This window comes from Sphingomonas sp. (genome assembly GCF_025362505.1).
GTDB lineage: Bacteria > Pseudomonadota > Alphaproteobacteria > Sphingomonadales > Sphingomonadaceae > Sphingomicrobium.
Window position 1 is genome coordinate 1 of the sequence record NZ_JANYGG010000116.1, and the last position, 43,085, is coordinate 43,085.

Genomic DNA, 43,085 nt, shown 5'->3' on the forward strand with positions numbered 1-43,085 from the left:
GGGTCGAAAAACGCCTGAGCATTGAAGCTGCGCGCGCGGTAACCGCGCGAATAGTTGGCGTAGACCATGTTACCGTGGCCAAGCTTGTAGTCGACGCCGACCTTGCCCGACACATTGTTGGTCTTGAAGCGCAACGACGACAGCGGAATGAGATTAACGACCAGCACATGGTCGGGGCCGAGCGCGTCGGAGCGGAAATTGGTCTGCTGGCCGGTGTCGTTGGTGAAGCGGACTCCGCCGCGCAGGGTCAGCCGGTCGGTCGCTTTGAAATTGACGTCGGTATAGCCCGCGTAGCTCCTTTTCAGCTGGTCGAAACTATTGTCGAACAGGCAGCCAAGCGGGAATCCAATCGCGCAATCGTTGGCGGTCACACCTGGCAAGCCGTCGCTGTTGATGTCCTTGCCGATTTCGAAGGTGGTCTGGTTGAAGACTTTCTCGCGGTTGTAATAGGCGCCGATGATGAAGTTAAACGGGCCATCGAAGTTGCTCGTCAGGCGGAGATCCTGCGCGATCTGGGTGGCGCGATCGACGTAAGGGATTTCGAGCAACTGGATGGCCTGGCCATCGGTATCTTCGTAGAATTTAAGCCGGCCCTTGTCCCACGACGTGATGCTGGTCAGCGTCAGGCCGCGAGCGACGTCGATGTTGCCCGTCAGCGAGACCGAGGTGGTCTTGGCGATGCGCCGGTCGGTGACGTTGGCGGCGATCTGGCGGCGGCCAAGACCAGGCCGGACCACGGCCTCGGGCTGCGCGTAGATGCCGTAGTTGCGCGGGTTCTGGTAGCTCGTCGCCGCGCGCAAGATGAAGCGCACCCCGGCAGACGGCTCGAACAGCAACGAGCCGCGAACCGCATATTCGCGAACGCTGGCGAGGTCGGGCTTGCCGGGGAGGACGTTCTTGAACCAGCCATCGGCGCGGGCGAAGGTGCCCGCCACGCGCAGCGCCAGCGTGTCGCCGAGCGGTATGTTGATCGCGCCGTTGAAATCGGTGCGATTATAATTGCCATATCCGATGTTGAGGTAGCCGCTGGCCTCGTGGAGCTTCGGTGCGCGGCTGATCAGATTGACTGCGCCGCCGGTGGTGTTCTTGCCGTACAGTGTGCCCTGCGGACCGCGCAGCACCTCGACCCGTTCAAGGTCGAACAGGGCGACGCCGAGCAGCGCGAAATTGCCCTTGTAGACCTCGTCATAATAGGTCGCGACCGGGCTCGCCTGGTTGAGGCTGTAGTCCGACATCGACACGCCGCGCAGGGCGAAGATCGGGGTATTGTCGCCGACGGTCGAGGTCAGCTGGAGGTTTGGAATCTTGGTCACGAGCTCATCGACCTGGGTAACACGGCTCTTCGACAGCGCGTCGCCGGTGATCGCCGAGACCGAGATCGGGACCGACTGGAGGTTCTCGGACCGCTTGGCCGCCGTTACGATTATCTCGTTGGGGTCGGCTGCGGGATTGGCCGGGGCAGGCGTTTGAGCGGCTGCGACGCTGGCCAGCGCGATCAGTGGCAAGGCCACAGTGGCGCGGAGCGGGATGATCAGAGTCCGGTAATTTGTCACGTGCATTCCCCCTGTTCGCCCGGCGTTTTTTAGCGTTTTTCCCCGGGCAATCGGGCCACAAGATCGGCCCTCGTCTTCGAAGCGTCGGCGCGCAGTGGCGACTTGCGGAGGCGGCCGATCTCGGCCGCGTCATAAGGGTTGAAATTGGCGGGGACGTGCGCGCGGTCGAACCGGTACAGCGTCCAGTTGAGCAGGTCGGCGAGGCGCTTGTCGTCGAGGTCGGTGGTCGCAACGCCGGGCACGCGGCCGAGGTAATCGCGGCCACCCGGTGCGGCGAGGAAGCGCGCGACCTGACCGGTCAGCGGCGGGTTGGAGGCGGCGTCACCACTGCCGTCGGGGCGATGGCAGCCCTGGCATTTGAGGATATAGTCGTTGTGCGCCTGGGCCGGGCTCACGACGCCGCGCATCGGCGCGAGCGAACCCTCCCCGCCGGTCGCCGCGATCGCGAACAGCGCGCCGCATGCGATCATCAAGGCGAGAGATGGACTCATTTGCCTCCGGCGAGGGGATGGAGCGCGGCGACGGCGGACGAGTTGAGCGTGGCCCCGCTGGCGCGGATCCTGGTGACCTCGGCCGGGGTAAACGGCTTATAAGTCTTGCCGGCCTTGGCGAAGCCGGTCGCGATGAAGTTGAGGACGTTGGCGACGCCGGCATCGTCGAGTTGCTGTGGCGGCATCGCCCCTCGGTAGGTCTTGGCGTCGATCGTCAGCGTGCCCGACACGCCGTGGATGACGACCAGCGCGAGGTAGCGGCGCCCGGCGGGGTTTGCCAACAGCCGCTTGAAGTCGCCGTCGAACGCCGGGAAGGTGCCGGGTACGCCGGTGCCGGTCGGCAAATGGCAGGCGGCGCAGCGAGCGTAGATCGTCTTGCCGTCGGGCGACGCCAGAGCCGGGGCGGTGAACGAGGCAAGCATGAAAGCGACGAGCGGAACGGCGCGCATCAGCGCGGTTCCATCGCGACGCCGAGCAGGACGGCGGTCGAGCAATTATAGACCTGGCTGGCGGTGCCGAGGCACCAGTTGGTGTCGTTGTTCGATTGCGGGCGGACCGGCGGGCGGTCGCCCTCGTTGCGGTTGCACAGGCACTGGCCGCACGAGCTTTTGCCGCAACAATCATTGTAGCTGATGATGTAGGCGCGCTTGTCGGCGGGGTTGGTGCAGGTCCCGATCCAGGTGATAGGCGACATTTCTGTGCCGGGTGGGCAGGTGCTGACGGTGCCGCCGCAGCAGGTGCAGAGGAAGCCGTCGATCGCGCAATAGCGCCAGTAATCGCATTGGCTGCGGTCACCCGGGTCCTGCATATTGCCTGAAGTCACCGGAGGTCTACCGGCCGGGTTGCCGCCGGCGTGGGCGCCTTGAGCATTGGCGCGGGACACCGGGAGGACCGGGATGACCGCCGCCCCGGTAATCGCCCCGCCGACCCAGGCGAGCAGGCTGCGGCGCGAGGTGGCGCGGGCGACGCCGCGCGACAATCGTTCGGCGACGCGGTCGAAATCAGCCATTGGTTACGTCCTTCGATCGCGCGGCGAGATAGTCCTGAAGCGAGGCGACGCCGCGTTCCTTGGCTTCGAACAGGCTTTCGAGATGCTCGCGGCTGTTGACGAGGCCGAGGCTGGCGACGCGGCCGGCCTCGTCGATCAGCACCGCATAAGGCAGCTTCGAGACACCGAACGCGCGGCCAAGGTCTTCCGACAGGACGAACGGAATTCCGGCTAGCTGTTGGGCAAGGATCATTCGCCGCTGCGCCGGCTCGTCGCCGTCGCTTGCCAGGACAACGTCGAGCCAGTCGGACTCGGCGCGGGCGGCGGACTTGAACACCGGCAGGAGCGACTTGCACACCGGGCAATCGGGCGAGACGAAGAAGATCAGCTGGCTGCGCGCGGCGCGCTGGCCGCCGATTGCGATTGTTTCGCCGCTGAGCGTCGGAAGCTCCATTGCCGGGGCCGCGTCGCCGGTGGTCAGATTCTGATGAAGCGTCAACGCGCCGGCGGGAGCGATCCGTTCGTGGAGGATGCCGACCTGGCGGGCGAGTGCGGCGACCAGCGTGCCGAGCACCAGCACGGCGATCCACAGCAGGATTTGCGAAGCAAGCATCAGCCTTCACTCCAGGCGGGGCGGGGGATCGCGATCAGTTCGTCGGCGGCGAAGTAGAGTGCGAGCAGGGCTGCGGCGGCGAATGGGGTGAGAAGAGTCGCGGGCGTGGCCGGCACAAACGCGACCAGTACGGCGAAGGCGGCGAGCAGCCCGGCGCGGGCCGGGTGAAGCGCGGTGATCGGCTTTTCGCTGCGTTTCAGCGAGCAGCCGCAATCGAGCCGGCTGCCGATCCGCCTTGCGAGGAGCAGCGTGTAGCCGGACCACAGGACCGCCGCGAGGAGAGCGCCGATCGGGCGGGTGTCGGGGAACAGCAGCGCCAGCGCGGCGGCGAGCTCGACTGCGGCGGCGGTGTTGCTCAAGGCCTGGCCGAGCGGTTGCGGAACGCCAGCAAGGCGGGCGGCGGCTTGTCCGAGCCGATCGCGTGCGACGATCTTGTGACCCGCGGACACGGCGAGGAGCAGGGCGAGGAATAACGCGAGTTCGGCCATCGTCACATCGCCGTCAGGGTGATCGGATTGAGCGCGACCCGGTTACCGAGCGAGTGGACGAAGGCGCCGCTGGTCGCGTCATAGACGTCGATCGCGGCGTCTCCGCGCGCGACGACGAGGTGCGGCCGGTCCTCGCGGGTCACTTCGATCGAGGTGCCGCCGCCGTCCCTGAGCGGGATCGCGGCGACGCGGGTCTTGCTTGCCGGATCGAACACCCAGACCTGCGTGCCGCCGTCCTTGTGGCTGCCCTCCTTGCCCGCCGGACTCATTAGCACATAAAGCCGGCCGGCGGCGTCGCTGGTGATCACCTGCCACCCGCTCGGGCGCCATTCGGGTGCGGCGCCGGGCGCGGTGCCGACGGAGAAATCGCTATCCATCGGCCTGACCGACGCGCCCGAGAAATCGAACCCGCGCAGCATCCCGCCAAACGTCACGAACCAGCCGGTGCGGCCGACCATCGTCGGCATGGCGAACATCGCCTGGCGGTCGATGTCGTGGATCGGCTTGGTCGTGGTCGTCGCGGCGACCTTGCCCACCGCATTGAGCGCGATGCTGGTCATTGTCCCATCGGCGCAGAAGGTGGTGAAGCCGCGCGGGCCGGTGGGATAGACCATCGAGCAGCCCGGCAGGTCGATCGTGCCGAGCAGCTTGCGGCCGACGAGATCGACCACGGTCACCGAATGGGCCGGGGTGAAATTGGTGACCAGCGCCCACTTCTCGCCGTTGGTGAACTGGAAGGTGTTCTTGTAGGTGAGTATCTGCTGGCGCTTTCCGCCGGGAAGGACGATCTCGCCCTTCGACTTCAGCGTGGCCTTGTCCCAGATAGTGATCGCATCGGTCCGCGCGCCTTCCGACAGGCGGGCGTAAAAGCTTTCGGCGGTGTAGATTTCGGGCCGGCTCGTCGCGATCAGGGTCTCGGCGAATTGCGAGGCGCGGAACATGCCCTTGAACGGCTGCGACGGTGAGGTGACGTCGACCACCACGCCGCGGCCGTCGACGATCGAATTGAAGTTGAAGTCGCCGACGACGACCCAATTGTGCGGATAAACCGACGGAAGAGTGGCGCTCGAGCCGGTCTCTTCGGCGAGCGGCTTGTCGAACGGGGCGGCAGCCAGCGGACTCGCGGCCAACGCGAGTGTCGCGGCAATCACCAAGGAACCGGATCGCCTGACCATTCGGATAGCCCCCCGTCAGCGGTGGGAAATCCACCGTAGCGCTGAAGTTACTGCCTGAATCGGAAACTAGTCAAGTGACCAAATTTGGTCGCTAGACAAGTTTTTGCAAAAAGCTTTTTTGTCGCTACGGCGGGTCGCATGCCACAAGATATTCCGCTTAAATTCCAGGTACCCGACCTCGATATTCCAGAGCGCGAAGGGGGGTATGCGCGCGGCCGCGACGGCTATGAGCAGATCCTGCGGGCGGCGCTAAACCTGCTGGTCGATCATGGTCACCAGGCGATGACGATGCGCCGGATCGCGGCGACGTGCGGGCTAAAGCTCGGCAACGTCACCTATTATTTCCCGACTCGCGAGGAGCTCGTCCGGGCGCTGCTCGACGCGATCATTCGCAGCTACATCGTCCAGTTCGAGGCCATCCAGCACGAGGAAGGAGCGAGCGCCGAAGCCCGGCTCGAAGAAATTTGCACGCTGATTCTCGAGGACATCCGGACCAAGAAGACGAGCCACGTCTTCCCCGAATTATGGGCGATGTCGAACCACGACCCGTTCGTGATGGAGCGCGTGCAGGAACTTTATGTGCGCGCCCGGGCGGTGCTCAACGAGCTGATTGCCGAGCTTAATCCGTCGCTGCCAGATGAAGAACGCGAAGTGCTGGCGCTATTCATCTCGGCTTCGATGGAGGGAATGACGATGTTCGCCGGTTACCGCAAACCGTTCGAGCCGCGCATGCGCTGGATCGAAAAGATCGCCGCGAAGAGCTTCGTATCGCTGGCGCGAACGCTTACCAGCAGCGAACTGAGGGACGGCTAACCCGGAATTCCTGGCACGCCAATCCGGGTGCCTTTGCGCGGCGGATGCCACCGAGGCGTTCCCTGCCCGGTGAACTCGAGGCCCAGATCGAGGCGTTCGTTCCGCACTGCAACCACCAAGCTTCCACGATAGCCTGCGCAACGTGACGCCTGCGGATGGCTGCTTCGGACGGGCCGATACCATCATCCGCCAACGCGAAGGGATGAAGCCACTGACGATCGAACAGCCTGCAAAAAATCCGCAGCTCGGGCCGGATCTTGCTGCTGCACTGACGCTCGGGCTAGGGCCGGATCGGGGAGATTGCCGATGAAAATGATCGCGATTTTTGCGTGGCTGGTGCTCGGGGTGCTGCCGGCGCAGGCGGGGTATGCGCAAGCGCCGGTCGCAGTGGCGTCGAAGGTGCGCTATGAATTGATCGGGCGCTATGACACCGCACGGCTCGACACGATCCTGTCGAGCGAGCTTGCGGCGTTCATGGCGAGTTCGACAACGCCCAGGGCGTTCGTCGGCAAGTTTGCGCGCGCGAAATATGGCGTGCGGCTGTACCGCGTGACCTATGCTTCGGTGGTGCCCGAACTTGGCAACCGGCCGACGGTGGCATCGGGGCTGGTCGCGGTGCCCGAAACCGGTTCGCATGGACGGCAGACGCTTCCGGTCGTTTCGTACCAGCACGGCACCGTGTTCGATAAGGCGTGGGTCCCATCGCAGCCCGAAAATTCGGCCGAAACGCGGATCATGATCGCGGCGTTTGCTGCGCAGGGCTATGTGGTGATTGGCGCGGATTATTTCGGGCGCGGCGTTTCGGATCTGCCCGATTCGTATCTCGTCAAGGCGAGTACGCAACAGGCGACGACCGATATGCTGTTTGCGGCGCGCGACGTGCTCGGTGCGCTCGACGTCACGCCGGGCAAGCTGTTCGTCAGCGGCTGGTCGCAGGGCGGCTGGGCAACAATGGTGTTTTTGCAGAAGCTCGAACAACTCGGGATCAAGGTGACGGCGGCGGCGGCGGCGAGTGCGCCCGTCGATCTGTATCTGATGACCAATCGCTGGATGAACAATCCTCAGCCCATCGATCCGGTGTATTTGCCCGGCTGCGCAGCGTTGCAGCTGTTTGCGCAGCAATATTATCTGCAGGCGCCGGGGTTGGCGGCGTCGGCAATCCGGCCGGAGTTACTGGCATGGGCAGCGGGGCTGTATGATGGCAGCGTGACATGGGAGGCGTTTGCGGCGGCGACACCGTCGAAGCTTGGCGCGTTTATCCGCCCCGAATTTGCCGCGAGCGGGTTGACGGGCCAGACGCCGTACTGGCGAGTTTTGCAGGACAGCCAGGGCTATCGCTGGAAAAGCGTGACGCGGTTGCGGACTTATTATGGCGGGCGCGACGAGGTGACGCCCGAGTATATCGGCAAGCTGCCCGTAGCGACGCAGGCACTGGTTGGCGGCGCGGCGGCGCAGGCGATCGATGCGGGGGCGGACGCCGATCATCGCGGGGTGTTTGTGTTCGGGGTGCTTGACCAGAAGCGGTGGTTCGACGCGCTGCTCGATTGACCTTTCACCTGACGAACGTCTCCCTTGGCAAGATCATCCACTTCGGGCCTTGATGCGCAGTGCATCCCAGCTGGCATCGCCATGCCAGCCGCCATCCACCGGCAGGCTCACACCGTTGATGAAACCGCTGCTTTCCCCGGCCAGGAAGACAATTGCCGAGGCAATGTCGTCGGGACTGGCAAAGCGGGCCATCGGTACCCGGTTGATGATGTCCTGATCCGAATAGGATCCCGAGCCCTGATCGGCGACGTCCATTTCCGTTTTGATCCAGCCCGGGCAAACCGCGTTGACCCGCACCCCGCGCCCGCCCCACTCGGCAGCGAGTGTGCGCGTCAAGCCGATCAGGCCATGTTTGGAGGCATTGTAGGCGGCGCGGTGGATCACCCCGCCGAGTCCGGCGATCGAGGCGACATTGACGATACTGCCGCTACCCCGCGCCAGCATCTGCCGGCCAAACGCCTGCGAAAGCAGGAACGGCCCTTGCAGATTGACCGCCATGACCGTCTGCCACTGCTCGAGGCTGGTCGTCTCGGCCGGTGCGATGCAGCTAATCCCCGCATTGTTGACCAGCACGTCTGCCGCGCCGTCGCTCGCGGCAACGCAGGCGGCGAGCTCTGCGATAAAGTCCGCAGACGCTATATCGCCACTTATTCCCTCGGCGCTGAGACCCTCCTCGCGCAAGCGGTCCACCAGTGTATCGAGCGGCTGGCGATCGGTCAGCACGACATGATAGCCGCTGCGCGCCAGCATCTGGGCCGTTACCAGACCAACACCCTGAGCGGCTCCTGTGACCACGGCTGTCTTCATCACTGCGCTCCTGCTGGCATATGCTCCTTGCGGCAGCCTTAGCGCGGGCGAATGGTGAGTCTAGCGCAGGCAGGCCGGCTGTTGAAAGCAGGACGTATGTCTGCTCGTCAGCCTACCTCGACTTCTTCACGGCATGCTCCTTCTTCAAACAGGATCACAATGCCGGAAAACTAACCTTCAAACTGGCTGAAAAATCAGGGAGGACGTCATCTTCGACATGCCACCTGCCGCCCTTCACGCCGTATCCGCTCATTCCCAGCCCCTCGGATTGCACCGTCGACTCAGTCGTGCCGTAGCAAAAGCGATGACCTGTGCGGCTAGCAGATGCCGGTAGGTGCGATTGGCGAGAACGGTCAGGCGGCCAGTCACCTAGGCCATCGCCCCGTACAGCGCGAGTGATGACCGTCAGCGAAGACAGGCGCGCCCGAGGTGCTGGGCAGGGTCACCGGATGGCGATGGCGGAGCGCAGAGCTTGGCGCGACGGTGAGCCTTGACAATAATTAAGCAATCTCTAAATTAGGATTATCTTATAAAAAGAGCGATGGTCATGATACCTCCCAAACTCGCCCGATTTGCGGGTCAGGCTGCCGAAGCAGTCGCCGTGCTCAAATCGATTGCGCACGAAGGCCGGCTATTGGTGCTTTGTTATCTGAGCGAGGCTGGTGAGCTGTCGGTCGGAGAGCTTGTCGATCGGATCGGTCTCAGCCAATCGGCCCTGTCCCAGCATCTCGCCAAGCTTCGTGCCGAAGGACTGGTCGCGACCCGCAAGAGTTCGCAGACGGTTTATTATCGAATCGCGGAGCCGCGGGTGCTCGCCCTCCTCGCCACTCTTCATGACCTCTACTGCCCGGCACTCGGCCGTGCTGAAAGCGGAGCCCAGATATGACAGACACCCCCATCGCCAATGCGACCGCCCTGGTCGATGCGGTCATGCGCGGATCGATTCACGCACCGCAGGTCACGGCGTTCTTCGACGAGCCGACCTTTACCATCAGCTATGTGGTCAGCGATCCCCTGACCAGGCAGGCGGCGGTCATCGACAGCGTGTGGAACTTCGACCACGCGTCGGGCCGGACCAGCTTCGCGTCGGCCGATGCGATCATCGCCCATGTCGAGGCCGAACGGTTGACGGTGGCCTGGATCCTCGAGACCCACGCTCACGCCGATCACTTGTCGGCGGCGCCCTATCTTCAGGAGAAGCTGGGCGGGAAGCTCGCCATCGGGCGCAACATTACCACGGTCCAGAACGTCTTCGGAAAAGTCTTCAACGAGGGCACCGAGTTTGCCCGCGACGGTTCGCAGTTCGATCGCCTGCTTGATGACGGCGATACGCTAATGATCGGCGGGATCCCGCTGATCGCGCTTCACGTCCCCGGGCACACCCCGGCCGACATGGCCTATGTCGTCGGCGACGCGCTGTTCACCGGCGATACGTTGTTCATGCCCGACTATGGCTCGGCGCGGTGCGATTTCCCCGGCGGTAACGCGCATCACCTCTACCGCTCGGTCCGCCGCCTGATGCAGCTGCCCGACGCCACGCGCGTATTCCTATGCCATGACTACAAGGCACCGGGCCGCGACGACTATGCCTGGGAGACCACCATTCTGGCCGAGCGTACCGCCAACGTCCACATTCATGAGGGGGTTAGCGAGGACCAGTTCGTGGCGATGCGGACGACACGCGACGCGACGTTGTCGATGCCCAAGCTCATCCTGCCCGCGCTTCAGGTCAACATTCGCGCAGGGCACTTGCCCCCGCCCGAGGAAAATGGCGTTCGCTACCTCAAGCTGCCGCTCGACCTGCTGTGATGCTCGGTGCCTTTCCTTCCGCCCAGCCGCTGCACGGACTGATCGGCGGCCTGCTGATCGGGCTTGCCGGGGCGCTAATGCTGCTGGGGCTCGGCCGCATTGCCGGCGTGTCGGGCATCGCCGCGCGGGCGAGCGGGCTCGGCGGTGAGATGCCGTTGGGGACGGCGTGGGCTTTCCTGTCTGGGCTACCCATCGGAGCGTTGCTGATTGCGCGCACGACCGACTGGCAGCCTGCAGACTTCACCACAATGCCATTGCTAATCGCAGCCGGACTTCTCGTCGGGTTTGGCACGCGCCTCGGCAGCGGCTGCACCAGCGGGCATGGCGTCTGTGGGATCAGCCGGCTGTCGCAGCGATCGCTTGTCGCCACCGCGACCTTCATCACCGCGGGAGTGGCTACGGTGTTCGTCCTTTCGCACATCGGAACCGGCCGGTGAGCGCGGCACGCCGCCTGATCCCGGCGCTTGCGGCAGGGACGCTGTTCGGCGCCGGGCTTACTGTTTCGGGCATGACCGACCCGCAGCGTGTGCGTGGTTTCCTCGACCTGTTCGGGCAATGGGATCCGACGCTCGCCTTCGTCATGGGCGGAGCAGTGCTCGTCATGGCCGTCGCCTGGCGCCTGCGAAGGCAAATGGGGCACCCGCTGTTCGCCGAGAAGTTCGTCCTTCCCGGCCGCTCGGACCTCGACGTCCGGCTGATCAGCGGTTCCGCGCTGTTCGGCATCGGCTGGGGCCTTGCGGGGCTGTGCCCGGGTCCAGCGATCGCCTCGCTCGCCCTCACCCCCGCCGCGGTCCTGCCGTTCGTTGTGGCGATGCTTGCCGGCATGGCGATCCATCGCCTGCTGCCCCGCTCCACTCCCTCCCTGATGCAAAAAGGTGCCGCATGAATTTGAAGCCCCTATCCCCCGACCTGTCGGTGACACCGCAGATCGAGATCGCTGAGGTCGCCGACCTTGCCGCGTGCGGGTTCAAGTCGATCATCGGCAATCGCCCCGAAGGCGAGGGGCCCGACCAGCCGGCGTGGTCCTCGCTCGTCGCCGAAGCCGAGCGACACGGGATGTCGGCCCGCCAGATCCCGGTGGTTCCCGGGCAGATCGGCGCCGACGACGTGGAATGCTTCGCCGATGCGCTGCGCGACTTGCCGATCCCGATCGCCGCTTTCTGCCGGACCGGGACTCGCTCGGCGATGCTGTGGGGACTGGCCAATCCGGACGGATTGAGCGTCGACGAGCGGATCGCCGTCGCCGCCGCTCAGGGCTATGACCTCGCACCGCTGCGCGACCGGATGGAACGCTGATGCTCACCACCTTCCAAATGATTCTCGGCGCTCTGTCCGGTAGCCTCGTCGGCTTCTCGCTCGGACTGGTAGGCGGCGGGGGATCGATCCTCGCGGTGCCGCTGATGGTTTATCTCGTCGGCATCAAGAACCCCCATGTCGCAATCGGGACCAGCGCACTGGCAGTTGCCGCGAACGCCGCCATCGGGCTCATCAACCATGCCCGGCAACGCACAGTCGTCTGGCGTTGCGGGCTGATGTATGCTGCCGCCGGCATCGCCGGTGCCTTCGCTGGTTCAACCGCCGGCAAGGCGTTCGACGGGCAGCGCCTGCTGTTCCTGTTCGCGATCGTGATGGTCGTCGTCGGGATCCTCATGCTGAGGGGACGCCGCAACGTCGGGGTCGAGGGTGCTGCGTGCGACCGGACAAACGCGCCCAAGGTCCTGTCCTTTGGGCTGGGCACGGGACTCTTCTCGGGCTTTTTCGGGATCGGCGGGGGCTTCCTGATTGTTCCCGGCCTCGTCGCATCGACCGGCATGGCGATGATCAATGCGGTCGGCACCAGCTTGGTAGCAGTCACCGCCTTTGGCCTCACCACCGCGCTTAACTACGCGGGCTCAGGCCTGATCGACTGGACACTAGCTGCGGTGTTCGTTGCTGGCGGCATCGTCGGTAGCCTGGCTGGCACACGGGCTGCCAAGCGGCTTTCGACCGGCGGCCATCTGACCAGCGTCTTCGCCGCGCTGATATTCCTCGTAGCCGCCTACATGTTGTGGAAAAGCGCGGCGGCTATCTTCTGAAGTAAACGGGCCGGTTTGCCGACAGCAGCCCCATCAGCGGCGATCTGACAAACGGAACGAGGACCTACGAATTGTCTTTTCGCAGGACAAAATAACGGCGGTTGCCACCTTTTCATTGCGGTACCGGACATAAGACTGCGACCGTTTCAGACCGGAAAATAGCGGAAACGGTCAACCCAGCCATGAGCCAACGTTGTTTGCTTTTCGCGAACCGATGACGGCTTTCAGGCGCGACCATTGTGACCGGCAACGACCGATACTGGGCGCAAATCTACCGGACGGCTTAATTTCGCAGATTGTAGCCCCGACCGGTTTTAGCTTGGAGCGCACAGAAAACTGGTATTCTCTCCTAGGGCCGCAACGCCATCGAGCGGATGTTCTGCCGCCTCAAGGACTGCCGACGCCTCGCTACCCGCTACGACAAACTCGCCGCCAATTTCCTCGGCAACATCCACCTCGCCGCCACCATCATCTGGTGGTTATGAGTCTTGGCCCTAGAGTGCCGATGCGCATAGCGGACATTCAACGATGATACGGTCCCTGGCTGCTTTGCGGCCAACTCTCGTCGTTTAGAGCGGTAGTTGCTACACCCGAAAGCCGCCGAACAAACCATAGCGGGGGCAACGATTTTCTTGATGCGCCGGTTGACTTCTCACAGCCCCCCATGCCCGTCGTACCATGCCAACCATCGCCGCATCCGGTCTGCCAGGAAGCTCGGTCGTTTGAGGCCGTGAAATTCTCCGGGATAGATCACTAACTCGGCGGGGATATTGCGGCTTTTCAGTGCCTGATACATCTGCTCGGAATTGAGCAGCGGCACGTTGAAGTCCTTCTCGCCGCCCATGAACAAGGTGGGCGTGACGATGCGGTCGTTGTGATAAAAGGGATAGCTGACCTTGAGCCATTTATCCATGTTCGCCCATGGCGTTCCCAATTCGGCTTCATAATCGCGGATATATTGGTCGGTGCCATAGCCGGCGAGCGCGTTGCCGATGCTGGCGCCACTGACCGCCGCCTTGAAGCGCGTGTCGGAGGCGATCAAATAGTTCGTCAGCATCGCTCCGTATGACCAGCCGCCGACGTAGAGTCGCCCCGGATCGGCGATCCTGCGTGCGACCGCATCGTCAACGGCAGCCAATGCATCGGGCACAGCCGGCCCGCCCCAGTCGCCGAACAAGGCCTTGGCGTAGGACTCGCCGCGTCCGGTGCTACCGCGGGGATTGGTCGAAACGACGGCGTAACCGTGCCCGGCAAAGATCTGCCAGCTCATGTTGAAGCCGGCGTCGAATTGCGCCTGCGGCCCGCCGTGGTTGAAGAGCACGGTCGGCAAGGGTTTGGCCACGGCGCCGGGCGGGATGACGAGAAAACCGTGCACCGACGTGCCGTCTTTCGAAGTGAGCACCGTACGGGTAACAGGCGCGATGGCGACGTCCCGGAGCCACGCGTCGTTATGATGGCTGAGTTGGCGCAATGCGCCGCCGCGCTCGACCGCGTAGACTTCGGGCGGTGCCGACGGTGTGCTCACCAGCACCGAAAGCGCGTCGCCCTTTGCGCGCGATGGCGCCGAAAATACGCGAAAGCCATCCGCCACCGAGCGCACCGTGCCCCCCGCCGCGCCGACCTGCGCGATGCGCACCGTCTCGTCATCCTCGACCATGAAGCGGATCGACTTGCCATCGGCGCTCCAGACGGGATCGGAGACGTTGCGGTCGAGCGCGGGGGTCAGTACGGTTGGCACGCCTCCGTTGGCTGGAACCACCGCCAGCGTGTGGACACCATAGGAAAATAGCTGCGGGGGCCCACCCTGCAGGTAGGCGATGCGGTTCCCGTCGGGGCTCCACGCCGGATAGCTCGACCATTCGGGCGAATTATCGGCGCCGCTGAAGGTCGTGAGGCTGTGCGGCTCGACCGGGGCAGAAGCGACCGCGGCCAGATAAAGATTGCTGTCATAGTTTCTATCGGGATCGACGTCGCGGTGCGAGGTGAACGCAATGCGCGTGCCGTCGGGAGACCATGCCGGCAGCTGCTCGTCAAAGTCACCTGTCGTCAGTCGTCGCGCGACATGCGTGGCGATGTCATAGATCCACAACCGCTGGCGGCGGGTCCGCAGGTAGCCGTCGATGTCTTGTTTGAACTGGAAGCGATCGATGACGATCGGCTTTGGCTTCTCGTCATCATGCTTCTTTGTCTCGGCCTCCTCGGCACGACCTCGCGCGGCTGGCAAGGCGACCGACGGATCGGTAATAAGCGGGCTCGCGGTGCCCGGCTTGGCCGGGGAAGGCGTCGTCGTATCGGCATCAGAATCGGCATCGGCTTTTTTGTCAGGGTCGGGATCCAGCACGACCAACGCGATCGTCCTGGAATCGGGCGACCAGGCGATGTCGCTGACCGATCCAATGATTCCGGGCAGGCGCGCGCCTTCGCCCCCAGCGCGATCCATCAGCCACAGCTGGTCGGCATCGTGCGCATCGCCTCGCGACGAAATGAAGGCGAGAAAGCGACCATCCGGACTGAAGCGCGGCTTGGCTTCGCTTTCGCCCTTGCGGCTGGTTAGCTGGACGGTGCGGCTGCCGTCCCAGCGCGCCATCCACAAATGCGAGTTGGTCTTGTCGCCCTTCACGTCGGTGGCCGACACGGTGTAGGCGACCCAAGTCCCGGTGGGATCGACCTGCGGATCGGCGACACTCTTGACCATCGCGATATCGTCGGGCCCGATTGGCCGGGTGCCAGCGAGCGCTGTTCCAGCCAGCAGCAGCGAAACCACCAGCGAACTGGCAAGCGTCCTTGGTCGGGGCATCCGAATTTCCTTTGGTTCGATAGCGCAGCGTAAAAGATCGTCTGTTGATTGACGTCGTTGGGCCCGACGCGAACTGCGCCACGCTACCTTCGCGCCGGGCACCCCTCGGTCGCAAATGTTCTAGAAAAGATTTCCCAGTTTTATCTTGGCGCCAGCGTAGAAATACCTCCCGATTGCGCTGACCGGATAACCAAAGCCTGCCGCGATATCGGGTTGCTGATCGGTGAAATTATTGACCCCGCCGTAGAGAGTGAAGCGTTTTTGTACATCGAAGCTCAGTTGAATATCGTGTTCCCAGCGCTCCTTGTACATGACGTAGCGCGGGTCATAGTTCGGATGCGCCGCTTGCTGTATCATAGTATATCGCTCGGTCTTCCCCTGCCAGGCAAGGCCATAGTTGATCGTGAGCGGCCCATGAAGCCAGCTGACGTCCAGGTTGCCGCTATATTTGGGGCGATAGGTTCGGTTACGCTGTTGTTCTGGCTTTCCTCCAACAGTTGCGAGGAAGGTGAGATCATGCAGGTACCCCCCTGACAGGCGAAAATTCAAGCGGCCGAATGCCGGTGACACATTGAGCCGGTAGGCCGCGCTGAGTTCAAGACCCGACGTCTTGAACCCGGCGACATTCAACGTTTGGGTCGTGTATGAATTGATGAATCCAGTGGTTGGCGACCGAGTGAAGCCGTTGCAGAAAACATTCTGGAGCGTGGACTGGTCAACGCAAAGCTTGAACACTTCGTTGACGTCGGGCGTGTTGATCGCATTCGTCAACTTGATATCATACCAATCGGCGGTGACGAAAAACCCGGGCAGGAAGCGCGGTCGAAGAACGATGCCCGCCGTCCACGTTTTCGCCGTTTCTGCCTGCAGGTTGGGGTTTCCGCCTGACAGGCCGGGCTGGCTCGTGCTCTGCCTGGGGTCGGTTGATGGACTGAACGCCGCGATCTGTCCCGGACTCAGCCCCAGCGCAGTCAACGTCGCCGTGCAGTTTGCCGCACGGTATTGAGTTCCCTCAGGAAGGTTCGTCGGATCGCACGGATCATTCAGGAAGGTCTGAACGCCCTGCCGCGGGCTGAATAACTCGGTAATATTGGGTGCACGGACCGCGCGCGAAACCGTGCCACGGAACGTGATGTCGCGCACTGGCGAATAAGTCCCGTCTATTTTCCAGGTGGTCGTCGATCCGATCGTCGAATATTTGGAAAAACGAATGGCGCCTCCGAATGATAGATCCTCGGCGAAGGGCAGATGGGCAAGCAGCGGGACGTTTATTTCGCCATAGGCTTCCTTGACGTCGAATTGGCCACCACTCGGGAGGGTCTGGTTCCCGCCGTCGAAGAAGCCGCCTTGGGCGAACGCCGATGGCGTCGAACGGGTTTTCTCCTTGCGATATTCGGCGCCGAGCGCAAATCGGATGGGGCCCCCAGGCAGGCTGAACAGGGGACCGAGATCCCCGGACACGGATCCGGACGCCACTCGCTGGTCGCTCGAGGCGCGGGTGACGTCGTTAACGAACGCGAATTTTTGCCCGGCTTCGGAGCTGTTGCCATAACCGAGCAGCGTGAGCGGCGCACATTCTCCCGGCTTGAAGCTCAACGGGGCGCCGGAGACCGGAGCGCCCGTGATGTTGGCGATTCCGGCATAGTTGTTCGCGTCGATGATTGTTTCGCCAGGAAGATTGATCCGGCACGTCGGTTTGCCTGTCACCGGGTCGATCACTGCATCGACCGCTGCATAGTAACGGTCGGTCAAGCGGGTGTTGCTCGACGTCAGGACGGACGTTGAGCGACCATAGACGTACGAAAGCTCGTATTTCAGATTGCCGCTTCGATCGCCTTCACTCAGCGATCCGTTCAGGCCAATCACGCCGCGGTAAGTCTTTCGCCTTGCCGATTGCGACTGCACCCCCAAATCAAAATTGTCGCGGCTGACAAGCGCGCCAATCGGCGCCGCCGTGCCGAACCGCTGCTGAAGATAGTAATTGTCAGGTGTCAGAAAGGTAAAGAAGTCAAAGGACGGTTGGACGACTGTAAATGCACTAGTGTTGACGTACTTTCCTTCAACGAATACCTTCAACGCCGATGAAAATTCGTATCCTGCTAACAAGTTTACGTTATGTCGCTCGATCTTCGGTTCAATGTCACCGAAATACCCCGCAGTAGGCGTGTTCGACGTGCTGTTGTAGGCTCTGCCCCCGCTCCCGGGGATTTGAATGCCACGGTCGTAAGGCCGACCGTCCCCATCGAAATTCGGCACGAACTGAAACTCAGTCGCATTCGTGTCGGGGTTGAAAACGCCGATATCGACTGCCCCGTTGGGCGCGCTATCCGACCAGCTCACGTTGGAGTAAATTTTGTCGTAAGGGAGACTGAGATTATTAGTCCCGTCAGACTGGGTTGGGTTATCGACGTTCCGCAACAATTGCAGGTTGCGCGCAGGATTGCCGAGATAATCGCGCTGGCGCTGATTTAAGCGGTCCGATTTATTATATTCGTAGGCAAGAGTGACGTTTCCGCGCTTGTCAGCGAAATTGTGGCCGAGAACGACCGAGCCATAGCGATTGCCGGCATCTCCGCGTGACGAAATCCCCGACTGAAGGCGCGCGGACAATCCTTCGAAATTTCGTTTCAGCCGGAAGTTGACGACCCCCGTGACGCCGTCCGCGCCGTAGATCGCCGAGACGCCTCCGGTCAGGATATCGACGCCCTCGATCAGATCGACCGGAATCGTGTTGATGTCGACCGAATTCTCGCCCGAAAAAGCGTTCACGTGCCGACGGCCGTCCACCAGAACCAGGGTGCGCTGCGAGCCGAGGTTGCGCAGGTTCAGGACGCTCGTGCCGACGTTCGCTGGACTCGATGATCCTCCATAATTCTGGTAATTCGAACCGGCATTCGAGCCGCTGGTCAAAGACCCGACAAGTGCCGGGGAATCGACCAGGATCGAAGTCACGTCGGTTTTCCCGGACTGCTCGATCATCTGCGAAGATACCGATGTCACCGGATTGGCGAACTCGATTTCAGGGCGCGCGATGCGCGTGCCTGTCACGATGATGGCCTGGCGGTCTTCGCCCGCGGCCTTTTCCTGGGTCGACGGGGCTTGCGCGTATACGGGAGCCGCAAGCATCAACCAGGAAAGTGTGGATGTCCCCGAAATCAGCCGGATCAACGTCACGATTTTCATCAAAGCCCCCTTTTTGCCGTTTTAAACCGGCCTGGGTCCCGTTCTGCAACTGTATTGCGTGAAATCAAGTTGATTTTTGCATCGCAGCAGAGAATTCCTGGGGCCAAGACTCATAACCACCAGATGATGGTGGCGGCGAGGTGGATGTTGCCGAGGAAATTGGCGGCGAGTTTGTCGTAGCGGGTGGCGAAGCGCCATCTCGCTCTCTTCATCACTGGAAAGCTTGAATCACATCAAAACAGTGATGAAAATCCCCTTGATGGGTCCCGGCCCTAAATCGCTCAATCAGCAAACAGCCATGTTTTCTCAAATCGCCTCTCCCCGCACCTAGGCGCAGGTTGGAGCGTGCTTTCGCTACAACGCAAGTCGAACTGGACGTTGAAGTTCGCGCAACCGTTGCTCGGTCGAATCAGCAAGAGGCCGGATTGTAGCTAGAAAGGTGGACCGCCCGCGCTTCCATTGATCTTGTTCAATAAGATCAACGGTTTAGACAGGGTGTTGGCGGTGGAACCGGTCACCCGCGAACCCCTCTCATGACCAAAAATTCCCGTGATACGGGAATTTTCCCGGTCGAGAGTGAGCACTTCGATCACGGATGTTGTGGATCGGCGTTCAACGCGGGACCTCCGGTTATTATGGGCTAAGTGTCTGAGTGACTGACCGAAAACGTGCTCCAAAGGGGGTTCCTTGCGGCGCCGATTTTGTACTGTCCAGTTTCTCCTTGTTGTGCCCAATCAATGAGTTGAGAGGCGCGAGATGGGGTTCCGCGTTGGACGCCGGTGCACACTCCTTGGTATCCCGATCCAGGCGACCGACAATGATGTTCTCCGGCTCGAGACCGCGGTCCTGCTGACCCGCTCCGGACGAGCGATCCGGATAATTCAGAACGATGGCCGACTCATTCGATCCACAGTCGACCTCACACTCGTCCGATTGATCGTGAAAGCCAGAAGCTGGTGGCAACGCCTCCAACTGGAGCGTGGCCTGACCGTCAGCGGACTGGCGGCGAGCGAAGAAGTCACCCAGTCCTATGTCACCCGCATCCTGCGGCTCGCGTTCCTATCCCCGGATGTCGTGAAGTCCATCATGTCCGGTAGACAGCCCGCCTGGCTCGACAGTGGTTCACTGTGCAGCAGGGACTCCATCTCGCTCGACTGGAATCAGCAGACGCAGACTTTCCTGCTCGGACGAGCTTCCTGATCGTCAGCAGCGCGGGCGCCTCTCGCGCGTTCACTGGGACCGCGTGCCCTGATGGACCGAGTCCATCGGGGCTTTGCTTGACCGCGCGATGTTCGCTTGGCCCGCGACCCACCTTCTGAAAAACGGTACTGTCCGAATTGCCCCGGGAGAATCGCCCGCCATTTGGGCGAAGTTGCCCGCCTGCCCCGGCGCTCCGCGGTGCCAGGCACCCGCGACAATGGCGCACTTCCGCGGGACGCCTAAAATGCCAGAAAATGATGTAATATTAATGACTTAGCGGTGGCGGAGACGGAGGGATTCGAACCCTCGGTACGAGTAAACCCCGTACGGCGGTTTAGCAAACCGCTGGTTTCAGCCACTCACCCACGTCTCCAGACCGCGCAGCGAGGGCGCAGTAGCGAAGGCTGAAGGCGGGTTCAACCGCCCTGCGCAGCCCGCTGCGAATCCGCCGTGCCCAATGTCGGCGAGGCGACAGTCTGTGCTGTATAAGCTTTTGAAAAATTGACATTTACGCAAAATCGGAACGTTGGCGTAATCCTTTCCCGAGGATGGTCGCAAGGGGTGCGTGCGCTGGTCGAACCGCTTGCGAAGATCGTCGAACTACCGGGCGATCGCCTATTTCTTGACGCGCGGCAGTGCACCGCCTTCGGTTCGTTCGGCGGACGGCATCGTTCCGCTCATGCCAGAGTCGTGGTAAGCCGGATTGCTGACGAGGCTCGACATCGTGCCAGCTGCGCAAACGTGGTCGAGCTTGGTGATAGTGATTTCGCTCCAGTCGTCCATCGCCATCGTCTTGTTGCTGCGCCCGCCCTTGTTGGTCGCGAGATCCCAGCTTGCGGTGCCGGGCGTGCCACGCTTCGTCCCTGACTTGAGGTCGTAGGTACCTTTCAGGGGCGTCGCGTCTTTCGAACTGACGTCCAACTCCTTGGTGAACACGAACGGCTTGTGCATCCGCTTGCCCGACGCCTGGCCGGTCGCCATGTCGCGCGGCGAATAGATGGACGCGCTGCTGATCGATCCGCCGCTGCAGACCAGCTTGATCACCCCGTCGTCGCTCACTCCGTCGCCATCGACGTCGCCGGTCGCAATGCGGACGTAGCGCGTGGTCCCGTCGCTGAATGTTCCGGTCGCGGTGAAATCGGTCGCCATCGCCGGTGCGGCCGCAACCAGTGCTGCCAACGCGATTTTCGCGGATATGCTCATCATCTAGCTCTCCCTTGCCGAAGCGCGAGTGTGCGCCCTGTCGAACGCTACGGCAAGCTACTCCATAAACCGCCAGCCGAGCCTTTCGCCAGCGTGGAACGGGACGAGGCCGGCGACCCGGTCCGCTACGGTCGTTTCTGCCTGTTGCAGCGTCACCGTGCCGTCATTGAGCGGCAGACCGTAGAAGCGCGGACCATGCTCCGAGGCGAACCCCTCGAACCTGTCGAGCGCACCCTCCACCTCGAACACCGTCGCATAGCTTTCGAGCGCATGGGGGGCGTTGAAGATGCCGGCGCAGCCACAGGCCGATTCCTTGGCGTCGACCGCGTGGGGTGCGCTGTCGGTGCCAAGGAAGAATTTGGGCGAGCCGCTGACCGCCGCGGCGCGGACCGCCAGTCGGTGCGCCTCTCGCTTGACCACCGGCAGGCAATAGGCGTGGGGGCGCAGGCCGCCGGCGAACAGCGCGTTGCGGTTGAGGTGGAGGTGCTGCGGGGTGATCGTCGCGGCGACGGTGGCGGGGGCGTCGGTCACGAACTCGGCGGCTTCCTTCGTCGTGATATGCTCGAGCACGATCTTGAGCGCGGGGAAGTCCCGCACCAGTCCGCCGAGGATGCGGTCGATGAACACCGCCTCCCGATCGAATATGTCGATGTCGGGGTCGGTCACCTCGCCGTGGACGAGCAACGGCATGCCGATCGCCTGCATCCGCTCCAATGTCGGACGGATCGCAGCGAGGTCGGTGACGCCGTGCGCGCTGTTGGTGGTCGCGTTGGCGGGATAGAGTTTCGCCGCGACCCATACGCCCTCGGCATGACCCCGCGCCAGCTCGTCGGGGTCGGCGGCGTCGGTCAGATAGCAAGTCATCAGCGGGGTGAAGCGCGTCTCTGAATTGCACCCGGCGGCGGCGATCCTTGTCCGATAGGCCGAGGCCGCCGCGACGCTCGTCACCGGCGGCGACAGGTTGGGCATCACGATCGCCCGCGCGAACTGGCGCGCGGTGTAGGGCGCCACCGCGCGCAGCATGTCGCCGTCGCGCAAGTGGACGTGCCAGTCGTCGGGCCGGCGGATGGTGAGCGATTGCAAAGTCACCCGCGCCTCCTACCTCAAGGGCATGACCGCATCCACCCTCGCCGCCACGACGCTCAACGACCGCGCCGTAGTCCGCCTGTCGGGCGACGACGTACGCGGCTTCCTCGACGGACTGGTCAGCAACAGCGTTACAGGCGAAATGCCCGTCTATGCCGCGATGCTGACGCCGCAGGGCAAGGTCATCGCCGACTTCTTCGTCTGGGCCGACCAGGACGACCTGCTCCTCGACGTCGCCGCCAACGACGCCGGCGCGCTGATCCGCCGCCTGTCGATGTATCGCCTGCGCCGCCCGATCACGATCGAGCGAGACGAGGCGCTGGCGGTCCACTGGTCGCGCGCGGCGGGGCAGGGGGCGCCCGATCCGCGCCTCCCCGAACTCGGCTGGCGCTGGCTCGCCGCCGCCACCGCACCCGCAACCGGCTATGACGAACACCGCCTCCGCCTCGGGGTTGCCGAAGCAGCCGAACTGACCGACCTTCTCTTGCTCGAATGCAACGCCACCGAGTTGAGCGGGGTCAGCTTCACCAAGGGCTGTTTCGTCGGCCAGGAGAACACCGCGCGCATGAACTGGCGCAGCAAGGTCAACCGCCGCCTGTTCGTCGTCCCGGCGGAAGCCGCCCCCGACCGTGCCCGCGCCTTCTATCCCGAACTCGGCCTGGCGGTGGTCCACGCCCGGATTGACGCGATCCCCGCCGACGCGATCATTCCGCCCTGGCTGGCGCCCGCGCTCGCCCCAACCGCATAAGCGCGACCAGCCCGATCCCGGCCCACACGAGGTTCAGCGCAACCGACGGCAGCGCGTTGTTCCACCATCCGTTGAGACCCACCCCAACCGCACCCACGACATTGAGCCACTGATAGGCAGACCCCTCCGACGCGATCTTGCCCGCGGTCAGCAGCCCATAGGCGGTGACGATCAGGACCGCGCCGCTCCAGCCGGCGATTTCGAACAGGAGCGCGGCAGTCATTTCGGCCAGCTCAGCCCGTCGACCACTCGCACGGGAAGCGTCGCGATCCCCGGGTCATCGAGCAATCGCGCACTCACTCCGATGCGGTCGTGCGGCGGCGCGGTCAGCGGCTCCCAATGCGTCGCCACGCCGCAGTGGCGACAGCGCAGAATCCGCAGACACGGCTCGGCCATGTCGCTGCGCACATATTGATCGAGCTCGCCGTCGATCGCGATGGTGTCCGACGTCCCATAGACCAATCGCCAGCCGAGCGCGGTGCATTGCGTGCAATTGCAATCGGTAACCTGGTCGGGTCGCTCGGTCAGCCGGATCGTCACCGCGCCGCAGTGACACGATCCGCTGACGCCGTCCTTGCTCAAGCCGCCAGGTTCCGCAGCACGAACGGCAGGATTCCCCCCGCGCGGAAATATTCGAGCTCGTTGTAGGTGTCGATGCGGCATCGCGCGCGGAAACTCGAGTGAGACCCATCGGCCTTCACCACCTTGACCGTCACGTCCTGACGCGGGGTGATGTCGGCGACGCTGTCGATCGTGAACGTCTCGCTTCCGTCGAGGCCGAGCGTGTCGGCGCTGGCCCCGTCCTCATATTGCAACGGGAGGACCCCCATACCGACCAGGTTCGAGCGGTGGATCCGCTCGAAGCTCTCGGCGATGACCGCGCGCACGCCCAGAAGCACCGTCCCCTTGGCCGCCCAGTCGCGCGACGATCCGGTGCCATATTCCTTGCCCGCGAGCACCACCAAAGGCGTCCCGTCGGCCTGGTACTTCATCGCCGCGTCGTAGATCGCGAGTTCCTCACCCGTGGGCGCATACCGCGTCATCCCGCCCTCGACCCCGGCCAGCATGCGGTTGCGGATACGGATGTTGGCGAACGTGCCCCGCATCATGATGTCGTGATTGCCGCGGCGCGCGCCATAGCTGTTGAACTCGGCGCGGCTGACCTGGTGGTCCTGCAAATATCGGCCCGCCGGGCTGTCGAGCTTGATCGCCCCGGCCGGCGAGATGTGGTCGGTGGTGATCGAATCGCCGAACACCGCCAGCGTTTTCGCATCGACGATATCGGTCAGCGGCTTGGGCGTCATCGTCATGCCCTCGAAATAGGGCGGGTTGGCGATGTAGGTCGATGCCGCGGGCCACTTGTAGGTGTCGCCGCCGGTCACCGCGATCCCCTGCCACCGCGCGTCGCCGCGAAACACGTCGGCATAGCGCTGGCGGAACATGGTCGAGTGGACGTGCGCGTCGACAAGCGAGCGGACCTCGTCGTTCGACGGCCAGATGTCCTTCAAAAAGACGTCGTTGCCGTCGCGGTCCTTGCCGAGCGGATCGCTGGCGATATCGGCGCGGACCGTGCCGAGCAGCGAGTAGGCGACCACCAGCGGCGGCGAGGCGAGATAGTTGGCGCGGCAATCGGGCGACACCCGGCCCTCGAAATTGCGGTTGCCCGACAACACGCTGACCGCGACCAGGTCATGGTCGGCGATCGCCTTGGCGATCGGCGCCGACAGCGGTCCTGAATTGCCGATGCAGGTGGTGCAGCCATAGCCCACCAGGTTGAACCCGATCGCGTTCAGATCCTCGGTCAACCCGCTGGCGTCGAGATAGTCGGTGACCACCTTGCTGCCCGGAGCGAGGCTGGTCTTGACCCACGGCTTGCGGGTCAGGCCGAGCGCGCGGGCCTTGCGCGCAACGAGGCCCGCTGCGACCAGCACCGACGGGTTCGAGGTGTTGGTGCAGCTGGTGATCGCGGCGATGACGACGTCGCCATTGCCAAGATCGTGTTCGGCCCCCTCGACCGCGACGCGCGGATCGTGCTCCTTCTTGTAGGTCGCTTCGAGCTCGTCGTTGAAGCGGTTGTCGACATCGCGCAGCGCGACCCGGTCCTGCGGCCGCTTCGGACCCGCCAGCGACGGCTGGACCGAGGCGAGGTCGAGCTCGAGGCTGTCAGTGAACAGCGGCTCGGGCGAGCTTTCGTCGCGCCACATGCCCTGCGCGCGCGCATAGGCTTCGACGAGCTCGATCCGCTCGTCGTCACGGCCGGTGAGCTTGAGATATTCGATCGTCCGCTCGTCGATCGGGAAGAAGCCGCAGGTCGCGCCATATTCGGGCGCCATGTTGGCGATCGTCGCGCGGTCGGCGAGCGCCAGCGCGGCGAGGCCCGGACCGTAGAACTCGACGAAGCTGCCGACCACGCCCTTGGCGCGCAGCATCTGCGTGACGGTCAGCACGAGGTCGGTCGCGGTGATCCCTTCCGACAGCGCTCCCGACAGGCGGAAACCGACGACCTCGGGGATCAGCATCGACACCGGCTGCCCCAGCATCGCCGCCTCGGCCTCGATCCCGCCAACTCCCCAGCCGAGCACGCCCAGCCCGTTGATCATCGTTGTATGGCTGTCCGTCCCGACGAGGGTGTCGGGATAGGCAACCATCTCGCCATTCTGGTCGACCGAGGTCCACACCGTCTGCGCGAGATTCTCGAGATTGACCTGGTGGCAGATGCCAGTCCCCGGCGGGACGACCTGGAAATCGTCGAAGCTCTGGCTGCCCCACTTCAGAAACTCGTAACGCTCGGCGTTGCGCTGATATTCCAGCGCGACATTGTCCTCGAACGCCTGCGGGGTGCCGAACTCGTCGACCATCACGCTATGATCGATGACCAGGTGGACTGGAACCAGCGGGTTGATCTTCTTGGGGTCGCCGCCGAGGCTCTTCATCGCGTCGCGCATCGCCGCCAGGTCGACCACCGCCGGCACCCCGGTGAAATCCTGCATCAGCACCCGCGCCGGGCGATACTGGATCTCGCGACTGATCTTGCGCTCTTTTTGCCAGTCGACCATCGCCTGGAGGTCGTCGCGGGTGACCGTCACACCGTCCTCGAAGCGGAGGAGGTTCTCGAGCAGCACCTTCATCGAATAGGGCAGCCGCGACACATCGCCGAGCGCCGCGCCGGCCTTGGTCAGCGAGTAATAGCCATAGCTCTTGCCCCCGACGGTCAGGGTCGATCGCGTCTTGAGGCTGTCCTGGCCGGTCGGAATCATGGCGTGCTACTCGCTTGGGCTCGAGGGATGGTTCGACGCGCGCTTTAGCAATCGTTTCGCATCGCAGCAAAGGCTAGCTGACTACCGCCCTGGCCTCGCCCTTTTTATCGGCGCGCTCGTCCAGTTCCTCGTCGAGTTTCTCGACCTTGTCCTGAATATTCTCCTTGAGCTGGACGATCACCTCCTCGTCGAGCTCCTCGATCCCCGCCATCTCGTCGCGCGCGCCCTTCATCGCGATCAGCAGCTCGTCGAGCTTGGCGTGCATCGCGACGTCACGGCGACGATCGTCGATCTCGCGCTCGGTCTGGCGGTTGAGCACCATCTGGGTCAGCGTGATCGCTAGGATCGACAGTGCCGCGGTGAGCAGGTCGGTCTTGAGTCCGAGCGCGAACCAGGCGAGGCAAAATACGATCACCCCGATCTGCATGTAGGGGTGCGCGAACAGGGCCGAGACCCATTCGGATACTTGACCGCCGATCTCGACGATCCGGCTTTTCCCTTTTCTCGACATCGCCTTGCAACGTCCCCCGCCCGCATCGGTTGCGTCGGCGTTACGAATCCTGCGTCAGATCCAGCCGCGGCGGCGCATGTAGAGCCACGGCAGCACACCGCTCATCAGCATGATGATCAGCGCCATCGGATAGCCGTAGAGCCAGTGAAGCTCGGGCATATGGTCGAAATTCATGCCATAAATCCCCGCGACCAGCGTTGGCGGCAGGAACACCAGCGCCGCCCAGCTGAACAGCTTCATCGCCGCATTCTGCTCGATCGAGATCAGCCCCAGCGAGGCGTCGAGCAGGAACGTCAGTTGCTCCGACACGAAGCTCGAATGGTCGATCAGCGCGGCGACGTCGGCGGTCAGGCTGCCGACATGGCCGCGCTCGTCGGCCAGCCGCTCGACCCTGCTCGTGCCCGAAAGGAAGTGGATCAGTCGGCTGGTACTGACCGCGGTCTCGCGGATCTTCGCCAGCAAGGACTGCGCCCGCCCGATCCGCGTCAGCAGCGCGGTCAGCCGCGCCGCCGGGATTCGCCGGTCCTCCATGTCCTTCTTGAAGATTTGCTGCGAAATCTTCTCGATCTCGGCGCTCGATCGCTCGAGCTCGTCGGCCAGCCGGTCGACGATCGCATCGAGCAGGCGGACGAACATCTGGCCGCCGTCGGTCGCCAGCTCGGGCTCGCGCTTCCAATGCTCCGCAAGCATCCGGAACGGGCGCGGATCGGCGTAGCGTACCGTCACCAGCTGAGTCTCGGTCAGGATGAAGCCAATCGGCGACGACGACGGCTGTCCCTCGTCGATCCCGGTCAGCGTCGACAAGGTCAGGTACAGCATCCCGCCGCGCTCATAGAGCCGGCTCGACGGTTCGATCTCGGCGAGGTCGTCACGGGTCGGCACGTTCGACCCGATGAAGGTCTCGACCAGCTTCTCCTCTTCCCGCGTCGGTTCGAGCAGGTCGATCCACGCGACATCGTCGGGAATCCGCACCAGCGCACTCGCCTCGATCGGCGATCCGTCGCAATGGGGGCCGAACAAGCGGAGCATCGTCGCCCGTGTCGCCCGGCGCGGGACGATTGGCAAGCGCCGCGCGACGCCCTAGCCATCGTTCATGACTCGCACCCGCGCCTGGCTGCCACCCCTGCTTCTGATGCTCGCCGCCGCCGCGATCCTGCTGGCGATGGGCCGCCCGCCGATCTGCGCCTGCGGCCGGGTGACGCTGTGGGTGTCCTCCTCGACCAGCCCCGAGACCAGCCAGATGCTCGCCGACTGGTATAGCGCGAGCCACATTGTCCACGGGCTGCTGTTTTACGCCGCGCTGTGGCTCGTTGCGCGCCGTTGGCCGGTCGAACGCCGCTTTCTCGTCGCGCTGGCGGTCGAGGCATCGTGGGAAATCGCCGAGAACAGCCCGTGGATCATCGACCGCTACCGCAGCGCGACCACCGCAATCGGCTATACCGGCGACAGCGTGCTCAACTCGGTCAGCGACATCATGATGATGGGGCTGGGCTTCCTCCTCGCGCGCCGACTGCCACTGTGGGCCGCGCTGCTGACCGTGGTCGTGCTCGAACTCGTCCCGCTCGCCATTATCCGCGACAACCTGGCGCTCAACGTGATCATGCTGCTCCACCCCGTCGACGCCATCCGCACGTGGCAGGCGGGGGCCTGAAGGAATCGTTCAGTCTCCCGAAAGATTGAGCCGTCATAGGGAGTTGCCATGACAATCGCCCGCCATTTTGCCGTCCCGCTGACCCTCCTCGCGATCCTCGCCATGGCTGCCCCCGCACACGCCGGCGAGGTCTTCGGCGGGGTCTACAAGCACGCCGTCGCTACGCCGTTGAGCCTCGAAGGCGGACGCGAGCAGGGAGTCGACTTCCAGCTCGGCTTCCGCGGCGGTCGCCTGTTCCCCGGGCTCGGACTCCAGCCCTATGCGTTCGGCGCGCTCAACAGTGCCGGCGACACCAGCTACGCCGCCGCCGGCCTGTCGTGGAAATTCGGCGATAAATTCTTCGTCCGCCCGGGCCTCGGCCTTGCAATTCACAATGGCTCGGCGGCGAAATTTGACCGCCCCGACCGCATCGCCCTAGGCAGCCGCGTGCTGTTCGAGCCCGAACTCGGAGTCGGCCTCCGCGTCACCCGCAACGCGACGATTGAAGCGAGTTGGATCCACATGAGCCACGGCACGCTCGCCAGCGGCCAGAACCCGGGCATCGACAATATCGGCGCGCGCTTCAACCTCGGGCTCTAAATTCCCTGCAGCATCTTCAGGTGTTGCCGCTCAATCGTCATCGCCGATGCCGCCACCGGGCGCAGAGTCGGGCTGTCACCGCGCGCCGCATAATCGCTGTGCAGCCGCAAGGCAACGCGGTGGAGCTCGCCCTGCTGGCTGCGATAAGCTCGGTCGAAGTCCGGACTAGCGGCAAGTCCGTCGAGCATCGACTGGTGACGCGGCAGCAGCGCCGCCGAGGGCAACAGCCCCAGCCGCCGTCCGGCGAACGACAGCTGCGCCGCCATTCCGGTGTGCTCGTCGATCATCATCCGGGCATAGCCGCGCACCCGCGCGCTCTGCGACCGATTGAACGCCAGCCGCGACGCCTGCACCTCGATCAGGTCGAGCGATGCCGCCTGGGCGAGATAGTCCGCGGCGGACAAGGGCCCCGGCTGGACCACCACGGACGGCGGGACGACCCGCTCGGGCCGCGTCGCGCAGCCCGCGACAAGCAGGGCAAGCGCGACTGCCGCGCCGCGTGAAAGCCGTGACAATCGCATCGTCATCTCCCCCTATCGAACCTAGCGCCCGAGCATCGCCTCGGGCTTGACCACCCGGTCGAACGTCGCCTCGTCGACCAGCCCCAGTTCGAGCCCGGCCTCCTTCAGCGTCAGCCCCTTCTGGTGCGCCACCTTGGCGATCTTCGCGGCATTGTCATAGCCGATCTCGGGCGCCAGCGCGGTGACCAGCATCAGCGACTTGTTCATCAACTCGGCGATTCGCGCCTCGTCGGCCTCGATCCCGTCGAGCGCGCGCTCGGTAAAGCTCTCCATCCCGATCGACAGCAGGTTGATCGAGCGGATCACGTTCGCCCCGATCAGCGGCTTGAACACGTTCAGCTCCATATGACCCTGAAGCCCGCCGATGGTCACCGCGACATGGTTGCCCATGACCTGCGCCGCGACCATCGTGAGCATCTCGCACTGGGTCGGGTTGACCTTGCCTGGCATGATCGAGCTGCCCGGTTCATTTTCGGGCAGCTTGAGCTCACCCAGCCCACAGCGCGGCCCCGACGCGAGCAAACGGATGTCGTTGGCGATTTTCGACAGCGACACCGCGATCACGTTCAGCACTCCCGACAGTTCGACCAGCGTGTCGTGTGCGGCGAGTTCGGCGAACTTGTTCGGCGCCGAGGTGAAGGCGAGCCGGGTGAGGTTGGCGACCTCTTTCGCGAATGCCCCGGCAAACCCGTTGGGCGCGTTGAGGCCTGTCCCGACCGCCGTCCCGCCCTGCGCAAGGCGGAGCAACCGCGGCATGACCCCGTCGACCCGCGCGATATTGTCGGCCATCATCTGCGCATAGCCGGAAAATTCCTGGCCCAATGTCAGCGGGGTCGCGTCCTGCAGATGCGTCCGCCCGATCTTGACAATATGGTCCCACTGCTTGGCCAGCTGGTCGAGCCGCGCATGGATCGTGCGCAGCGCCGGCAGCAATTTCCCGACAACACTCCGCGCCGCGGCAATATGCAGCGCAGTCGGGAACGAGTCGTTCGACGACTGGCCCTTGTTGACATGATCGTTGGGGTGGACCGGCGACTTGCCGCCTTTCTTGCCCGCCAGTTGCTCGTTGGCGCGCCCCGCGATCACCTCGTTGGCGTTCATGTTCGACTGGGTGCCCGACCCGGTCTGCCAGATGACCAGCGGGAACTGGCCGTCGAGATCGCCCCGCGCGACTTCCGCCGCCGCCTGCTGGATCGCCTCGGCCAGCTGCGGGTCGAGCCCGCCGATGCGCGCATTGACCCGCGCCGCCGCCTGCTTGACGAAACCCAGCGCGTGGACGATTTCGACCGGCATCCGCTCGCTCGCTCCGAACGGGAAGTTCTGGATCGATCGCTCGGTCTGCGCGCCCCAATAGCTGTCGCCGGGAACGTCGATCGCCCCGAAACTGTCGGTTTCGCTGCGCATGCCGCTGGCCATTTTCACTATCCCCAAGCCGATGATTCAGCCGGGGCCTAGCGCCTGATCGTCGGCGGTGGAAGCGTCTCGCTGCCACCGGTGGCCGCGGCTTGATCCGAATAACCATGCTTTCACGCAGCCGCCGATCAGGCTAGCACCCCGCGATGCGCAACCGGTCGATCATCGCCGCTCTAGGCCCCGCCCTGCTCCTCGCCGCCTGCGCCAGCGAGACCCCCGCGCCAGTCTCCGCCCCGCCCCCGATCGGTCCCGCGCTGTCCGTCCACCAGCACGGCCGCCTCCTCGGCCTCGCCGCGCCCGATCTCGGCGAGCTGTTCGGCGCGCCCTCGCTGCAGGTCCGCGAAGGCCCCGGCCTCAAGCTCCAGTATCGCGGCGGCGGCTGCGTCCTCGACGCGTACCTTTACGCGCCGCCAAGCGGGCAGGGGCTCGCGCGGGTAACCCACGTCGACACCCGCCTTCCCAGCGGCGCCGACACCGACCAGAGCGGCTGCGAAGCCGCGATCGAAGGTTCGCGTTAGTGCTTTGTCACCGGCATTCAGGGGTTATCGCATGCGTCACCGTAACGCCGCCGACGTTCAGCGCGGCTTGACGAATTTCAGCGTCATGCGGTCGCTTTCGCCGATCGCGAGATAGCGGGCGCGGTCCTTGTCCCCCCCCTCCAGCGTCGGCGGGAGGGTCCACACGCCATTGGGGTAATCAGCTCTATCCTTGGGGTTTGCATTGACCTGCGATTCCGCGGCGAGACGGAACCCTGCTGCGGTCGCCAGCTTCACGACGGTCGACCGCTTGAGATAGCCGCTCGACTTCTCCAGCTTGCTGTCGCGGCGTTCCGGCAGGCGGTGGTCGACGACGCCAAGCGTGCCGCCCGGCTTCAGCATCTTGAAGAAGGCGACGAACACGCGCGGCGCGGTATCGGGTCCGTCAAACACGAGGTTGTGGACGTTGCGAAAGGTCAGCACGACATCGGCGGAGCCCGGCGCGACATTGCTCTTGCCCGTCGCCGTGTCGATCGATGCTGCGGTGGCACCGGCATAGCGGGTCCCGCCTGGGGCAAGGAGTTTGGTCAACCCGGCCTGCGCCTTGGGCGTGGCGCCGGCGAGCGCAACATAGCGCCCCTTGTGGTGCAGCAACGGCGCGAGGATCTCGGTGTACCAGCCGCCGCCTGGCGAATACTCGACCACGGTCTGCCCCGGCTTCACCCCGAAGAAGCTCAGCGTTTCGACCGGATGGCGATATTTATCGCGCAGCCGGTTCGCAGCGGTGCGGTGGGTGTCGGCGACCGCCGCGACGATCGCGGGGTCGGCGCCGGTCGTTCGCGCCGCGAGTGGCGTCGCGCACAGCAGCGAGAGGGCGAAAGCGGCAAGGGTCAAACGGATCATGTCGGTCTCCGGCTGGTAAGGATCAGAAGCTATTGAATGAAGGAGACAGGATTACGGTGACAGTGTACCAATTTACATCTTCTGGATCACGTCAAATTACCCGCTCTTCCGGATGATAGCGCACGCTTTACCGGATCAGTCGAGTCAACGCCCACCCCGCCGCCTCGGCCAGCACCGGGTCGTCGCTCTCCACGAACCGTTCGACACTCTCACGCAAACCCGCCTCCCCATTATTCCCCGCCGCGATCAGGCAATTGCGCATCATCCGCGCCCAGCCGATGCGCTTGATCGGCGAGCCGGCGAACATTTCGCGAAACCCCGCCTCGTCGAGCGCGAGCAGGTCGGCCAGCGCCGGCGCCGCGAGTTCAGCCCTCGGCAGGAACGCCCGGTTGGCCTGCCCCGCCTCGGCAAACCGGTTCCACGGGCACACCGCCAGGCAATCGTCGCAGCCATAGATGCGATTGCCCATCGCCTCCCGAAACTCGGTCGGGATCGGCCCATGATGCTCGATCGTCAGATAGGAAATACAGCGCCGCGCATCGATCCGGTGGGGCGCGGTGATCGCGCCGGTCGGGCAGGCGTCGATGCACCGCGTGCACGACCCGCAATGATCTTGTCCCGGGGGATCGGGGACAAGCTCGAGGCTGGTCATCACGATCCCGAGGAACAACCAGTTGCCATGCTCGCGGCTGAGCAGGTTGGTATGCTTGCCCTGCCACCCGATCCCCGCCGCCGCCGCTAACGGCTTCTCCATCACCGGCGCGGTGTCGACGAACACCTTGAGCTCGCACCCGGTCTCGTCGGCCAGCCACCGCCCAAGCGCCTTGAGCCCCTTCTTGACCGCCTTGTGATAGTCTCCGCCCTGCGCATAGACCGAGATCCGACCCCGCTCGCTTGCCCCCGCCAGCGCCAGCGGATCGGTCGCGGGCGCATAGCTCATCCCCAGCGCAATCACCGACCGCGCCCCCGGCCACAGCCCGTTCGGCGAGGCACGCTCGTCGGCCCGCGCCTCCATCCAGCCCATCCCGCCGTGGCGTCCGTCGGCGAGCCATTCGCGTAATCCCGCTCCCGCCTCGGGCGCCGCATCGGCCGCCGCGAACCCGCACGCGACGAACCCGTGCTCGGCGGCCTTTTCGCGGATGCGCTGCTCGATGCTCATTGTCATTTAACGACCATCCTTTACCAGTCGGCGGCATGAGTGAAACCGCGTTCGCGCTCGAAGCGCACGATCTCGTCAAGGATTTCGGCGACAAGCGCGCGGTCGACGGGGTCAGCCTCGCCGTTCCTGCCGGCGCGATTTACGGAATCCTCGGCCCCAACGGTGCCGGCAAGACCACCACGCTGCGGATAATGCTCGGGATCATCGACCCGTCGTCGGGCAGCGCCAGCCTGCTCGGCCACAAGCGCCCGCTCGAGGCGGCGCGCCAGGTCGGTTACCTCCCCGAAGAGCGTGGTCTTTACCCCTCGATGCACGCCGCCGACGCAATCGCCTTCATGGGCGCTCTGCGGGGCCTGCCGTTACGCGAAGGCCGTCGCCGCAGCCGCGCGCTGCTCGAGGAGCACGGTCTCGGCGCGTGGGCCGACAAGCCGATCCGCAACCTGTCGAAGGGCATGGCGCAGACCGTCCAGCTGCTCGGCACGCTGGTCCACAAGCCGCGCCTGATCGTCCTCGACGAGCCCTTCTCGGGCCTCGACGCGATCAACCAGGGCAAACTCGAGGCGCTGATCCGGCGCGAGGCAGCGCAAGGCACCACGATCGTCTTCTCGACCCACGTCATCGCCCATGCCGAGCGATTGTGCGAGCGCGTCGCGATCATCGCCGAGGGCAAGGTCGCGTTCGAAGGCGCGGTCGACGAGGCGCGCGACCGCCTCCGCCCCATCGTCCGCCTGCGCACCCGCTCGCCCGACGGCCCGTGGCGCGCTGCGCTCCCCGCCAATGCCCGCAACGACGGCGGCGAATGGACCTTCGAACTTCCCCCGAGCGGCCCCGAGCCCTTGCTCCGCGCGCTGCTCGACGGCGGCGCCGGGATCGAAACGCTGGCGATCGAGCGCCCCGGCCTCCACGACGCGTTCGTCGCCATCGCCGGCGAGGCCGCCGCGCACGCCATGGACGAACCCGAAGCCGAGGCCGCCTGATGTACGTCCCCGAAATCATCCGCGCCGCGTTCGTCATCGCGCGGCGCGACTTTACCGCCACGGTCCTGCGCAAGACCTTCCTGCTGTTCCTCATCGGCCCGCTGTTTCCGGTCATCATGGGGATCGGTTTCGGCGGCATGGGCGCCCGACTGGCCGAGGACGGCGGTCGGCCCGCGGTCGCGGTCATCGCCACCGCACAGGCGTTCGAACCGTTGCGCGCTGCCCGCGACCGCCTCGCCGCAGCCACCCCCGAAGCGTCGCCGGTCGAACTTATCCAGGTCACCCCCGAAGCCGACCTCGCTGCCCAGCGCGCCCGGCTCCTCGCGCGCAAATCGCCCGCTGTCCTCGCCGTGCTCGAAGGAGGGATCGATGCGCCGCACGTCACCGGAACGATCCAGAGCGACGGGCGCACCGTCGCCCAGCTCGACCATATCATCGCCGACGCCCGCGCGGGCATCGGCGCGCCCGGCGTCAAAGTCGCCCGCACCATCGAGGTCACCTCGACCGAACGCGCCGGAGGCACCCTTGCCAGCGCGCGCGGGCTCACCGCTCGCGGCGGCCAGACGATCCTGTTCCTGCTGACGATCCTCCTCGCCGGCGCGGTGCTGTCGCAGCTGATCGAGGAGAAATCGAACAAGGCGATCGAGATCCTCGCCGCCGCGGTCCCGGTCGAGGCGATCTTCGTCGGCAAGCTGTTCGCGATGCTCGCCATCTCGTTCGTCGGTATCGCGGTGTGGACGATCACCGGCGCGCTCGGCATCGCCGCGTGGAGCAGCGGCGGGCTCGCCGGACTGCCCGCCCCGGCAATCGGCTGGCCGATCTTCCTCGCGCTGACCTTCGCCTATTTTTCGACCGCCTACTTGCTGATCGGCTCGGTGTTCCTCGCCATCGGCAGCCAGGCGGGCAGCGTGCGCGAGATCCAGACGCTCAACATGCCAGTCGTCCTCGCCCAGAGCGCGATCTATTTCTTCGGTGCCTCGGCGGTCGGCCATCTCGACGAGCCGCGCGGGATCGCCGCCGCCATCTTCCCGCTGTCCTCGCCGTTCGCGATGATCGCCCGCGCCGCCGAGCAGGACGTCATCTGGCCGCACCTCGCCGCGCTCGTCTGGCAGGCGTTCTGGGTCGCGCTGATCCTGCGCGCCGGGGCCCGCCTGTTCCGCCGCAACGTCTTGAAGTCGGGGCCCCAACGCCGTTGGTGGGGCGGCAAACGGGCCACGTCCTAGCTGGAAATCGCGGCCCGGGCGCTGTCCTCGAGCTGCTTCATCAGCGCCTTGTGCGGGAAGGGGCCGTGGCTGATCCGGGCTACCCCGGCCAGCGCCCATACCGCGGTCGCCGGTGCGCCGGGGAAGGCGATCGCGTTGAGCGGCAGCGGCACCGCCTTCACCACCCGCTCGATGTGCCGCGGATCGGTGATGCGGGGCACGAAAAATCCGCTCGCTCCGGCATCGGCGAAGGCCTTGCCGCGATCGATCACTTCGCCGATCAGCGCGTCGTCGGCGTCCTTGTTTTTCAGCAGCAAGTCGGTGCGCGCGTTGATGAAGAAGTCGCTACCGACCGCGTCGCGGATCGCGGCGATGCGCCTGGCCTGCTCGGCGCGCGGATGAAGTCCCTCGCCGCCGATCACCTGGTCCTCGAAGTTGCACCCGATCGCGCCGGTTTGCTTGAGACGGGCGACGTTGGCCGCGCCGATTGCGGGATCGACCGCATAGCCGCCCTCGAAATCGACGCTCACCGGCAGCTCGACCGAGCGCACGACCCGCTCGGCATTGGCCAGCGCGAACTCGATCGGCACCTGCTCGCCATCGGGCCAGCCGTTCGCGTCCGCCACCGGGTGACTGCCGGTCGCGAGCGCCTTCGCTCCCGCCGCCGCGACCGCCCGCGCGCTGCCTGCGTCCCACACATTATACAGCACGACCGGGTTGCCCGGCACGTGCAGCGCGGCGAAGCGGGCGAAGAGCGAATGGCTGGTCATGGCAAATCTCCGGGGTTGGTTGCACATAATTAGTCGCGCGCGGGAGCGATTGCCACTCGTCGCCGCCTCTTCTACGCTTCGCTCATGCGCTTTACCTTGATCGCCGCCTTGGCCCTTGCTCCCCTGACCGCCCCCGTTCACGCCGCGCCGCCTTTCGTCGCGCCGCTCCCGCCAACCATCCCGTGGCACGGATCGAGCGAAAGACTGGTCGCCAAGCCAACCGATCCGTGGATCACCCCCGCCGAGGCGGCGAACTTCGCGCGCACCCCGTCCTACGCCGACACGAGCGCCTGGCTCGATCGCCTCGTCGCCGCCTCGCCCTTGCTCCACCGCGAGGTCTTCGGCCGCTCCGCCCAAGGCCGCGAGCTCTACGCCATCCGCGCGTCGAAGCCCGGCGGCGGCGCCAAGCCCGTCCTGTTCGTTCAGGCCGGGATTCACTCGGGTGAAATCGAGGGCAAGGACGCCGGGCTGATGCTGCTGCGCGACATCGCGCTGCGCGGCAAGGACCGACTGCTCGACCGCGCCGACCTCGTCTTCGTGCCGATCTTCAACGTCGACGGGCATGAGCGCAGCTCGGCGTGGAACCGTCCCAACCAGCGCGGCCCCGACAACCAGGGCTGGCGCACCACCGCGCAGAACCTCAACCTCAACCGCGATTACATCAAGGCCGACACGCCCGAGATGCGCGCCATGCGCAGCTACCTCAATCGCCTCAACCCTGCGCTGGTCCTCGACCTCCACGTCACCGACGGGGTTGATTATCAATATGACATCACCTTCGCCTTCGCCGGCTGGGCGGGCTATTTCGCCCATTCGCCAGCGATCGGCCGCTGGCTTGACGCGCACTATCGCCCGGCGATCTCCGCCTCGCTCGCCCGCAACGGCCATATCCCGGGGATGTACGTCGATGCGGTTGATCCGCGCCGTCCCGACCAGGGAATTAACCTGAATCCCGACTCCCCCCGTTACTCGTCCGGCTATGGCGATCTCGCCCGCCAGCCGACGGTGCTGGTCGAATCCCACTCGCTCAAGCCCTACCGCCAGCGTGTGCTCGGCACCTATGTGCTGGTCGAGGAGTCGCTGCGGCTGGTCGGCGAGGAGGGCGCCGGTCTCGAACAGGCGATCGCCGCCGATCGCGCCGCGCGCCCCGCGACCGAGGTGATGAAGTGGAAGCCCGCCCCGGCGCCGCTCTACGTCATCCCCGACTTCAGGGGCATCGCCCACGCCAGCGTTCGCTCGCCCGCATCGGGCGGCAACGAAATCCGCTGGCTCGGCCGCCCGGTGACTCAAGCCATGCCTGTCTTCGGCAAGGTGCCCGATACGATCGTTACCCTCCCTGCCGCCTGGTGGGTGCCGGTGACCAAGCCCGAGGTCATCGCCCTGCTCAAGCTCCACGGCATCGCCTTCGAGACCCTCGCCGCTCCGCGAATGGTAACGCTCGACATGGTGCGGCTCGTCGATCCGACGCTCGCCAAGCCGGACGAGGGCCACGTCCCGCTAACCGCCGCCGCCTACGTCCACGCGTCTCGGTCCGAAACATACCCGACTGGGTCGGTCCGCGTCCCCTCGGACCAGCCGCTCGGCCTGCTCGCCGCGGCGATGCTCGAGCCCGAAAGCCCGGACTCGCTGTTGGCATGGAATTTCTACCCCGAAATCCTGATGCGCACCGAATATATCGAAGGATATGTCATCGCCCCGCTGGCCGACCGCATGTTGGCCGCGGACCCCGCGCTGAGGGCGGCATTCGAGAACAAGCTCGCCGCCGATCCCAAATTCGCCGCCGATCCCGACGCCCGCCTCGGCTGGTTCTACGAGCGCACCCCCTATTACGACGAGCGCTACCTGCTCTACCCGGTGGGACGCGAACTCAGCCGCTAGTGAACGAACCGCGCCACCACATCGCGATACGACCGCGACACCTTCACCTGCGCGCCTGAATCGAGCACCAGAAAACACTCGCCGTTGGTGTGTGGCTTGACCTGCTTGACGAGGTCGAGGTTGACGATCGTCGAGCGATGCACCCGCTGGAATCGCCGCGGATCGAGCCGCTTCTCGAGGTCCTTCATCGTCTCGCGCAGGATCAGCGTATTGTCGCCGGTCTGGATGCACATGTAATCGCCCGCCGCGTCGATCCGCTCGATCGTGTCGACATCGACCCGGAAAATCTGCCCCTGGTCGCGGATGTTGATCATCTTTTCGAAGCGGTTCGACGCCGGCCCCTCCGCCGCGCTGCCCTCGGCCAGCTCCTCCGCCGCTTCGGGCGCATGTTCCTCCAGCGCTTCCTTCAATCGTTCGGCATCCAATACGCCGCGCCGTTCGGCCAGCCGCTGGCGCACCCGGTCCATCGTTGCCGCCAACCGGTCCTCGTCGACCGGCTTCATCAGATAATCGATCGCCTGCGCCTCGAACGCGCGCAGCGCATGGTCGCCAAAGGCGGTGACGAACACGAACAGCGGTGGCTCGACCTCCATCACGCCCTGAATCACCGAGAAGCCGTCGAATCCGGGCATCTGGATGTCGAGGAAGACGAGGTCGGGCTGGTCGGTCTTGATCGCGCGGATCGCCTCACGCCCGTTGGCGGCGGTGGCGATGATCTCGACGTCGTCGTGCGCCTGCAACCGCAATTGCAGCCCCTGCGTCGCCAGCGGCTCGTCGTCGACCAGGATGGTCCGGATGCTCATGCTCGATACTCGCTCTCGGATGGAATTTCGACAATAACGCTGAAGCCCCCCTTATCGTTCAGCCGTGAAACAAAGCCATGCCCCGGGCCATAGGCTTGCGTCAGACGGTCGCGAATATTGGCCAGTCCGACGCCGGTTGACTCGGTGCTCATCGAATGCGCCCCGGGACCGGCCCCGCTGTCGGCCACCTCGATCCGAACGCAGCGCCCCTCGCGCGACGCGGTGATCCAGATGTCGGCACCTTCCTCGCTCGGTGTCACGGCATATTTGATCGCATTTTCGACCAGCGGCTGGAGCAGCAGCGACGGCAGCCGCGCCCCGATCGTTTCGGCATCGATGCGGAAGTGCGGGCGCAGCCGGTCCTCGAACCGCATCTTCTCGATCTCGAGGTAAAGTTTCAGCGTCTCGACTTCCTGCGCCAGCGTGACCTGCGCGGTCGGCTCGTTGATCAGCGTGTAGCGCAGGAAACTCGCCAGCCGTGACAGCATCGCATTGGCCCGCTCGGTCTGCCGAAGCAGCACCAGCGTCGAGATCGAATTCAGCGTATTGAACAGGAAATGCGGGTTGAGCTGATAGCGCAGCATCGCCAATTGGGCCGACGACGCCTGGCTCTCCATCTCCTCGCGCTGCTCGATTTCCTCCTCGAGCAACAGGTAGTAATTGATCCCGTAGTAAAGCGCCGACCACGCCGCCAACAGCGCGAAGTCGAGCAGGATCGCGCCGAGATATTCGATTCCCGCCGGCCGCGCGTCGGGACGAACGAAGGTCGCATTGCTCCACGTCTCGATGAACGAGAACACCGCCGAGGCAACGACCACCGTCCCCAGACTGATCGTTGCCGTCCACAGCGGCGGCATCTGGATCAGGCGGCGGTAGAGCGATCCCATCAGCAGCGTCAGCGAATAGCCCGTCGCGGTCAGCAACAGCGTATGGACCAGAAACATCAGGCCCATCGAATTGGCGATGCCGCTTAGCGAGCGGAGAATGAAGTAGCCCGTCCAGCCGGCCGACTGGAGCAGCCAGAAGGCGCGGTTCTTGTCGGCGAAGAAAGGACTGTCGAGCTTGACCTTCTTGAGGATCGGTCGCGCCGGACCCCTGCCGCTACCGGCACCCCGCCCCGATGCAAGCGGATAACGGGTTGACGGCGGGACGGGGACCGGGTCGACGGGGTCGATCAGCCGTGCAGGCTCGCTCGCCATCTCAACCCTTGCTCATGCGACTGCACATCGCGCCGCTATAGTCGGCAAGTGGCCGAACCCCAAGTCGGGGCCCGGCCATCGCCTTTACGCGTCCTTGCCGCCCGGCGTGTGCGCGCCCGGCATCGGAGGCACCGGCAACGGCGGCGTGTCCTCGTCCAGTTCGTGCACTTCGGTCAGGCCACGGCCGACATGGCTGCGGCTGCGGCTGTAGAGGAAGTAGACGACCAGGCCGATCCCACCCCAACCGACCAGCACCAGCTTCGATGTCGTGTCCAGCGCCGCGTAAAGAACGATGCAGCCGATGATTGCCGCCGGCGCGACGATCCACACCGCCGGCGTCCGGAAGCTGCGCTTGCGCGAAGGATCCTTCACCCGCAAAATGAGCACCGCCAGCGCCACCATTGCGAACGCGAACAACGTGCCCGAGTTCGAATAGTCCGCCAGGCTGCCGACCGGCAGCAAGCCCGCAAAAATCAGCGCGAAAAGGCCGGTGACCGCGGTCACGACATAAGGCGTCTTGAACTTGGGGTGCACCTTGGCGAACGACGCCGGGAGCAGGCCGTCACGAGCCATTGTGAAGAATACGCGCGTCTGGCCGAACATCATCATCAGCACCACCGACGGCAGCGCGATGATCGCCGCAAGACCGACCAGCCAACCGACCACGGGATAGTTGATCGTCTGGAGCACGTGGACCAGCGCATGCTTGGAACAGACCAGAGGCTCGGTCACACCGCTGGCAACGATCGCTGCGCAGCGCCCCGCCATTTCGGGCGAGCCCGGTGCCAGGAAGGCACCCGCCGCAGACGTCACGGGCTGCGCGCCCACCGTGCCGATCGCGCCGGCCGCAACCAGCAGATAGATGACCGTGCAGATCAACAAGCTGCCGATCAGGCCGATCGGTACATTGCGCTGCGGATTCTTGGTTTCTTCGGCCGCGGTCGAAACCGCGTCGAACCCGACATAGGCGAAAAAGATCGATGCGGCCGCGCCGACATAGCCCGTGCCGCTGGTCAGGTTCCCGAACCCCGTCGGGGTAAATGGATGAAAATTCGATGCCTTGATCGCCGGAAGCGTCAGGACCATGAACGCGGTGAGGGCGATCAGCTTGACGACGACAAGCACCGCATTGACCATCGCGCTTTCGGTCGTGCCCTTGATGAGCAAGGCGGTGACCGCCATGACCACGACGATGGCCGGCACATTGATGAAGCCGCCATTTTGCGCAGCGGCAAGCAGGTCGGGCGTCGCCGTCGAGCCAAACGCCAGAGCGACTTTGGCCATCAGCCCGTCGGCGTTGCTGATCAGCGCGGGAAAGTGAACGCCGCTGTCCGCCAGCGCACCGACAAGATGGTTCGACCAGCCGACCGCGACCGCACTCGCTCCCAGGGCATATTCGAGCACCAGTGCCCAACCCACCATCCACGCGAGCAATTCGCCCATCACCGCATAAGTGTAGGTATAGGCCGACCCCGCGACCGGGACCATCGACGCGAGTTCAGAATAGCATAGCGCCGCGACTGCGCACACGAACCCGGCAATGCAAAAACTCAGCATCATGCCCGGACCGGCCTTTTGCGCCGCGACTGCGGTCAGCACGAAAATCCCCGTCCCGATGACCGCGCCGACCCCGAGCATGGTCAGCTGGAACGCGCCCAGCGATCGGTGCAGCCCCTTTTTCTCGGCGGTCGCGAGGATCGCGTCCAATGATTTTACGCGGTCGAATAACATGCTCGTCCCCTCGGGCGTTTTCTTGTCTGGTGGCGGAACCTAGCGCCTAAGCACGGTCGTGCAATCCCCTTAGCGCGCCAGCATCGGCCCCAAGGGCGCCCCGCCGAACACATGCACGTGCAGATGAGCGATCTCCTGGCCGCCGCGCTTGCCGGTGTTGGCCATCACCCGATAGCCCTGTGCCGACGCCCCCGTCATCCGCCCGACCTCGCCGACCGCGCGAACAAAATCGGCAATCTCGGCCTCGCTCGCCTTCGCTGAGAAATCGTCCCACGACACATAGGCCCCTTTGGGCATCACCAGCACATGGATTGGCGCGAGCGGCTTGATGTCGTGAATCGCGAGGCTGTGCCCGGTCTCAAGGACCTTGATACACGGCAACTCGCCGCGCAGGATCCGCGCGAGAATATTGCTTTCATCGTAAGGCAGGCTGGCATCGATGGGCATGTTCGTCTGACTCCGCTTGACCGCAACGTCCCCGGCGCTACCACGGCAACATGTCCGACGACACGCCCGAAAGCCTGATCCCCTATGACGAGATCGTCCAGGAGGCATTGCGCGAAGTCGTCGGCCGAGTCCTGCGCGAGGTCGAAGCGACCGGCACGCTTCCCGGCGGGCATCATTTCTACATCACCTTCCAGACTCGCATGCCCGGGGTGACCATCCCCAAGCATCTGTCGGACCGCTTCCCCGATGAAATGACGATCGTCATTCAGCACCGCTTCTGGGATTTGAAGGTCGAAGATGAGTTTTTCACCGTCGGCCTGTCGTTCGGGGGCATTCCCTCGACCCTGGTCGTGCCGTTTGCGGCGGTGACCGACTTCGTCGACCCGGCGGTCGATTTCAGCCTCAAGTTCCAGGCCAATGGCGCGCCGAGCGAGCATGAGGATCATGACAAGCCCGAGAACGACAGTCCGGTCAGCGAGCCGGTTGACGATGGCTCGAACGTCGTCAGCGTCGATTTCACGAAGAAGAAATGACTTGAAACGTCACCCCGGATCAAGCCCGGGATGACGAAAGGCACATTATGAGCATCACTCGCACCGAAACCGACAGCTTCGGCCCGCTCGAGGTCCCGGCCGACAGCTATTGGGGCGCGCAGACCGAGCGTTCGGTAGCCAATTTCCCGTTCGGGACGACCGAACGGATGCCGGTCGAGATCGTCCATGCCTTGGGCTTTGTGAAGCAGGCGGCGGCGCGGGTGAATGCGCGGATCGGCGGGCTCGATCCACAATTGGCAGAGGCGATCCAGCAGGCCGCCGGTGAAGTCGCGCGCGGCGATCTCGACGGGCAATTCCCGCTCGTCATCTGGCAGACCGGCAGCGGCACCCAGTCGAACATGAACGCCAATGAAGTGATCGCCGGCCGGGCCAACGAGGTGCTGGCCGGAACGCGCGGCGGAAAGACGCCGGTTCACCCCAACGACCATGTCAATTCGGGCCAGTCGTCGAACGACAGCTTCCCGACTGCGATGCACA

General features: G+C 64.6%; 44 protein-coding genes, 1 tRNA gene and 2 pseudogenes. 19 read left to right on the forward strand and 28 right to left on the reverse strand.

Features of this window, described 5'->3' with window-relative positions; all coding sequences use genetic code 11:
• The 7 genes from Q0R27_RS11275 to Q0R27_RS11305 all read right to left on the reverse strand — a co-directional run.
• Nucleotides 1–1,553: TonB-dependent receptor (locus Q0R27_RS11275; protein ID WP_293944768.1), on the reverse strand; the 1,553-nt coding region annotated here is incomplete at its 3' end.
• Nucleotides 1,554–1,582: 29 nt separating this feature from the next.
• On the reverse strand, nt 1,583–2,044 hold the full coding sequence (locus tag Q0R27_RS11280; RefSeq protein ID WP_293944770.1) for a cytochrome C: 462 nt from the start codon (nt 2,042–2,044) through the stop codon (nt 1,583–1,585).
• A complete protein-coding gene (locus Q0R27_RS11285) occupies nt 2,041–2,493 on the reverse strand; it encodes a cytochrome c (RefSeq protein WP_293944788.1) in 453 nt (150 codons plus the stop codon). The genes Q0R27_RS11280 and Q0R27_RS11285 overlap by 4 nt, the downstream gene beginning before the upstream one ends.
• The gene (locus tag Q0R27_RS11290; protein ID WP_293944790.1) at nt 2,493–3,053 is read right to left on the reverse strand and encodes a methylamine dehydrogenase light chain; all 561 of its coding nucleotides are present in this window, start codon (nt 3,051–3,053) and stop codon (nt 2,493–2,495) included. The genes Q0R27_RS11285 and Q0R27_RS11290 overlap by 1 nt, the downstream gene beginning before the upstream one ends.
• Complete coding sequence (locus Q0R27_RS11295) at nt 3,046–3,645, reverse strand: redoxin family protein (protein ID WP_293944792.1); 600 nt, start codon at nt 3,643–3,645, stop codon at nt 3,046–3,048. Before Q0R27_RS11295 ends, Q0R27_RS11290 begins: the two co-directional genes overlap by 8 nt.
• Nucleotides 3,645–4,133, reverse strand: coding sequence for a MauE/DoxX family redox-associated membrane protein (locus Q0R27_RS11300; protein ID WP_293944794.1), 489 nt, complete (start codon nt 4,131–4,133; stop codon nt 3,645–3,647). The genes Q0R27_RS11295 and Q0R27_RS11300 overlap by 1 nt, the downstream gene beginning before the upstream one ends.
• A gap of 2 nt (nt 4,134–4,135) precedes the next feature.
• On the reverse strand, nt 4,136–5,308 hold the full coding sequence (locus Q0R27_RS11305; protein ID WP_293944796.1) for an amine dehydrogenase large subunit: 1,173 nt from the start codon (nt 5,306–5,308) through the stop codon (nt 4,136–4,138).
• Between the two features lie 138 nt (nt 5,309–5,446).
• On the opposite strand from Q0R27_RS11305, the gene Q0R27_RS11310 reads away from it, so the two are divergent.
• On the forward strand, nt 5,447–6,121 hold the full coding sequence (locus Q0R27_RS11310; protein ID WP_293944798.1) for a TetR/AcrR family transcriptional regulator: 675 nt from the start codon (nt 5,447–5,449) through the stop codon (nt 6,119–6,121).
• Between the two features lie 306 nt (nt 6,122–6,427).
• Entirely contained in the window at nt 6,428–7,669 is a 1,242-nt protein-coding gene (locus Q0R27_RS11315; RefSeq protein WP_293944800.1) for a hypothetical protein, read from the forward strand.
• 33 nt (nt 7,670–7,702) lie between these two features.
• On the opposite strand, the gene Q0R27_RS11320 is transcribed toward Q0R27_RS11315, so the two are convergent.
• Nucleotides 7,703–8,476 carry an SDR family oxidoreductase gene (locus Q0R27_RS11320; protein WP_293944802.1) on the reverse strand — a complete coding sequence of 258 codons (774 nt, stop codon included), beginning with the start codon at nt 8,474–8,476 and terminating at the stop codon, nt 7,703–7,705.
• A 541-nt stretch (nt 8,477–9,017) separates the two neighbouring features.
• Here Q0R27_RS11320 and Q0R27_RS11325 point away from each other — a divergent pair.
• The 7 genes and pseudogenes from Q0R27_RS11325 to Q0R27_RS11355 form a co-directional block, all read left to right on the forward strand.
• Nucleotides 9,018–9,362: a metalloregulator ArsR/SmtB family transcription factor gene (locus Q0R27_RS11325; protein ID WP_293944807.1), complete on the forward strand. Its 345-nt coding sequence runs from the start codon at nt 9,018–9,020 to the stop codon at nt 9,360–9,362.
• Nucleotides 9,359–10,285, forward strand: a complete 927-nt coding sequence (locus Q0R27_RS11330) for an MBL fold metallo-hydrolase (protein WP_293944809.1) — start codon at nt 9,359–9,361, stop codon at nt 10,283–10,285. Before Q0R27_RS11325 ends, Q0R27_RS11330 begins: the two co-directional genes overlap by 4 nt.
• Entirely contained in the window at nt 10,285–10,722 is a 438-nt protein-coding gene (locus tag Q0R27_RS11335; RefSeq protein WP_293944811.1) for a YeeE/YedE thiosulfate transporter family protein, read from the forward strand. Before Q0R27_RS11330 ends, Q0R27_RS11335 begins: the two co-directional genes overlap by 1 nt.
• Nucleotides 10,719–11,171 (forward strand): YeeE/YedE family protein, encoded by a 453-nt coding sequence (locus Q0R27_RS11340; protein WP_366080270.1) that lies wholly within the window; start codon nt 10,719–10,721, stop codon nt 11,169–11,171. The genes Q0R27_RS11335 and Q0R27_RS11340 overlap by 4 nt, the downstream gene beginning before the upstream one ends.
• Entirely contained in the window at nt 11,168–11,581 is a 414-nt protein-coding gene (locus Q0R27_RS11345) for a TIGR01244 family sulfur transferase (RefSeq protein WP_293944814.1), read from the forward strand. The genes Q0R27_RS11340 and Q0R27_RS11345 overlap by 4 nt, the downstream gene beginning before the upstream one ends.
• A complete protein-coding gene (locus Q0R27_RS11350; protein ID WP_293944816.1) occupies nt 11,581–12,360 on the forward strand; it encodes a sulfite exporter TauE/SafE family protein in 780 nt (259 codons plus the stop codon). The genes Q0R27_RS11345 and Q0R27_RS11350 overlap by 1 nt, the downstream gene beginning before the upstream one ends.
• Before the next feature lie 356 nt (nt 12,361–12,716).
• A pseudogene (locus tag Q0R27_RS11355) lies at nt 12,717–12,845 on the forward strand (transposase); the annotation flags it as partial.
• A 167-nt stretch (nt 12,846–13,012) separates the two neighbouring features.
• Here Q0R27_RS11355 and Q0R27_RS11360 read toward each other — a convergent pair.
• The 3 genes and pseudogenes from Q0R27_RS11360 to Q0R27_RS11370 all read right to left on the reverse strand — a co-directional run.
• Nucleotides 13,013–15,157 carry a S9 family peptidase gene (locus Q0R27_RS11360; protein ID WP_293944818.1) on the reverse strand — a complete coding sequence of 715 codons (2,145 nt, stop codon included), beginning with the start codon at nt 15,155–15,157 and terminating at the stop codon, nt 13,013–13,015.
• Between the two features lie 120 nt (nt 15,158–15,277).
• Complete coding sequence (locus Q0R27_RS11365; RefSeq protein ID WP_293944820.1) at nt 15,278–18,340, reverse strand: TonB-dependent receptor; 3,063 nt, start codon at nt 18,338–18,340, stop codon at nt 15,278–15,280.
• A gap of 110 nt (nt 18,341–18,450) precedes the next feature.
• Nucleotides 18,451–18,552 (reverse strand): annotated as a pseudogene (locus Q0R27_RS11370) (IS5/IS1182 family transposase); the annotation flags it as partial.
• 544 nt (nt 18,553–19,096) lie between these two features.
• On the opposite strand from Q0R27_RS11370, the gene Q0R27_RS11375 reads away from it, so the two are divergent.
• On the forward strand, nt 19,097–19,540 hold the full coding sequence (locus tag Q0R27_RS11375; protein ID WP_293944821.1) for a hypothetical protein: 444 nt from the start codon (nt 19,097–19,099) through the stop codon (nt 19,538–19,540).
• Between the two features lie 280 nt (nt 19,541–19,820).
• On the opposite strand, the gene Q0R27_RS11380 is transcribed toward Q0R27_RS11375, so the two are convergent.
• The 3 genes from Q0R27_RS11380 to pyrC form a co-directional block, all read right to left on the reverse strand.
• Nucleotides 19,821–19,913: transfer RNA gene (locus tag Q0R27_RS11380), tRNA-Ser, on the reverse strand.
• A gap of 242 nt (nt 19,914–20,155) precedes the next feature.
• Nucleotides 20,156–20,746 (reverse strand): hypothetical protein, encoded by a 591-nt coding sequence (locus tag Q0R27_RS11385; RefSeq protein ID WP_293944824.1) that lies wholly within the window; start codon nt 20,744–20,746, stop codon nt 20,156–20,158.
• A 54-nt stretch (nt 20,747–20,800) separates the two neighbouring features.
• Complete coding sequence (gene pyrC, locus Q0R27_RS11390) at nt 20,801–21,832, reverse strand: dihydroorotase (protein WP_293944826.1); 1,032 nt, start codon at nt 21,830–21,832, stop codon at nt 20,801–20,803.
• A gap of 22 nt (nt 21,833–21,854) precedes the next feature.
• On the opposite strand from pyrC, the gene Q0R27_RS11395 reads away from it, so the two are divergent.
• Nucleotides 21,855–22,577, forward strand: a complete 723-nt coding sequence (locus Q0R27_RS11395; RefSeq protein ID WP_293944828.1) for a folate-binding protein — start codon at nt 21,855–21,857, stop codon at nt 22,575–22,577.
• Here Q0R27_RS11395 and Q0R27_RS11400 read toward each other — a convergent pair.
• The 5 genes from Q0R27_RS11400 to Q0R27_RS11420 form a co-directional block, all read right to left on the reverse strand.
• Nucleotides 22,534–22,800: a hypothetical protein gene (locus Q0R27_RS11400; protein ID WP_293944829.1), complete on the reverse strand. Its 267-nt coding sequence runs from the start codon at nt 22,798–22,800 to the stop codon at nt 22,534–22,536. The genes Q0R27_RS11395 and Q0R27_RS11400 overlap by 44 nt on opposite strands.
• Entirely contained in the window at nt 22,797–23,159 is a 363-nt protein-coding gene (locus tag Q0R27_RS11405) for a hypothetical protein (protein ID WP_293944830.1), read from the reverse strand. Before Q0R27_RS11405 ends, Q0R27_RS11400 begins: the two co-directional genes overlap by 4 nt.
• Entirely contained in the window at nt 23,156–25,834 is a 2,679-nt protein-coding gene (acnA, locus tag Q0R27_RS11410) for an aconitate hydratase AcnA (RefSeq protein WP_293944831.1), read from the reverse strand. The genes Q0R27_RS11405 and acnA overlap by 4 nt, the downstream gene beginning before the upstream one ends.
• 73 nt (nt 25,835–25,907) lie before the next feature.
• Nucleotides 25,908–26,345 carry a hypothetical protein gene (locus tag Q0R27_RS11415; RefSeq protein WP_293944833.1) on the reverse strand — a complete coding sequence of 146 codons (438 nt, stop codon included), beginning with the start codon at nt 26,343–26,345 and terminating at the stop codon, nt 25,908–25,910.
• A gap of 54 nt (nt 26,346–26,399) precedes the next feature.
• Nucleotides 26,400–27,374 carry a magnesium transporter CorA family protein gene (locus Q0R27_RS11420; protein WP_293944835.1) on the reverse strand — a complete coding sequence of 325 codons (975 nt, stop codon included), beginning with the start codon at nt 27,372–27,374 and terminating at the stop codon, nt 26,400–26,402.
• Between the two features lie 64 nt (nt 27,375–27,438).
• On the opposite strand from Q0R27_RS11420, the gene Q0R27_RS11425 reads away from it, so the two are divergent.
• Both Q0R27_RS11425 and Q0R27_RS11430 read left to right on the forward strand, forming a co-directional pair.
• Nucleotides 27,439–27,996 carry a DUF2585 family protein gene (locus Q0R27_RS11425; protein WP_293944837.1) on the forward strand — a complete coding sequence of 186 codons (558 nt, stop codon included), beginning with the start codon at nt 27,439–27,441 and terminating at the stop codon, nt 27,994–27,996.
• 48 nt (nt 27,997–28,044) lie between these two features.
• Entirely contained in the window at nt 28,045–28,575 is a 531-nt protein-coding gene (locus Q0R27_RS11430) for an acyloxyacyl hydrolase (RefSeq protein ID WP_293944841.1), read from the forward strand.
• On the opposite strand, the gene Q0R27_RS11435 is transcribed toward Q0R27_RS11430, so the two are convergent.
• On the reverse strand, nt 28,572–29,096 hold the full coding sequence (locus Q0R27_RS11435; protein WP_293944844.1) for a DUF4142 domain-containing protein: 525 nt from the start codon (nt 29,094–29,096) through the stop codon (nt 28,572–28,574). The genes Q0R27_RS11430 and Q0R27_RS11435 overlap by 4 nt on opposite strands.
• A 21-nt stretch (nt 29,097–29,117) precedes the next feature.
• Nucleotides 29,118–30,500 (reverse strand): class II fumarate hydratase, encoded by a 1,383-nt coding sequence (gene fumC, locus Q0R27_RS11440; protein ID WP_293944846.1) that lies wholly within the window; start codon nt 30,498–30,500, stop codon nt 29,118–29,120.
• A 155-nt stretch (nt 30,501–30,655) separates the two neighbouring features.
• On the opposite strand from fumC, the gene Q0R27_RS11445 reads away from it, so the two are divergent.
• Nucleotides 30,656–31,027, forward strand: coding sequence for a hypothetical protein (locus Q0R27_RS11445; protein ID WP_293944848.1), 372 nt, complete (start codon nt 30,656–30,658; stop codon nt 31,025–31,027).
• A 57-nt stretch (nt 31,028–31,084) separates the two neighbouring features.
• Here Q0R27_RS11445 and Q0R27_RS11450 read toward each other — a convergent pair whose 3' ends face one another.
• A complete protein-coding gene (locus Q0R27_RS11450) occupies nt 31,085–31,885 on the reverse strand; it encodes a methyltransferase (protein WP_293944882.1) in 801 nt (266 codons plus the stop codon).
• A 130-nt stretch (nt 31,886–32,015) separates the two neighbouring features.
• Nucleotides 32,016–33,053, reverse strand: a complete 1,038-nt coding sequence (gene queG / locus Q0R27_RS11455; protein WP_293944851.1) for a tRNA epoxyqueuosine(34) reductase QueG — start codon at nt 33,051–33,053, stop codon at nt 32,016–32,018.
• 29 nt (nt 33,054–33,082) lie between these two features.
• Between queG and Q0R27_RS11460 the strand changes: the two genes are divergently transcribed.
• The gene (locus tag Q0R27_RS11460; RefSeq protein WP_293944853.1) at nt 33,083–34,024 is read left to right on the forward strand and encodes an ATP-binding cassette domain-containing protein; all 942 of its coding nucleotides are present in this window, start codon (nt 33,083–33,085) and stop codon (nt 34,022–34,024) included.
• The gene (locus Q0R27_RS11465) at nt 34,024–35,247 is read left to right on the forward strand and encodes an ABC transporter permease (protein WP_293944855.1); all 1,224 of its coding nucleotides are present in this window, start codon (nt 34,024–34,026) and stop codon (nt 35,245–35,247) included. The genes Q0R27_RS11460 and Q0R27_RS11465 overlap by 1 nt, the downstream gene beginning before the upstream one ends.
• Here Q0R27_RS11465 and Q0R27_RS11470 read toward each other — a convergent pair.
• A complete protein-coding gene (locus Q0R27_RS11470; protein WP_293944858.1) occupies nt 35,244–35,996 on the reverse strand; it encodes an isocitrate lyase/phosphoenolpyruvate mutase family protein in 753 nt (250 codons plus the stop codon). The two genes, Q0R27_RS11465 and Q0R27_RS11470, sit on opposite strands and share 4 nt — an antisense overlap.
• Before the next feature lie 84 nt (nt 35,997–36,080).
• Here Q0R27_RS11470 and Q0R27_RS11475 point away from each other — a divergent pair, with 84 nt between their 5' ends.
• On the forward strand, nt 36,081–37,874 hold the full coding sequence (locus tag Q0R27_RS11475; protein WP_293944860.1) for a M14 family metallopeptidase: 1,794 nt from the start codon (nt 36,081–36,083) through the stop codon (nt 37,872–37,874).
• Here Q0R27_RS11475 and Q0R27_RS11480 read toward each other — a convergent pair.
• The 4 genes from Q0R27_RS11480 to Q0R27_RS11495 form a co-directional block, all read right to left on the reverse strand.
• On the reverse strand, nt 37,871–38,677 hold the full coding sequence (locus Q0R27_RS11480; RefSeq protein ID WP_293944862.1) for a LytTR family DNA-binding domain-containing protein: 807 nt from the start codon (nt 38,675–38,677) through the stop codon (nt 37,871–37,873). The genes Q0R27_RS11475 and Q0R27_RS11480 overlap by 4 nt on opposite strands.
• Entirely contained in the window at nt 38,674–39,876 is a 1,203-nt protein-coding gene (locus Q0R27_RS11485) for a histidine kinase (protein WP_293944865.1), read from the reverse strand. Before Q0R27_RS11485 ends, Q0R27_RS11480 begins: the two co-directional genes overlap by 4 nt.
• Nucleotides 39,877–39,960: 84 nt before the next feature.
• Nucleotides 39,961–41,607 (reverse strand): amino acid permease, encoded by a 1,647-nt coding sequence (locus Q0R27_RS11490; RefSeq protein WP_293944868.1) that lies wholly within the window; start codon nt 41,605–41,607, stop codon nt 39,961–39,963.
• Nucleotides 41,608–41,676: 69 nt separating this feature from the next.
• Complete coding sequence (locus Q0R27_RS11495) at nt 41,677–42,054, reverse strand: HIT domain-containing protein (RefSeq protein WP_293944872.1); 378 nt, start codon at nt 42,052–42,054, stop codon at nt 41,677–41,679.
• Nucleotides 42,055–42,104: 50 nt separating this feature from the next.
• Here Q0R27_RS11495 and Q0R27_RS11500 point away from each other — a divergent pair, with 50 nt between their 5' ends.
• The gene (locus Q0R27_RS11500) at nt 42,105–42,587 is read left to right on the forward strand and encodes a ClpXP protease specificity-enhancing factor SspB (protein WP_293944876.1); all 483 of its coding nucleotides are present in this window, start codon (nt 42,105–42,107) and stop codon (nt 42,585–42,587) included.
• A 47-nt stretch (nt 42,588–42,634) separates the two neighbouring features.
• A partial coding sequence (locus tag Q0R27_RS11505) for a lyase family protein (protein WP_293944878.1) occupies nt 42,635–43,085 on the forward strand: 451 nt, incomplete at its 3' end.

What these genes read in the sequence shown, in the direction of transcription:
- Q0R27_RS11280 (WP_293944770.1), bottom strand. Translation starts at nt 2,044, where the DNA reads ATGAGTCCATCTCTCGCCTTGATGATCGCATGCGGCGCGCTGTTCGCG.
- Q0R27_RS11285 (WP_293944788.1), bottom strand. Translation starts at nt 2,493, where the DNA reads ATGCGCGCCGTTCCGCTCGTCGCTTTCATGCTTGCCTCGTTCACCGCC.
- Q0R27_RS11290 (WP_293944790.1), bottom strand. Translation starts at nt 3,053, where the DNA reads ATGGCTGATTTCGACCGCGTCGCCGAACGATTGTCGCGCGGCGTCGCC.
- Q0R27_RS11295 (WP_293944792.1), bottom strand. Translation starts at nt 3,645, where the DNA reads ATGCTTGCTTCGCAAATCCTGCTGTGGATCGCCGTGCTGGTGCTCGGC.
- Q0R27_RS11300 (WP_293944794.1), bottom strand. Translation starts at nt 4,133, where the DNA reads ATGGCCGAACTCGCGTTATTCCTCGCCCTGCTCCTCGCCGTGTCCGCG.
- Q0R27_RS11305 (WP_293944796.1), bottom strand. Translation starts at nt 5,308, where the DNA reads ATGGTCAGGCGATCCGGTTCCTTGGTGATTGCCGCGACACTCGCGTTG.
- Q0R27_RS11310 (WP_293944798.1), top strand. Translation starts at nt 5,447, where the DNA reads ATGCCACAAGATATTCCGCTTAAATTCCAGGTACCCGACCTCGATATT.
- Q0R27_RS11315 (WP_293944800.1), top strand. Translation starts at nt 6,428, where the DNA reads ATGAAAATGATCGCGATTTTTGCGTGGCTGGTGCTCGGGGTGCTGCCG.
- Q0R27_RS11320 (WP_293944802.1), bottom strand. Translation starts at nt 8,476, where the DNA reads ATGAAGACAGCCGTGGTCACAGGAGCCGCTCAGGGTGTTGGTCTGGTA.
- Q0R27_RS11325 (WP_293944807.1), top strand. Translation starts at nt 9,018, where the DNA reads ATGGTCATGATACCTCCCAAACTCGCCCGATTTGCGGGTCAGGCTGCC.
- Q0R27_RS11330 (WP_293944809.1), top strand. Translation starts at nt 9,359, where the DNA reads ATGACAGACACCCCCATCGCCAATGCGACCGCCCTGGTCGATGCGGTC.
- Q0R27_RS11335 (WP_293944811.1), top strand. Translation starts at nt 10,285, where the DNA reads ATGCTCGGTGCCTTTCCTTCCGCCCAGCCGCTGCACGGACTGATCGGC.
- Q0R27_RS11345 (WP_293944814.1), top strand. Translation starts at nt 11,168, where the DNA reads ATGAATTTGAAGCCCCTATCCCCCGACCTGTCGGTGACACCGCAGATC.
- Q0R27_RS11350 (WP_293944816.1), top strand. Translation starts at nt 11,581, where the DNA reads ATGCTCACCACCTTCCAAATGATTCTCGGCGCTCTGTCCGGTAGCCTC.
- Q0R27_RS11360 (WP_293944818.1), bottom strand. Translation starts at nt 15,157, where the DNA reads ATGCCCCGACCAAGGACGCTTGCCAGTTCGCTGGTGGTTTCGCTGCTG.
- Q0R27_RS11365 (WP_293944820.1), bottom strand. Translation starts at nt 18,340, where the DNA reads ATGAAAATCGTGACGTTGATCCGGCTGATTTCGGGGACATCCACACTT.
- Q0R27_RS11375 (WP_293944821.1), top strand. Translation starts at nt 19,097, where the DNA reads ATGGGGTTCCGCGTTGGACGCCGGTGCACACTCCTTGGTATCCCGATC.
- Q0R27_RS11385 (WP_293944824.1), bottom strand. Translation starts at nt 20,746, where the DNA reads ATGATGAGCATATCCGCGAAAATCGCGTTGGCAGCACTGGTTGCGGCC.
- Q0R27_RS11395 (WP_293944828.1), top strand. Translation starts at nt 21,855, where the DNA reads ATGACCGCATCCACCCTCGCCGCCACGACGCTCAACGACCGCGCCGTA.
- Q0R27_RS11400 (WP_293944829.1), bottom strand. Translation starts at nt 22,800, where the DNA reads ATGACTGCCGCGCTCCTGTTCGAAATCGCCGGCTGGAGCGGCGCGGTC.
- acnA (WP_293944831.1), bottom strand. Translation starts at nt 25,834, where the DNA reads ATGATTCCGACCGGCCAGGACAGCCTCAAGACGCGATCGACCCTGACC.
- Q0R27_RS11415 (WP_293944833.1), bottom strand. Translation starts at nt 26,345, where the DNA reads ATGTCGAGAAAAGGGAAAAGCCGGATCGTCGAGATCGGCGGTCAAGTA.
- Q0R27_RS11420 (WP_293944835.1), bottom strand. Translation starts at nt 27,374, where the DNA reads ATGCTCCGCTTGTTCGGCCCCCATTGCGACGGATCGCCGATCGAGGCG.
- Q0R27_RS11425 (WP_293944837.1), top strand. Translation starts at nt 27,439, where the DNA reads ATGACTCGCACCCGCGCCTGGCTGCCACCCCTGCTTCTGATGCTCGCC.
- Q0R27_RS11430 (WP_293944841.1), top strand. Translation starts at nt 28,045, where the DNA reads ATGACAATCGCCCGCCATTTTGCCGTCCCGCTGACCCTCCTCGCGATC.
- Q0R27_RS11435 (WP_293944844.1), bottom strand. Translation starts at nt 29,096, where the DNA reads ATGCGATTGTCACGGCTTTCACGCGGCGCGGCAGTCGCGCTTGCCCTG.
- fumC (WP_293944846.1), bottom strand. Translation starts at nt 30,500, where the DNA reads ATGCGCAGCGAAACCGACAGTTTCGGGGCGATCGACGTTCCCGGCGAC.
- Q0R27_RS11445 (WP_293944848.1), top strand. Translation starts at nt 30,656, where the DNA reads ATGCGCAACCGGTCGATCATCGCCGCTCTAGGCCCCGCCCTGCTCCTC.
- queG (WP_293944851.1), bottom strand. Translation starts at nt 33,053, where the DNA reads ATGACAATGAGCATCGAGCAGCGCATCCGCGAAAAGGCCGCCGAGCAC.
- Q0R27_RS11460 (WP_293944853.1), top strand. Translation starts at nt 33,083, where the DNA reads ATGAGTGAAACCGCGTTCGCGCTCGAAGCGCACGATCTCGTCAAGGAT.
- Q0R27_RS11465 (WP_293944855.1), top strand. Translation starts at nt 34,024, where the DNA reads ATGTACGTCCCCGAAATCATCCGCGCCGCGTTCGTCATCGCGCGGCGC.
- Q0R27_RS11470 (WP_293944858.1), bottom strand. Translation starts at nt 35,996, where the DNA reads ATGACCAGCCATTCGCTCTTCGCCCGCTTCGCCGCGCTGCACGTGCCG.
- Q0R27_RS11475 (WP_293944860.1), top strand. Translation starts at nt 36,081, where the DNA reads ATGCGCTTTACCTTGATCGCCGCCTTGGCCCTTGCTCCCCTGACCGCC.
- Q0R27_RS11480 (WP_293944862.1), bottom strand. Translation starts at nt 38,677, where the DNA reads ATGAGCATCCGGACCATCCTGGTCGACGACGAGCCGCTGGCGACGCAG.
- Q0R27_RS11485 (WP_293944865.1), bottom strand. Translation starts at nt 39,876, where the DNA reads ATGGCGAGCGAGCCTGCACGGCTGATCGACCCCGTCGACCCGGTCCCC.
- Q0R27_RS11490 (WP_293944868.1), bottom strand. Translation starts at nt 41,607, where the DNA reads ATGTTATTCGACCGCGTAAAATCATTGGACGCGATCCTCGCGACCGCC.
- Q0R27_RS11495 (WP_293944872.1), bottom strand. Translation starts at nt 42,054, where the DNA reads ATGCCCATCGATGCCAGCCTGCCTTACGATGAAAGCAATATTCTCGCG.
- Q0R27_RS11500 (WP_293944876.1), top strand. Translation starts at nt 42,105, where the DNA reads ATGTCCGACGACACGCCCGAAAGCCTGATCCCCTATGACGAGATCGTC.